This window comes from Nocardia arthritidis NBRC 100137, from assembly GCF_001612765.1.
GTDB lineage: Bacteria > Actinomycetota > Actinomycetes > Mycobacteriales > Mycobacteriaceae > Nocardia > Nocardia arthritidis.
Map to the genome: position 1 here is coordinate 1 of NZ_BDBB01000044.1, position 57,427 is coordinate 57,427.

The following is a 57,427-nucleotide window of genomic DNA, read 5'->3' on the forward strand; positions in this document are numbered from 1 at the left end:
CGGCGGGCGCGATGGCCGCGCAACTGGGCACGGTGTTCCTGCGCTGCCCCGAAGCAGGCACCAACCAGGTGCACCGCACCGCGTTGGCCGCCGACACCCCGACGATGCTCACGCGGGCGTTCACCGGACGCAGGGCCCGCGGGTTGCGCAACCGATTCCTGCTGCGGCACACCGCAACCGCGCCGGTGGGATACCCGGAGATCCACTACGCCACCGCCCCGCTGCGGGCCGCCGCGCGCGCGGCGGGCAACCCGGACGAAGTCAATCTCTGGGCCGGTCAAACCCATACGCTGACCCCGGAGCTACCTGCGGGAGAATTGGTCGCCCAGCTGGCAGCCGACACGAAAGCCGCACTGGAAAAAGCCCTTTCACGCCGAATCCAGCATTATTGACAACGACTTTCGATTAGACTCGGGCATCGCATCGACGTCCAGCACTGGAGGAGAGCGCCATGTCCCTTGATGTCCCCACCGCAATACTGGAACGCGCCGAGCGCGGCGAGGTCGACGACGCCGACTTCGTCGAGGTCGTCCGCAACTCGCTGCCGTACGCCTGGGAAGTGGTCAGCCGTGTGGCCGCCGACCTGCGTTCCGGCACGGAGGAATACGCCGACAACACGATCGCGCCCCCCGACGACGTGGCACGCGGACAACTGCTGCGCGCCATGGCTTCCGACGCGATTCGCGGTGGACTGGAGCGGCACTTCGGCGTGAAGCTCGCCTTCCAGAACTGCCACCGGGTCGCCGCCTTCCCGCTGGCGGCGGTCGGCGGCGATACCTACAGCACGTTCATCAGCACCCGGGCCCAGTTGCTCAACCAGAGCCCGGAACTGCGCAACTGCTGATCACGAGCTGAACACCCGGCGCGGCAAACCGATTCGCCCGCGCCGGGTGTTCGCGTCTATCCGGCGGCGCGCCCGCGCGTCGCCGCCGCCGACGGCGGTCGGTTGCGCGTAGGGTCAACCGCCATGAGCAGCAACGATCTTCGTGACGAGGTCGAAGCCCGGCTCGCGCCGTGGCAGCAACAGCTCGGGTCGGACCGCGCCGCCTACACCAATCACGTGCTGCGCGTCCTGACGCTGTGCGACCTCTTGGCCGCCGACCAGCAACCTCGACCGAGCACGCGCGAGGAGTTCTTGACCGCGGCCGCCCTGCACGACATAGGCATCTGGTCGGCGGGCAGCTTCGACTACCTCGCCCCCTCGTGCGACCAGGCACGCGCGTGGCTGGCCAGCATCGACCGCGACGACTTGACCGGACTGGTGGTGTCGATGATCGATCAGCATCACAAGCTCCGCCCGGCGGGTCCGCCGCACGACCCGGTCGAGATCTTCCGGCGCGCCGATGCCATCGATGTCGAGCGGGGATTGCTCGGCCGATTCGGCATCTCCCGTGGAACCTACCGCGACCTGGCGAAGCGCTACCCGAACCACGGTTTCCACCGCAGGCTCGTATCGCTTGCCGCGCGGCGGCTGCGGACCCACCCCACGTCACCACTGCCGATGCTGAAGTGGTGACGCGGGGCGGCGCCGGTCAGCCGAGCGTGGTGACCTCCAGGTCGCCGTCGGCGTACTGGCTGCGCAGCCGCTTCTTGTCGAACTTGCCCACGCTGGTCTTGGGGACCTCGGCGATGAACGTCCACCGTTCCGGCAACTGCCACTTGGCGAACTTGTCGGCCAGGAAGTCGCGCAGGTCCTCAGGTTTCACCTCGGCGCCCTCGGCGAGCACGACCGCCACCAGCGGGCGCTCGTCCCACTTCTCGTCCGGCACGCCGATCACGGCGGCCTCGGCCACCGCGGGATGGCCGATCACGGCGTTCTCCAGATCCACCGACGAGATCCACTCGCCCCCGGACTTGATCACGTCCTTGGAGCGGTCCACCAGCGTGAGGTAGCCGTCGGGGCTGATCTTGCCGACATCGCCGGTGCGCAGCCAGCCCTCGTCGAACTTGTCCGGATCGACCACCGCGCCGTCCGGCGAATAGTACGAGCCGGTGATCCACGGCCCGCGCACTTCCAGCTCGCCCAGCGACACACCGTCGTTGGGCACCACGCCGTCGTCACCGACCAGACGCGCCCGCACACCGGCCGGGAAGCGGCCCTGGGTCACCCGGTAGGCCCACTTCTCCTCGTCGGTGACCGCGGTGGCGGGCGGATGCGCGACACTGCCCAGCGGTGAGGTCTCGGTCATGCCCCACGCGTGCAGCACCCGCACGCCGTGCTTGTCCTCGAAGGTGCGCATCATCGACGGCGGCACCGCCGAGCCGCCCACCACCACCGAGCGCAGGTGCGTGATGTCCTGCGGATTCGCCGCCAGCGCCGCCAGCACCCCGCCCCAGATCGTGGGCACCGCGGCGGCGAACGACGGTTTCTGCGCGGCCATCATCTCCAGCAACGGGCCCGGCTGCAGGAACCGGTCCGGCATCAACAGATTCGATCCCGACATCAGCGCCGCGTACGGCAGGCCCCAGGCGTTCGCGTGGAACAGCGGGACGATCGCCAGAATGGTGTCGGTTTCGAACAGGCCCATCCCGTTGTTCGCGCCGACCTGCATGGCGTGCAGCCAGTTCGAGCGGTGCGAGTACACCACGCCCTTCGGGTCGCCGGTGGTGCCGGAGGTGTAGCACATCGCCGCTGCGGAACGCTCGTCGATCACCGGGAAGTCGTAGGTGTCCGGCTGCGCGCCGAGCAACTCGGTGTAGGAGTGCACCTGCACGCCCTCGGGCGCGGTGAGCGTCGCCGCGTCACCGTTGACCACGATGACGTGGCGGACCGTCGTCAGGTGCGGCAGGATCTGGCTGAACAGCGGCACCAGCGTGCCATCCACCAGAACCACCTGGTCCTCGGCGTGATTGGCCACGTAGACGACCTGGTCGGGGAACAACCGGATGTTCAGCGCGTGCAGCACCGCGCCCATCGCGGGCACCGCGATGTAGGCGACCAGGTGCTCGTTGTTGTTCCACATGAACGTGCCGACCCGATCGCCGACCCCGATGCCCAACGAGCGCAGCGCGTTCGCCAACCGCCCCGATTCGGCGCCGACCTCACGGTAGGTCATGGTGCGCACGCCGGTACCGGTCCAGGTGGACACGGTGGAATCGCCGGCGAACGTCGATGCGTAGCGCAGCAACGTGGCCAGCGACAACGGCTCGTCCTGCATGGTGCTCAACATCGGAACTCCTTTTTTCTTCGGTGACTTCCCGTCAGAAAGCCAAGTCGATTTCGGCCACCTGCGACGCGCTCCGGTCGTGCACCCGAGACGGCGCCACATCGCCGGTGCGGCCGAGGCGACCGAAGACGCGGGCGGACATCGGGGCGGAACAGCTGAACGCCCGGCCGACGAGCATCGGCCGCGGCCGAAGACACGGTTCACCAGCGACGTCTGGTCCGGTTCGATCCGGGATCGCGGAGCCGGCGTTGTCCTGAGGATTTCCGGCCGCGTCACCACGCCGGACCGACGCGCGAGCACCTGGCCGCTCATGCTGATTCCCGCTTCGTAACAAACGGAATCGGGAAAGTAGGGGCCGATCGCCACGTGCGGGTTCCAGCCGTTCGCGTTCGATGAGCAGGGGCACGGCGAACACCGTGACGCCGTCGGACTCGGAGTCGATACCGAACGGAGTGGTGCGCCGACCGGACCATCGGAGCCGCTGCCGCGCGCTCGACCCAGCGCCCGTTCCGGAACGAGGCCGGCGAAACGCCCTGCCACGCCGATCACGGCGGCGTCGGGATCTTCCGGGGTGCGGCGGCGTAAGACCAGGTCGGGAAGCTCAGCAGAAGTCGGTATACGCGGCGGCATGGTTCAGCACGCACCGACCATGAGCCACATCACACCGGCGATGCTACCCAACGGTAGGCGGCCTCGGGCAAGGCCGACGGGCATTCCCACGGGCCCCCATCCGATGGCGCACGCCCTCAGTTTCCGCTGGTCAGATCAGCGCTTCGACCCCGATAGCAACTGTCCGGCTTCACGCTGTGCCCGGCAGCGCGACCTCGGCATGCGCCGGATAGGCGTGCACGACAGCCGTGTCCAGCTTGGGCACCACGTGGGTGAGGGTGTGCTGGGCCTCGTGCGCGAGGTGATGGGCGTCCGCGAGCGTGATCGTCGGGGCGACGTCCAGTTCGACGTCGGCATGCAGCCGGTGGCCGATCCATCGCATCCGCAGGCTGCGCACACCCTGCACGCCCGGTTCCGCGGACAACGCCCGCTCCGCCGCGGTGACCAACTCGGGCTCCACGGCGTCCATCAACCGGCGCAGGACGTCGCGCGCCGCCGTCCGCAGCACCGCGAGAATCGCGACGGTGATGAGCAGTCCGACGATCGGGTCGGCGAGCGGAAAGCCCAGCGCCACTCCCCCCGCCCCGAGCAGGACCGCCAGCGAGGTGAACCCGTCGGTGCGCGCGTGCAGACCGTCGGCGACCAGTGCCGCCGAGCCGATTCGCCGCCCCACCCGGATCCGGTACAGCGCCACTGTCTCGTTGCCGAGGAATCCGATCAACCCGGCTGCGGCGACCCAGCCCAAGTGGTCGAGCGGTACCGGATCGAGCAGCCTGCGCACCGCCTCGTATCCGGCGATCAGCGCGGACAGGGCGATCATCGCGACGACGAAGAGCCCGGCCAGGTCCTCGGCCCGGCCGAAGCCGTAGGTGTAGCGCCTGGTCGCCGCCTTGCGGCCGAGGGCGAACGCGATCCACAGGGGAACCGCGGTCAGCGCGTCGGAGAAGTTGTGCACGGTGTCCGCGGCCAGCGCCACCGAGCCGGACGCGACGACGATCACCAGTTGCAGCACCGCCGTGCACCCGAGCACGACCAGGCTGATCTTGACCGCCCGGATACCGACCGCGCTCGCCACCAGCGCGTCATCGATGCTGTCGGCCGCGTCGTGGCTGTGCGGGACGAAGATCTCCCGCAACGCGCCGATCGCGCTCGACCGATGGCGGTGCTGATACCCGGCATGGTGGTGATGATGCTGATGGGTCATGACGCACTCGGCTCGTCCCGGCCGGGGAGGTCGCGCACCGCGCCCACGCCGCGATGGTGCGCGGGGACACCGGGCCCCGCGTGCTCGGCGTTGTGCACCGCGTCCACCACCAACTGCCGGACGTGCTCGTTCTCCAACCGGTAGAAGATCGTCGTCCCCGATCGGCGGGTGCTCACCAACCGCGCCATCCGCAGCTTGGCCAGATGCTGCGACACCGAAGGCGCCGGCTTGCCGACTCGCGCGGCCAGATCGTTCACCGACAGTTCACGGTCCACCAGTGCCCAGAGCACCTGCACACGCGTCGGATCGGCGAGCATGCGGAACACCTCGACAACCAGTCCGACCTGATCCTCGGCGAGACGCGGCCGCCATTCCTGGCTATCTGCATTCATACGTAGATACTAGAACGGATTGCGGCGCGGAACCAGGTCTCCGGGCCGATGTGGCGGCGGCACCCCCTGCGTTGCCGCCGACACACCGGTCGACCCCGAATCCCAACAGCTTTCTGTCTTAGTCGAGTGTGGCGTCACTGCGCCAGACGATCAGCGGGATATCACCCGAATGAGACGAACCAATCGCGCAGGTGCTCACACCATTTCGGGTTACACCCGATGAAACGGCTATGACCAGCGCGAATGATTCGGCGGGTGCTGAAAAGTTCACGCGCACCTGCGCGCACAGCTGCACGTGCAGCACGGCCGGTTGAGCCTCCTGGCACCTCGGGCGCACCGGCGATCCGGACATTCTGCACCGAACCGGTCGCATCCGCGGGAATCCTGTCCGTACCGTGATCTCCGGTCGTGCCACCGTTCATCCACCCGCGACGACGGTTCGCCGATCACCGCCCCCGGACGAGCGGATCGATCTCCGCCGCCGCCCGGTTACTGTGAATCACGAGAATCGAGCGACCGTGGAGTAGACGACATGCCAGTGGACCGAATGCTGCCCACCCCCGAAGCCAGGGACCTGCTGGAGCTGACCCGCGACATCGCCGACAAGGTGCTCGAGCCGCGCGTGGCCGAGTGCGAGAAGGCCGGGATCTTCCCCGATGGCGTCTTTCCCGCGCTGGGCGCCGCCGGACTGCTCAGCCTGCCGTATCCGGAGGAATACGGCGGCGGCGCGCAGCCTTACGAGGTTTACCTCCAGGTGCTCGAGGAACTCGCCGCCCGCTGGGCAGCGGTCGCCGTCGCGGTCAGCGTGCACAGCCTGAGCTGCCATCCGCTGTTCGCCTTCGGCACCGAGGAGCAGAAGAAGCGCTGGCTTGCCGGCATGCTTTCCGGCGAGACCATCGGCGCCTACAGCCTGTCCGAGCCGCACGCCGGTTCCGACGCGGCCGCGCTGCGCTGCCGCGCCACCCCCGTCGAGGGCGGCTACCGGATCACCGGCGCCAAAGCCTGGATCACCAACGGTGGCCGCGCCGACTTCTACACCCTGTTCGCCCGCACCGGGGAAGGCTCCCGCGGCATCTCCTGCTTCCTGGTCCCCGGTGACACCGAGGGACTGAGCTTCGGCAAACCCGAGGAGAAGATGGGCTTGCGCGCCGTGCCCACCACCACCGCCGCCTACGACGACGCCTTCCTGCCCGCCGAACGTCGCGTCGGCGCGGAGGGCCAGGGCCTCTCGATCGCCTTCAGCGCCTTGGACTCCGGCCGCCTCGGCATCGCCGCCGTCGCCACCGGCCTGGCGCAGCGCGCCCTCGACGAGGCCGTCGCGTACGCCAAGGAGCGCGAGGCGTTCGGCCGTCACATCATCGACCACCAGGGGCTCGGCTTCGTGCTCGCCGACATGGCCGCCGCGGTCGACTCCGCACGCGCCACCTACCTCGACGCCGCCCGCCGCCGGGACGCGGGGCTGCCGTACTCGCGCCAGGCCAGCGTGGCCAAACTCGTCGCCACCGACGCCGCCATGAAGGTCACCACCGACGCGGTCCAAGTCTTCGGCGGTTATGGCTACACCCAGGATTTCCCCGTCGAGCGCTACATGCGCGAGGCCAAGGTGATGCAGATCTTCGAAGGCACCAACCAGATTCAGCGTTTGGTCATCGCACGCCAGCTCGCGGGCAACTGATGCCGGGGCGCCTGCGCGAATAAATCGGGCACGATCGAGCGGTCCACGTTCTGCGCGGGGCCGGGCGTGGCCGCACCGCGACCACGCGTGGCCGAAAGTACCGATTGATTGACCGCGGATGTCTTCGGACCTGCGAATACTGTTTCGTACCCTCGAAACATGACGACGCCGTCCATCATCATCATCGGAGCCGGATTCGGCGGGCTCGGCATGGCACTGGAGCTGCGGCGGGCCGGGGTGGACACCTTCACCATCCTGGAGCGCGCCACCGACCTCGGCGGCGTCTGGCGGGAGAACACCTACCCCGGCGCCGCCTGCGACGTGCCTTCCCCGCTGTACTCCTGGTCCTACGAACCGAAATCCGATTGGCCACGGCGTTTCTCCGAGCAGCGCGACATCCACGCGTACATGCGGGGCGTCGCCGACAAGCACGGCTTGCGGAGCTTCATCCGCTTCGGCACCGAGGTGACCGACGCGGAGTTCGACGAGCGCACCGGCCGGTGGACGGTCCGCACGGCCGACGGAGCGCAACTGACCGCCGACATCCTCATCCCTGCGGTCGGCCAGCTCTCGCGTCCCGCCCTGCCGAACATTCCCGGCATCGACACCTTCACCGGCGCCGCCTTCCACTCCGCCGAATGGGACCACGACGTCGACCTGACCGGTAAGCGCATCGCCTGCATCGGCACCGGAGCCAGCGCGATCCAGTACATCCCGCGAATCCAGCCGGACGCCGCCCACCTCACGCTGTTCCAACGCTCGGCGGCCTGGGTGCTGCCGAAAGCCGACGTCGAGTACAGCGCCCTGCACCACGCGCTGTTCAAGTACTTCCCACCCAGCCGTCTCGCCGAGCGCTTCGCCATCTGGTCCGTCTTCGAGCTGCTCGCCCTCGGACTCACCGACATCCCGGCGATCAAGACCCCCGTGATCGCCCTGGCCGACCGCCACCGCGAAAAGCAGGTTCCCGACGCCGAACTGCGCGCGAAACTGACGCCCGACTACGCGGCGGGATGCAAGCGCGGACTGTTCTCCAACGAGTACTTCCCGGCGCTCGCGCAGCCGAACGTCACCGTCGAGACCGCCGCCATCGAGTCGATCACGCCGACCGGAGTCCGCACCGCCGACGGCGTCGAGCACGAAGTGGACGTCATCGTCTTCGGCACCGGCTTCAAGGGCACCGAGTTCCTGGCGCCGATGAACATCTACGGCCTCGGCGGCCGCAAGCTGGCCGACGTCTGGGGTGACGAAGGCGCCCGCGCCTACCTCGGCCTGTCCGTGCCGCAGTTCCCGAACCTGTTCCTGATGTACGGCCCGAACACCAACGTCGGCGCGGGCTCCATCATCTACATGCTCGAATCCCAGGCCCGCTACATCCGCCAGGTCGTGCGCTACCTCACCGACCGCCCCGGCCGCTACCTCGCCGCCCGCCCCACCGCCGAGCAACACTGGGACGACTGGCTACAGCGCCGCCTGAAGGACACCCCCTGGAACTTCTGCTCCAGCTGGTACCGCAACGCCTCCGGCCGGATCACCAACAACTGGCCCGGCGCCACCGTCCTCTACCGCTGGAAGACCCGCAACTTCGACCCCGCCGACTACGACGAGGCGCAAGCGGCCGCGACAACGCGCTGACCCGGCACACCGAGCCCGACCTCAGCTATTGGTCAGTAAACTGAACTGGTCCGAGGTCCAGCGGAAGAGGTGCCATGGGGTGGCTACTGATCGTTCTAGTGCTGATAGCGCTGATCGCCTTACTGGCATGGCAGACACAGCGGCGCAAACAGCGCGAAGCCACTGAACTCGCCGACGCTCTCGCCGACGCCCGGCAAGTGAACGAACGTCTGGGGGGCCAGGTCTACAGCCTGTCGGGCGGCAACGACGCCGCCGTTCAGGCACTCGCCGACGCCTCCGAACGGCACCTCGCGGCCGGCGCACAACTCGACCAGGCCCGCACGCCGACGCAGGCACGACTGGCGAAGCAGACCGCCCTGGAAGGGCTCTACTACATCAAGGCCGCGCGGACCGCGATGAACATGGACCCAGGCCCCCGGATCGCCGCCCTCGACGGCCAGGACACCGCCGGACAGGTCACGGAGAAGCGAGTTGTCGAGTACGAGGGCAGGCGAATCGCGGCCGCACCCACTCCCTCGGCATCGACGCCGAACTACTACCCCGGTGGCCGAGTGGCCGGGCGGCCGATACCCGCGGGGTGGTACTCCGAGCCCTGGTGGAAACCCGCGTTGATCGCCGGCGCGTGGGGCCTCGGCTCGACCTTGCTGTTCACATCCCTGTTCGCCGGGATGTCCGGAGTGGGCTACGGCGGAGACGGCTTCGAAAGCGGTTACGGCGAGGGTTTCCAAGACGGAATGGCCGCTGATGGGGGCCATGACGCGGGTGGCGACTACAACGGGGGGTACGACTCGGGCGGTGGCTACGACGGCGGCCGCGGCTACGACGGCGGCGGCGGCTACGACGGCGGCAGCGGCTACGACGGCGGCAGCGGCTACGACGGCGGCGGCTTCTGATCGCTCGCGGTATCCCCACGACAGCGATGCGGCTTCCGAGCCTCCCACCCGGTAGACTGCGAACGTCCCGGGCGGGCCGAGCCCACCCACGCCTTCGTAGCTCAGGGGATAGAGCACCGCTCTCCTAAAGCGGGTGTCGCAGGTTCGAATCCTGCCGAGGGCACAACATCGACGCAGGTCAAGCCGTATCCCTGTCCTCGTCGCTGACCGAGTAACCCGGTCGGGTACGCAGTGAGTACGCAGTGGCGAAATCAGTACGCGCGGCATCGAGCCGGGCAGCTACGTCGTCCAGATCGTCATCGAACAAGTCGGCGTAGTAGTCCAGCGTGGTACTCGGCTTGTCGTGACCCAGCATCCTTTGCAGCGCGAGCACCGACGCACCCTGTGATACCGCGAGCGAAGCCGCTGTGTGCCGCAACTCGTGAGGGGTCAGCCCATCCAACCCAGCCGCCTTCGCTGCCCTGTCCCACCAGGAGCGCCGCATATTGCGTACACGAAGCACGGCACCCCGCCGAGATGTGAAGACCTCGGCGTCAGGGCGACGACCAGCCAGATGCTGTTTCAGCGGTTCAGCCAGGAATGCCGGGAACGGCACGCTCCGCCGCTGATGGTCCTTTGGTGCCTTCGTCACCAGCACCCCGTCGACCTCGGTGATGGTGCGCTCAATCTGCAAGCGGCGACGTCGCAACGACACTGCCGACACCTGTAAGCCTGCCAGTTCAGCGAATCGCAGGCCGCAGTAGGCAAGCACCATCACCGTCAGCCAGTCACCGCCAGCGTTTTCGGCCAACCGTTCGACCTCCACGCCCGACAAGTACCGGCGCTTGGCAAGTCGCTGCTTGGGCCGATCCACAGTGCCGCAGGGATTCACAGCGATCCGGCGCGTGATCACCGCGTGGTCACATATCTGCGAGAACACGCCGAGATTCTTCCGAACGGTGCCACCGGCAGCTCCATTGTTCACCTGCTCAGTGACCCATTCTTGGATGTCGTCGTGCGCCAGATCAGCGAGCCGTACATTCCCCCAGCGAGGCAGAATGTGCCGCTCCACCACGGACTTGTACCGCGAAAGCGTCGACTTCTCCCATGACGGATGGCTCGCCAGCCACGCTCGAGCCACAACATCGACGGTCACCCGACCCGCCGAAGGTGGCGCATGAACACCGGAAACTACCGCCGCGGTCTGTCCATCCAACCACGCCTGGGCATCAGTCTTACGAGCAAATCGCTTGGTGTGCTCTTCGCCCCTGCCGTCGACATACCTTGCACGCCAACGCTTTCCCTTTCCATTCAGCTTGGAAGGAATACGCAGAACTGTACCGTCCGGCTGCCGTTCATCCTTAGTCCACAAGTCTTCTACGCCCGCACGGCGATTCCGACGAACCTTACTCATGCTGCATCACGCAATGTCGCCGCTTCCTGCTCTTCGATCCAAGCCAGGACGACCGACTTGCGCCAGACACGGCGACGTGCGCCGAGCTTGAAACTGGCAGGACCGCGGCCAACATGCGCCCACCAACGCCACGTGGCCGCCGGGATACCAGTCAGGACCTCGCAGTCCTTGGCCCGCAGATACTCTTCGTTCTCCACCACGGCTCCCCTCCTCTGCTGCATGCTAAATTGCCGAATGTTCCTGCTATGCCGCTGTTCCTGCGGCGAGTAGGGCGGTGGTGTACTCCGCGCGCCATTTCGTGCGCTGGGCGATCGCGGCCAGGATCAAGTGATCCCGAGGCGGGGCGGACTGGTCACCGGGCTCGACCGGCCGGATGATCAGATGCGAGGTATCCGGCTTGTGGATGCCGACCGAGGCCAGCAGTTGCCGAACGAATTCCGCCCGATCCGCCTTGTGATCCGGCAGCGTCTTCCCGGACCAGCGCCGGGACACCAGGACGCGACGTCCGGGCAGGCCGAGGGTGTCGCGGCGGTGTGCCTTGCCCTTGCAGCGGCCGGGAATGGTCTTGTCGCTGGCACCCTGCGGGACGATGCCGTAGCGCAGCCACACCGCGCACCGAGGCGAGCACGGCGTGTGCTGCAACTCCGCGTGCAACCGGTCGTAGTGGATCGCCGTCCGCGTCGACTCGGTCTCCAGCACTTCGCTGATCGACTTCGTCAGGTACTTCGTCACGTACCCGATCGCCCGGTCGGCCTTCTGGCCGGGGATGTAGCCTTTCATGTGGCCGGGGTCCATGCGTTCGCCGAACCGCACCGTGTACGCCGGTTCCAGATCATCCACCTCATCCAGCACGTCCAGGGCGTCGTCCCAGCCGGTCAACGCCTGCCCGGTGTCGGGGTCCACGAACGTCATGGCCCGGTAGTCCCACACCGGCATCCGGTCACCCGAGTACACCTCGTTCTCCGGGTCGAAGTGCGGCCACCACACCTGGTGGTAGGTCGCCGCGGTGACCATCCGCAGAATTTCCCGGGAGATCACACCCCGCAGCAGCAGGTGCAGGTGCGGCGCCCCGCGCTTCTGCGGTTCGACGGTGGCGAAGTACTGCACGTCGTATCCGACGCAGCGACGCAAGTTCTGAATCCAGCGGTCGACCAGCTTGGAGAAGAACACGATATCCCGCGCCGCCCGCGCGTAGTTGTACTCGTCGGGCCGACGCGGTGAACCGTCCGAGCACGGCTTACCCTCGGAATCCACCGCCCCGTCCTGGTTGATCGCACCGTAGGACGGCATGGTCAGCGTCACCATCATCGAGGACCGGTACCCGCCGATCACACGCCCGACCGTCGTGCGCTCCACCTTCTTACGCGGCAGGTTCGGCACGTCCTGCCGCCGCTTCGTCGAGCGTGAACGCCGCTTACGGTCGTTGGGCTCCAGTGGCGGGATGGGGCCACGGAACCCGGAGTCGCGGAGGTCGCGGTCGAGGCTGCCGACCAGCTCACCGATGGCATCAGCCATCTCGTCATCCCCGTCGTCGCGGGCTTGGCGGTACTGCTGGGCCAGGTCGGCGCGGGCGGTGAGCAACTCGGTTTGGGTGTCGGAGGGGTCGCGGGTTTCCTCGACCGGTTCGACTTCGGCGTGCCAGCCCTCCCGGCATTGAGTCATCCGCAGCCAGCGGGCCTTGTCCGCACACGGCTTGCACACCGAGGCGACGGTCGACTTGCACGGGGAGGCGACGTATTCGACCTTCCCGGTTCGCGGGTCGAACGAGCGCATCGTCACCGGCCGGGTGCAGACCCCGAACTTCTCGGCCGCGGCGTGGGCGACGTCGGTGAAGTTGGGGAGCGCACGCCGCTCAGCCGCCGTCTGGCGAACCGGAGCAGCCTCATTGTTTTCGTTGTCCAGGTCGATGGGCGTGGTCATGCCGCCTGCCCTCCTTTGGTCCAGTGGTCCACCCGCGGCAGGATGACGGTCTCGGCGAGCGAGTCCGAGCGGCGGAACGCCAACTCGACGGTGCCGGGGCCGGTGATGGTGGCGCGGCAGTCCAGGGCGCCGAAGGCGTGCGCCAGATGCGAGACCCGGTTTTCGAAGTCGGCCGGGCAGTGCCCGTCGAGCATCCGCACCCGAACCCGATCCGTGGTCGGGCCGATCTGGACCTCGAGCAGGCGGGGGATGAACGTGCGGTCACCGCGGTCGATGCTCAAGTGGCAGGCCCGCATCAGCTTGGCCCAGCGGCGCCGGTAGCGGAACCAGGTCAGGAACCGGGCACGTGCCCGGCGGGTAACCCATCGCTCGAACATCTCCGGACGCTGGATGCGCCAGGCGATGATCCCCGCGGCGGACAGCCCGGTCACCACGAGTGCCGCGATCGGTCCGTAGAAAGCGCCGGCCACGCAGGTGAGGACGATCGGAACGGAGACCACGGGCAACAGCAGTAGCCACCACAGGCCGAGCAGCGTTCCCCACAGCAGGTTGAGCAGGCCGAGCGCGAACAGGTCGAAGGCGTCCAAGCGCGTGGTTTTGCGGATGGAGACAGTCTTGGTGGTCATCGGTCGGACTCCGAGGTAGAGGGATCGAAGAGGGTCAGTTGGTCGCGGCACTCCCAGCGCGGCAGGTCCCGGGCCTTGCCGGTGCGACGCCGCTTGGACTTGGCGACCTGCTCGGCCGCCGCCGTGACGATCGGATTCGGTCGCCGCGCGGAGCCGCTGGCTGTGTCGCCGCTCATGCCACACCCACTTCCGGCGTGCCGGTGAGGGCGGTGAGCATGTGTCGGCCGAGGTGTTCGGTGTAGGCGGGTGGGATCGCCAGCGACAGTTCCTGGCCGGTCATCCAGTCGATGCCCATGCACGCCGGACCCGCCCACGAACCGACATCACCAGTGATCGAGACGTGGTTTCCGGCGTCGAAAGCGTGGCGCCGCCGCTTGGTGCTGGTGCGCGCGGTGTGGGCGGGATGCCACGGCACCGGCGGCAGCAACGGCACACGCGGGTCGATGGCGAACTTACGATGCCGGTAGGTCCGAAGCCCGAACATGCTGCCGCACAACACGACATCCGCGCGCATGCTCGCGCCCATGACGTTCTCCACCACCCACGCCACCGGCCCCGCGGCCAGCCGTTCGAGTGTCGCCTCCAGCAGCCACCCCGAACCGTCGACACCCGCGCGGGCCGCCAGCGGGGTGTGGTCGTGGCACGGTGGCGAGGCGGCGACCACGTCGAACTCGTGGCCGTGCGCGTCCAGGAACTCCAACGCGTCGGACTGGTGGAACTCGAACGGGTAACGCGGTTGCGGGCGGATGTCCACGCCCACGACCTCGAAGCCCGCCCGGTGATAGCCCATGCTCGCCCCACCGGCACCGCAGTACAGGTCCAGCAGCCGAGGACGCCGTGTCGTGTTCATGCCGCCCAATCCCCGCCGTCGAAGTCGTCGTCGCTGTTGTCCCACAGCGGGACAACCCCGGTCTCCACCAGCAGATGCGCGGCGATCGCAGCCGAGCCCAACCCGGAACGCTCCAAGCGGCAGCGGCGCCGGGCCGCCAGGTCGATGACGTTGTCGTCGTAGTGGTGGTCGCTCATGGCTGGGCCTCGATCTCGGGGACGCCGCACACCTCGCAGGTGCGGGAACGGGTGGAAGTGCCCAGCGCCCACACCGTGGTGCGCCAGGACTCAGGAAAGGAATGACCGTGCTCGACGCACCGGTTGGTGGCCTGGCAGCCGTCGCAGACGACGCGGTCGCCGTCGTAGACCCAGCCGACACCGCCCGCGGAATGGACGGTCAGATACGCGATGGCCTGGGTGATGGAGTCGAAGCAGACCGCTTCGTTCTCGCCCTCGGTGTAGTGGTCGCCGCAGGTATCGCAGTAGACGACCACGTGCTGTTCGATGACCAGCCCGCGTTTCACGCCGCCACCGGCCCGTCTTCAGGCTCATCACCCAGGTCGTCGGGGTCGAAGCCGCTGTAATCCTCAGCAGGCCCAGCGATTTCCGGAGCGGGCGAGTAGGCGTCCACGATGGCGTCGATGTCGTCGTCGGAGACGAAGAACGCCCGCACCCGCACGAACTCGCTTGTGCCGTCCTCACCGACGTAGCCGACACCCGGCGTCAGGTCGGAGATCTCGTCACAGCGTGCACCACGGTCGCGGGCGCCTTGCCCGTGGACCATCGCGCTCTGGGTGGGTTCGTCCAGCCGGAGGCCGATGCGGACGGGGAACAGTTGCCGGTTGGGCATCGTCTCCTTCGACGGGTCCTGCAACGCCGCGACCACGCTCACCGCCGCCGCCCGACCCTGCGACAACAACAGCCCCGTCAGGCGCCGGAACTCTTGCTGCTCCTCCCGGGTGGCGTACGACGACAGGGAGGCGGCTTCGTCGATGATGATCAGGATCAGCGGCTCATCCGTGGAGGGGACGATCTTGCGCAGACCCGCCGCGCGCATCCTGGCGAGGCGTTCGCGCATCAGCTCGACGGCTTCGTTGAGCATGGCGAGGATGGTGGTGTTGTCGGTGGCGAAGCGGACGAACAACCGGTTTTCGCCCTTGCCGAACTCCGCGCCGCCCTTCGGATCGGCCAGATACAGGTCCACCAATCCGGCACGGATCGCGGGACCGAGTGCGGCGATGATCGACCACAGCACCGAGCCCTTCCCCGAACCGGTGGCACCGGCCAGCAGGATGTGTCCGTAGAGCACCCGCACCCGCCAGGTGTCGAAGTCTTCGGTCACGCCGACCGGAACCGCTTCCAGGTCCACACCCGCCGCGGAGACCGAGCCCGGCAGGACGGCGGTGTCGGCGAGGGTGTCGAACACCCGCAGTTCGAGACGGACCACCCCCGGGTGCGGGAACACCACCCGCACCTCCGGCACACCCAGGACCTGGCACAGGGCGTCGCGGGTTTCGTCCTTGCACCAGTCATTGCGAGTCTGACCCGACAGCATCAACAGATCCACCTGAAGGCCGTAGTCGGTGTACACCCAGTCCTCCAGCACCGGGAAACCGGTCTCGACCGACCCGAGCTTCAGCGCCAAGAACATCCGCGGACGCTGCTCGGGATCAGCGATCACCAACACCGCCGTCCGCAGCTCCACCGGAGCAGCCGCAACGACCTCACCGACAGCACCAGCCGGTCGGATATCCGAGCCACGTGCGGCGATCGAGCGCAGCCACCACCACGCCGACGCGCCCGTGCACATCCCACCGGCGAGCATCACCGTTCCCGCGACACTCATCAGAACCCCCCACCTTCCCGGCCACGCTCCAACTCGCAGAACAATCGGCACCCCTCCGGCGCCGGAGATGCCGGGGCCATCTCGACCTCCGACCGGCCCGGCCCGGAGTCCTCGCAGAACATCACGCACCCACGCGAGGCCGGAGCCGGACTCGTCGGGGTGGCCGCCACCGCGGAGGACGCAGCGGCCGGGACAACCGGAGCCGGAGTATCCGAAGGCCGGTCCACCAGCACCCCGACCCCGGCCAGCACGGTCACCAGCGCGGAAACACCCGTCGCCACAGCAGGAACAAAAGCAGTCATCTCAACCCCCAACAGGAACAGCGATCGGCAGCATCGTTTGCTGCGGTCGCGAAGAACGAACAGGAATGTCGACCGGCGCATCAGGCACCGGGCGAAGGTCAGCCACCCGCACCGGCTCAGGCACCGGCAACGGGTCAGGCTCGGGCTCGGGGAAAGGCACCGGTTCCGGCTCAGGCTCGGGTTCGGCCGGGGCCTGCTCTGGGGCAGGCTCGACCACCAGAACACGAGCCGGTTCGGGTGCCGAATCTCGTTGTGCCGCACGGATCAACAGCGCCAACCCGTGCGTGTCGGCCAGCAGGGAAATCGGGGCGATCGCAGCCACCAGCGCCGAGGCCCACCACGGCAGTTCCCGCCCGGCCGCGACCGCGTGTAGCGAGTTGCCCGCCACCGAGACGACCGAGCCGATAACAAGGACCGTGACGAAGAACCGGCGTTCTGGAGCGTGCGCGAGCACCAGCACTCCGAAGGTGGCGAGAAGGATCGTGCCGTCCACGATCAGCGGGAACAGCCACGCATCCGACGCCGGGATGTGCGCCAGGACCGCGAGGTCCTTCAGCGTGGCGAAGCTGAGCCGGAACGCCGCCGCGCCGACCGCAATGATGATGACCACGGCGGACCAGCGCGCAAGACGCATCCCCGCCGACCGATCCGCCGCACCCATCGTCAGGCCGCCTTGTCCGACGACACCGCCGCAGCCTCGACCGCATCGTGCTCGGCCAACACCACGGGCAACTGAGCCAGCAGCGACCGGGCATCCTCGATGCTCAGGCTCAAATACGCATGCGCGTCGACCAATTCGATGAACACCGTCGCCCGGATGACACCGCCGTCGTAGGTCGATTCGCGCTCGGGGTGATACTCGGCGGTGATCCCGTCATAGCCGGAAACGGTGGTGTGGAAGAACGACATGATTACGCCGCCTTCGCAGCCGACTTGGCGCCGGAGTTGTCGCCCTTGATCCCGGTCGCGCGGATCGTCCAGCCGATCGACTTGAACTCACCCTGACCGGCGATCTTCGGCTTGACCTGCAACCCCTCCAGCTCGACCGGCCGCATACCCCGCGCGATCTCCGGAGCCGCCGGAACCGGCTGCACATCCGCGACGAACACCACGTCGAAACTCGCCTGCTTCGCGTTCGCCGCCGCCGGATCGGTGACCGTGCCCTTCCACAGCCGCTTACCGGTGCCGTTGCCCTCCGCGTCCAGATCCAGCCGCTGACGCTTCGGCGCGTTGCGATCGGAGCTGAACTCCGTCACCGGCGCGATCTCCCCCAGCAGGAACAGACCCATCGGAAAGGCGTCCTCGAACGCCGGGGTAAACCACACATCCTTCAAAGCCATCTCGAAACTCCTTGCTCATACGCTCTCTGAACTGCGCCGATTCTGCGCATACACAACAGCGTATACGCAACTGCGTATACCCACAAGAGGTTTGCGTATACGCAGACGCAAGGGGGCTTGATGCACGAGATCCCGGAGCCGCGTAGCCTGTCTATTGTGTATACGCAGTTGCGTATGGACAGAACCGCTGATGCGAGCGAAGGGGTAATCCATGACTGAGCCTGCGTACGTCCGGATCGCAGGAGAGATCGCGCGCGATATCCGCAGCGGCGCTCTACCGGCCCGGACGCAGCTACCGAGCTACGCGGAGCTGGCGAAACAGCACAACGTATCGGAGATCGTTATCCGCAGGGTCCGGGACCTATTGCTGAGCCAGGGTCTGGTCTATGCGATCGAACGCCGGGGGTTGTTCGTCGCTGCCCGGCCGACGCTGGTTCGGATCTCACCCGAACGACAAATGGAGGATCCCGAAGTGACCTTCGGGAACGAAGCGGCCAGCGGAGACGACGAAGTCCGCATCGAACGGGAGTCCACTATCGTGCAGGCTGACGCCGAACTGGCGGATATCTTCGGCATCAGCCCCGGTGACGACGTCGAGCACATCACCGTGGCCGCCTCCGAGTACGGGAAACCCATCTCGATCTCCGACAGCTACCAACTTCCCGGCACGGATGTTGCCGAAGCGGAGCAGCTGGAAGAGACATTGGCGGATCGACCGCCGTCGCCAGCCCATGCCGTCTGGCTCGAAATCCCATCCGGCGAGTTGGTGAAAACCGTACGTCAGCGGTTCCTCAAGAACGATGGACGAGTACTGATGGTCTCCGAAGTGTCCTACCCGAAGGACCGCTACGACTCGTTCGTGTTCCGCATGAACCTTGAGCCACAACCCTGACCCATCGCCAACAGGACATGGCCCGATCCCACTGTGGACCGGGCCATGTTTCGTACGAAACTTACGGTTGCCGGACCCAGCCTTGCGCTACGTCAGCGAGGTTCCACCAAGACACATATTGTTCGTCCGCACTCTCCAGGGACCAGGCCGACGACAACCGATCGAAGAACGCGTCATCACCAGTCTTCCCGCCCTTGGGCTCGCCCATGAACACCAGACGTCGGCCGCCCCGCGATTCGAACAGCTCCAGAGCCTCGGACGCCATCGTGTCGCCCCAGCCCGGCGGCCAGCACAGGAACAGCACCGAGTCCGCATCCAGTTCGGCGGAGAACTCGTCCAGACCACCGACTGGGAACCAGACAGCAGGTTGCCCCGGGGTGTTCGGAAATGACAGATTTGCGGAAATGTCCGGCGGCTCAGAATCGAACGCCTTCACCGTCACGCCCTGGTCCGCCAATAGTCGCGCCCAGTACCCACGACCGGCACCCAGTTCAACCACAGTCCGCCCCGCGCTGAACGCCTTCACCCAGTTCAGCGTCTCTGGAGAGGGGATCGCATAGGCATACGCGGCCTGGAGGATTGTCTGCACGAACCCCAGCCGAACGCTGCCGTTGGCACTCCCGCCGTTGACCACCCTGCGCTCACCATCGGTCCCAACGGCCGGACCGACGATCTCCCAGTACGGATTGCCGAACCCTGTGGCACCACCGGTCATGAAGTGCACGAACCGCAGGTCGAACGCCGCATCACCCTCTGAATTCCCGGTGCCCGACAGCATCGGCGCGGTATCGAGATACTCGGCGACCTTCGGATACTCCTCAGTCAACCGTGGCCCATCTTCGAGCAACGCGGCCAGTTCGGTTCGACGTTCAGGCGTCAGCACGAGACCAGTCATGCCTTCGATTCTCCGGGCTCGCATCGCGTTCCGTAAGTTGTTGCCGAATTTCGCCATACAGCAACAAGAGCGCCCCGGCGGCGCTTCGCGCCGCCGCCGCGCTGCGACGCGCAGCGCGTACTGATGAGGCGTCGTCCGCGGCGCGTCGAGCGCGTCGGCGCCACTCGGCCGCCGGGGCGCACAGAGTTCCTGTCTGGTCACTTCTGCATCAACCGAAGCAGTGCTGGGCACGACGAGAGCCGTACCCGACTTACCTCCCGCAGCCGAGCACAAATCGGCCGGCACTCTGCCCGGTCCACCGGCTGTGGTCCCGCCGAGATCCCCGAATACACGAACGAGGTCACCGCATTCAGCCGACAGAGCTCGCCGGTCACCAGTTCCCCACCGGCCGTGGCGGTCTGACTGATCCGAGGGCTATCACGCCACCAGCGGGCATCAAGAGCGCCTACGGCGTCACTCCGTGATGGCTGGCGCCACTCTTGACACCCACCGGAGCCGCGATCAAGACGCCCTCAGCCAAACCACCCCAACCGGAGAGGAACCCGCGAGATGACCACCAAGCCCACCACCTGCCAGCTCCGCGGATGCGACAACCCCGCCGCCGTCCCGTTCACCTCCAAGTACGGCCCGCAGGACCACGTCATCTGGCACTGCACCCCGTGCAACACCCAGCACCGCCGCAACCTCGAGATACTCGACCGCTACCCGTACTGACCCGGAGGGGGCTTCGGCTCCCTTCTCACGGTTGCCGAACTACTGAGCGTCCTTCGGGCCGCCGCCCTGCTGTGTGGCGGCCTGCATTGTGTTCACGCGCCCCTCCAGCGTCAAGAGCGCCTACGGCGTCACTCCGTGATGGCTAATCGCCACTCTTGACCCCGGAGCCTCTACGCGCGAAAGGCAGGCCGATAAGGGCAGGCGCAGCCAGCCCGCCTTCTTGCGCAGACCACCACCCATCAGGGCCGGACGTTGCTTGTTCAGGGTAATGCGCGCCATCTTGTATTTTTGGACCGCGGCAATCCAATCATGCCCACACGCCCCATATCGCGTAACCTCTGAAGCGCAGCAATTACCTGATGCTGCGGAAGCTTGGTCCGTTTTTCCACTTCAGAACGCGAAAGCTCCTCATCACCCAAGGAGTCTAGTACCTGTTGTTGTACCACTGAGAGGGGTGAAACGCTCTCGTATTCCCCTCCATCGACAGAGGGTTCTTGCCGCTCTTCGATGAGAAGCTCGCCTTGTACCGGATACACTCCAGAAAGCGAGTACGTCGCAGCACCTCGCGTTCCTCTTTGTTCTATGAGCTTTCTGTCGACCAGCTCTTTCAACTCACGACTGGCCGCACGACTATCCTGAATTCCTGTTGCCATGCGGTATGCACTATTCGTCATTGTCGCACCATTTCGCATGATGACGAGCGCAGTCATCTGCGATCGAGTTAGAGGACGATTGTCAAGACTCTGTAGCCAATTCAGCGCCTCTTCATCGAGAAGTGTGTGGTTCGGAAATTCCGCAGTGAAAGACGCGATATCATCGAGGAAGCGAGGCGGCTCCATGCCCGCTTCGGTAAGCGCCATGCGCATTCTGGTGATGCCGCTACCGCGATTTTCGCACACCATGTGCCCGTCGCCATACGGTGTGTCTTCCAGTATTTTCAACAACGCCTTGTTGCGTGACGATGAAACAGTGCTAGTACCCAAGGCATTTACTGAAACGGGACCGTAGAGACCACCTGGATTTCGGATCACTAGCCGGTCGGGATACATTTCAACTTGGACCTGCATGCCACGCGCATGCTCGGAGTAGTCTCGATGAACAAGGGCGTTGACCAGCGCTTCACGGAGAACTTCTTCTGGATACTCCCATTCATCCACGCGATAGATGCCCGTGACAATGCTGCGACGCTTCATGTTCCTCTTCAGGACATAGATGCATTCGCTTACCATAACCGGAATAGGGCCATCTATAGCTCTATTCTCAGTAAATCGTTCACCAACCGAGCCGAGCACTCCTGGCTCACTTGTTGGATACGCCACGAAGGTTAGATCAAGCTGCGGTTCATAACTCTGCGGGTATTCTCCAAACGCTAGGAGCCCTGCAAGAGTTGGTACGATGCGGCCGTCTTTATTTGCCAGGACGTTCAACATGATTAACGCGCGCTCATCGTCGACCTTGCGGAAAATTTCCCCTTTTGTATCCCGAACTCTGCGCAGAAATGAGGACAGAATTTCCGGATTCAGATCCGATATAGAAGCAGCCGAGATCGGAGTAAGGTCATGCCGAAGCTCTGTGCGGTTGGAGAGAAGAACCGATACCTCATAGTCCGTGAACTTTCTGTCACCATCGGCCACACGAATTCGCGACCCCGAATATGGCCCCAAGCTCCTCTTGTAACAAGGTCGCTGATCCCGGGGAAGGGGAGGTATATAGCTTGAGATAACGGCTTTACCGTCAATCAAGACCGTACTGATTTCCGTTCGGATTGGCGGCTCCATATCAGAGCAGACCGCAGCTAATTGCGACTCGATTTGCGCCGGGTTTTCGACTCCTACAATCTGGAAGTCTTTCTTCTCATCAACGCCCAGAATTATCCATCCACCCTGTGCGTTCGAGAGGGCGCTGATACTCTCCCAGATTGTTTGAGGTAAGCCGCGTTGCGATTTCTTAACCTCACATGTGCTGTGGTCTCCGCCAAGGCCCCTACAGTCGTCTAGCAGGGCCTCCAATTCTGCGATGTCCATCTCGCCTCCCGCTCCGCAACTGGTTGGCAGGAGTCTATCTGTAGGGGTCTGTATCGGTCTGTAGCCGGTCTGTAGTGATCTGTAGGGATCTGTAGTGCGTCTGTAGTGATCTGTAGCGTCTGCAGTCAACCTGTGCGCACGGTATGAGGAGCGTATGACCGCCTCGCCGTGCTAACGGCCAGTCAGTGCCCTCACCCCATGTGCGAATCCAGCCTGCCTGCTACCCGCTTGACGCAGCGCAGACCAGCGCCCGTCACAGAGTGGCCGAGCTGGGTACGGTGAGGACCGAAGCAACCGGTAGAAGCTCGGCTCCACAGCCCCTAAGTGCTCTAAGTGAAGCTGCCCACTCCCAGCTTTGGCAGCACCCGCCCCCTAGAGAGGCACACCGTGCTTGAGGAAACGCCCGCTCCAGTGGCCGCCCTCCGAACTAGGCTCCTGTAGAGCTGTACGAGTGCATCTCCCGCACCACTGCACGAATCGGAGTCGATGAAACCTACCTCCAAGCAAAGCAGTTTGCCGAAGCAGCAGCACTTCACGCATCCAGCGGGAAGAACTCCGCCGAAGATCCGGCTATTGAGGGTCTCGCGGTAGCTATCCAACAGCTGAGCAAAGCCGTCGCTGAGCGAGCGTCGCAGATGCATCGCGACCAGTAGCGCGATCAACGCGAAGCGGCGGACCGGAACACGTCCGCATCCGCCATTCGCAACCTCGGTACGCAGTGAGTACGCAGCAAGGGCACATCGTGCCGTCAAGCACCAACACAACAAGCGAAGTTCGCGCGGTTCACGCCATCAAGGCCAACGATGCCAACCACTACCGAAGCCGACAAGACGGGCATGAACCGCTCTCCTAAAGCGGGTGTCGCAGGTTCGAATCCTGCCGAGGGCACCAATAACATGGGCAACTTTTTCAGTTGTTGCCCTATCTGTGACGGGCCGTGTGCTGGTTTGGTTTGATGCTGGCGGCGGTTCGGCGGCGGGTTCCGGGGGTGCGATAGCGGTCAGCGCGGCGGTGGCTTGTGCGGCGGCGGGGAGTGTTTCCGTGGTCAGTGTGGCGTGGATGGTGGCGCGTTTGGTGTTGTGGTCGTAGATGAACCGCCCCGGCTTTCCTGCCGGTGTTTTACGAGCCGGTAGTCACTCGGCCCATCGGTCTGTGTCAGCGTAGTGCGCTGCCTCGTGCTCGGTCGGTGAGATCATGCCCAGACTCGAATGCAAGCGCCGGTTGTTGTACCACTCGACCCATGCCGCGGTCGCGTACTCGACATCGGCGATCGTCTTCCACGGACCGTCGTGGAACACCGCCGTGCGGATGCATTCGGCCTTGTAGAGGCCGTTTATGGTCTCCATCAGGGCGTTGTCGTAGGCGTCGCCGACGCTGCCGATCGATGGGCTGATGCCCTCGATCCGCAGATGCTCGGTGAAGCGGATACTGGTGTATTGAGACCCCGCATCGGAATGGCATGTCAACCGACCTCTTTCGACCGGATTACCTTCATGGCCGCGGCGCCACAGCGCCATCCGTAACGGCACATCGACCAGCTCGACGTCCCGTTTGATCGAGGCACGCCAGCCCACGATCTTCTGGGAGAAGCAGTCCACAATGAACGCGACATACGAAAACGACTGATACGTCCGCACATACGTGAAATCTGTCACCCACTTCCGGTCCGGCGCGACCGCGGTGAAGTCCCGGTCAAGTAGATCAGGTGCTCTGGTGTCGGCCGGGTTCGAGATCGTGGTCCTGGCTCGTTTACCACGCACGACACCGGTCAAGCCGAGCGAGCGCATGGCTCGGTCGACGGCCCCGAACCCGGCGTCGGGGAACAGGGTCCGGCGGATGAGCGCCAGCATCTTGCGCCGGCCATAGAGCCCTTCCGGGGTCAGCACACGCTGCCCGGCGGCGTTGGTGGTGAACGCCAGGGTCCGGATCGCGTCCTGGATCAGGGCGTCGGTCACGGTCCTGGCCGCCGGCCTGTTCCCGGGTCCAGCCGGGGCACACCAGGCCCGCAAGGTTCGTGCCGCGATCTTGAGCCCAGCGGTGCTGAGGGCGATCAAGATCGACTCGACGGCGTGACCAGCAGCGCGCATCTGGTCGGTGAATGCCACGATCAGCGGTTTCGGGGGTCGAGTTCCCCCACGAAGAAAATTGTCGCCGATTTCAGAATGTCGTTGACCTCACGCAGCCGCTTGTTCTCCGCCCGCAACCGGCGCAACTCGTCGCGTTCGTCGCTGGTCACACCCGGCACCTGGCCCGCGTCGATCTCTTCCTGCATCACCCAGCGCCGCACCGATTCCCGGGACACGCCGAGGGACTCGGCGACCTGGACATGCACGGCACGCTCGGTCGAGTACTCCGAGCGGTGCTCCCGCACAAGCCTGACGGCCTGGCTCCGAAGCACTGGGTCGATCTTTTTTGGGCATGGCCCATATCCTTCCTGCTACCCCATAACGGGGCGGCAGAAAAGCGGGGGCGGTTCAGTCTGAGCCCTGTTCGACGACTTAGTCACGCTCTTCTCCAAGCGCCGCAGTCCGGCGGCGGCGCGAGGTCCGGTAGGGCCGATGACCCGCAGCCAGGACACCGACCAAGCACGCACTCAAATCCGCTCGTTGATCCGAATCACAATCTTCCACCAAGGACTTCGCCGTGCGCACGATCACTATTACACGAACGGCCCTCGTCAGGACGACAACGCAAGGCACCAAGGCCATGAGCGAGGTAGGTCCGAGCGCGGACATGCCACATCCTCCGTGCTGTCCGGCTCAGCAGTCAGAGGCAGGTACATGGATCCTGCGCAACACAATCGGCTTCTCTGCACAGGTGTGGAGCGTAAGCATCCTTGAGACTCGTTGCAGGACATGCCGGAGACCCACAACATCGAGCCGCGCCCCCGTGCTGGGCACCACCAGAATATAGCCGATCGATGCGGATCCACGACCCCGCAGGATGCCGACCGCGGGTCGTCGCCGTTCGCATGTTAGACCACGCTTCGCCCAGACCATCAGCTAAAGCCGCCTGACCGACTCCGGCAGGGCATACGATCTGTCAGGCGGGATACGTACCCAAGATCACCAAGCGTTTTCCAGTTGCGCATATGTTGTGTGTTCTGCCGATTACCGGCACCTGCGACGCTCGATGAAACATGCACCCGACATTTGTCGAGGTCATGACCTTCGGGAAGATCGAAGCCCGGGGCTTTCGGCTGGCTACCCGCTGCTGCTCACTCGTATTGCGGCACTCGCACCACGACGATGCCTGCGACGTTGTCGGGCAGGTTCGATATCACGCGGTCCTCGTTGAAGTCGCCCGTGGTGATCTCAAGGACGTAGCCGGGCGGAGCGTGCCGCAGAGGGTTGAGCGTGTGCTCGAAGTACCTTAGACCCCAGTGCCCCGTGTCGTCGGGGACGTCGCAGAAGACCGGGCCAAGCTGTTCATGACCGCCATAGTGCTCGCTTTTGACACTCGTCGATACTGCGCTGAACTGCTCGGAGCGAGCTCTCAACACCCGGTCGATCATCGAACGGGCGACTGCTCGTGTGCCGTCCTGCCGATTCTGTAGGAAGTCCGAGAGTTCCGGTGCGAGCTGCTTCTTGAGCGCCGGTATCAGCGGTGGGCTCGCCGGGGGCCGTGTCCACATGTCCTCCAGTGCCACAGACCGCCCATAGGTCGACGCAGCGTCACTCACAAGCAGTTCGTCTGCAAGCAGGGCAGGCATCAGGGAGTAGTGCGCTTGACGCAATGGACACAGCGCCCGCTCCGGTGAACGTCCGGGCAGCGCTCCCACCTCCGGTAGTCACCTGTCCCGAGGTAAAGCGCATATACAGGCAGGAGGCCCAGCGCCGCAGCAGCGGAACGAAGCACCTCGCGTTGCGAGCGCGCCAGCGTCCGCGCCGTCCACCCACCACCAGACCCAGTCGGCACCACTGAGAACTTCGGCTCGCTGGGTAAACGGAACGACGGTAACTGCCCGGGAGGTGTGGGCTGTCACGATCTCAGTAATTGTCGTCTCGCTCCACCGCAGGCCCGTCCGCTCGCACGCAGCCATATGCCGAACGGCCTGGACGCGAGCCCATCTGAACGCATTCTCGACCGAGAACACAAGGATCTACGCGGTGACCACGTTAAGCTCCGAGAGCACGCCTTGGGGATCGTTGAGATAGCGGTATCCCTCCACTGGGAGATTGAACTGGCCGAGCACGTTCGCCACGGCATCGCGTTCCGCTTCAGTGACCGGGATCCGGCGCTTGATCAGACTGGCGCACAGCACGTCGACGAGCATCGCCCACTCGCCCACGTCGCTATAGGTCCGGTAGCTTTCGACCAGGTCCGAAGGCAGACGGTCGGCGACGCTCTCGAGAAGGTCTCGCGAGTCCTTGCTCATCTTGTTGAGCCGACGGTTACGGGCTTCGATAGCTTGCGGATCCCGCTGACGCTTTCGCGCTTCTCGTGCCGCCCTGTCCGAATTCATCGCTCTCCTAGCCTATTTGATCGGGTCACCATTCGCGTCGTTCCTGACTACACCCTCGCCACCGACGGGGTAACCGGTCACGACTGAGCCGTCAGGAGCGACGATGACTTCGATTTGGACGCCGTTGCGGGTGCCGTTCACTTTCCAGTTGCCGTTGTCCTGGAGAACTGGCGGCTGGTCCGGGTTCTTCGCGACGTCGACTATTCGGTCGATGATCTTGTCGTCTTCCCAGTCATCGGTGTCGGGGAACTCGGTCTTGTTAGGCATTCCAGTCCCGGGCGCGTGCCCACCACCGTTGATGTCGTCACTCCCGTCGCCGTCGAGGATATGGATCCGTCGTTTCTGAGAAATAGTAATCTTCGCCGGGTCGGGCTTCGCCCCCTCCACCTTGTCCCACTGGTTCCCGCCACCGCCACCATCGGTCAGCTTGACCGTCATTGCCGCGATACCCTCGAGGGCGGCTTTGGTGCCGCCCTGAGAGAGGTCGGGGATGGCCGAGAACACACCCGAGCCGGCAGAACCCACGGAAGTGACCGCCTCGTAGATGTGGATGAGGTCACTGGCATGAACAGCAGTGCGGATAACCGCTGCCGTCGCCGTGACGACTTCTGTGGTCACCGCAGCGCCACCGGCGGCGGCAGGCCCAGCGGCTACACCGCCTGTTACGACGGCTAGGACCCCGACGACCGCGATTGTGACGGCTATCGATGCGGCGAGCTCCTTGTTGGCGTCGGAGACGGCTTTCTGGATGTCGGAGCGCATTTTGTCGAGAGCGTCGTAGTGTCCCTGGACCGGTCCGTATAACGCTTTCGCGGCCTGAGCCAACAGTTCCGCGGCTTTCTGCAGCGTGGACAGTTTCTCTTCGATCGCAATGATGTTCGGGTCGGTGCTGTCTGCGAACTTGGCATTGATGCCCTTGATCCGCTCTGCGGCCCCGGTGATGTTCGTGTGCTCGGAGAACGTTTTCCACGTCTCCGCGGCAGTGTGCAACTTGGTGACGTCCCCGTTGGGGATCTTGCCGACCTTCTCCAGTAATCCCGTGATCGGGCTGTCGATTCCGGATCCGTTGTCTCCCTTGGCGGTAGCGGGAAGATCCATCCCGGTGTCGTACAGCAGTTCGGACTCTGTTGGACGTGTCGGTTCGGTGCCGCTGGCGGTGGAGCGGTTAGCCTGCCACCAGTTGTAGCCGGTCGCGGCAAGCACATCACCGTAGCGCTGCAGTGCGTTCGCCAGGGCCGCTGTCAGTTCGACTATATCGCCGGCGTACTGGTCGTAGGCGGTGATCCATGCCTGGCACTTCTCGTGGTTGCCTGCCATTCCGCCGCACTCGTGGACCAACGTGGACAGCAATGGGCCCAACGCGAGAGAGATGTCGCTGGCGAGAAGCTGGCATTTCTTGGCCGCATCGAAGTAGATGCCGGAATCGATGGTCCATCCCATGGGCGTTATCCGCCGTTGAGCATCTGCTTGTTGACCTCGGCAGCGTTGATGTACTTCGTGTGTGCCTTGCGGGCGGCGTCGCTCATGTCGCGGACACCCTCCGCGAACTCCCGTGCGGCTGCGACCCATTTCGTATGCGCTTCGAAATAGGCCCCGCCTGCGATACTTTCCCAACCGGTACCGGTGAGTCCTGCTACCTTGTCGTCGATGTCGTCGAGGTGATTACTGATGAATCCGGCCAGGCCGGACAACCTGGCGACGATCTGGTCCAGTTGGTCGACATCGACGGTGAACTCGCTCATGGAAGCTCCAGGCTGGATGCCGTGGTGTTCAACGCTGATGCGTTGGTGCAGTCGCGCCTTTCGTAGGTTTGGGCGGAAACACCAAGCTTTTCGGCCATCTCCCTCAACGCCGTGATGATCTGACCTCCCCCATCGCGGACCTCGGACCACCCTGCGCAGAAGTCGGTCGCTGCGCCGCCAGACCAGCCCCCGTCGAGCAAAACCGCGACGTCCTGAGCTACGGACCGCAGGGCGGACTGCAAGGATTCCGCTAGCTCGTAGGTGTATTGCCCAACCTCTCTAACCTCCTCTGGCACAACCGAAATGCTTGCGCCGGAGGCTGAAGCTCCCCCATCAGTCATGGCAGGACCGTAGCGATCACCTCCAGGGGTGTCAATCCCGCTGCGTGATGCAACGCAAAACCCCGTCCGACACCGCTCGCTCAACCACACAGTGTCGTACTGATTAGTCCCTCAGGTGGGATACGTACCCGTGTGGCGCATTCGGAGGCGACCTACCTGCTACTCATCGAGGGCAGCTGCTGGGCGTACATGGAGTTACCCATGTACTCACGAGTCAATTGTCGCCCGTCGGGACCAAGCTGCCTCTGCCAGTGTTCAGGGCGAGCGCCCCTCGCGAAACCGGCGGGCCCCGGACATTGTCTAGGCGCCTGCCTCGAATAAATGACTGGAGGTCCGCGGCGCTCCAACCGATGATCGTGCAATGTCCGGTAGTGAAGGCACCGCGAGTCGGATCGAGTGGCATAAGTTGCCGGAGCCGGTACGTACCGGGATCGAGGTCCGCCTCGGCGCGCCGGTGCGGTCGGCGGTCACGCAGACGGGCGGGTACAGCCACGGCGCGGCCGTGCGGCTGCTGTTGAACGACGGCCGCAGAGCGTTCGCCAAGGTGATCAACTGTGATGACAAACTGTGCGGGATGTACCAGACCGAGGCACGCACCGCAGCGCGGCTACCGCCCACGGTCCCGACACCGGCGGTCCAGTTCACCGCCGAGCTCGCCGGGTGGTTCGTCATGGTGTTCGACGACGTCGCGGGCTGCCATCCGCGTCTCGATAAGCCGGCCGAGCTGGATGCGGTGCTCACGGCGGTGGAGCAGTTGGCGAACGTGCTGACGCCCAGCCCGATCCGCGATGTGCCTGCGATGGCCGACAGCTACGGGCCGGAGCTGAACTGCTGGCGGCACTTCGCCGAGCACGGGCCGCCCGTCGACTTGGACAGTTGGTCGCTGCGCAATCTGGATCGGCTGGCCGAGTTGGAATCGACCTGGCCCGAAGCCACCGACGGCACAACCCTGCTGCATACAGATCTGCGGCCGGACAACATGCTCCTTCGTCCCGACGGCACAGTCGTGGTGATCGACTGGGCCTGGCCCTGCGTCGGCGCCGCCTGGCTCGAACTCGTGTCGCTGGCACCCTCGATCGCCGCCAGCGGGATCGACCCCGACCCGATCCTTGCGGCCCATCCGCTGACCCGCACAACCGACTCCGCCGCCGTCGATGCCTTTCTCTGTGCACTGGTCGGCTACTGGGTGCACAACAGCCGGATGCCCCCACCTCCACATTCGCCGAAACTGCGCCGTCACCAAGCATGTTCGGCGCAAGTGTCGGGAGAATGGCTGCGTCGACGACTTGCATGGCCGTAGCCGCCACACGACTTTATCGGTGATGATTCTCTGATTCGGGTTGTGTTCGGCCTACAGTTGGTAGTCGACTTCGATCACCAGCCGACCATCCGAAAACCGCAGGTCGTCCCCGTTCCCATGTTCGATGTGCCCCGCCGTGGGCACGACGTACATGGGAACGGTGAACCGATCCGTGCGGACGCACCGCAAATTGTCAGACCGGATACGCACCCACTATGACCAGGCGTTTTACAGTTGCCCATGTTCTGCGTGTCCTGCCGAGTACCGGTACCTGCGACTCTCTATGAAATCGCTACCGCCACAACTAAATTGATCGGCATGATCACCACAACTTCGACCCTTCTCGACTTCCTGCCCGCTGCCTCCAGAAACCCTGGCAGGACTTCCCCGAAGGTCAGACTTGTTCGGGTGTGATTACGCCGGGCGTGACTTTGCCTGCCTCTCTAGCCGCGAGGATAACCTGCGACGCTATCGGTAGGGGCATCAGTCGGTAGCGCAGCGTCTGGCTTTCAGCTGGTCCAGCCTCCGTAGAGGTTGCGGCGTTCGAAGAAGGCGTCGTCGGCTTCCTGCGCAGCCGCTTCGTCCAGCGGTCGGCGCTGTTGGCTAGTCCTCGCCTCCGGAGCCAGGAGTAGCTTCGCCTGGTCGAGAAGACGCGGGTCGGCCTTCTGCAGAAGTCGTTCGATCTTGGACTTGATGTCGGAGCGGGCTTTGCTGTGGCAATCACGCACAGCGCCCGCAAGCTGGCTGCTGGTCCATTTCATCGCCGCCGGCGCGATTTGCAAGCTGCTGATCTCACCGCTGGCATCGACTTCCATGAGGACTCCGCGGACTTCGCCGTGCCCGCGGAGTTCGGCTGCTTTCTCGGTCAATCGCTCGCCGTGGCGGCGGATCTCGGTGAGCTGTTGTTGAAGCTGCTACTCCCATTGCTCCATGTTGGTCATGAGCAGTCCACCTCCCAAGTGAGTGTGTGCTGTGACTGTCGCCACGGCGTGTAGAAGCTCGCCGCCTGGGGCGGCATCCTCACACGCGGGTCAGGTCAGCTCACACTCATACCGCGTTCCGGCCATGCGTTGGACTCGCTGTACACGGAGTTGATCTTCCTGGACGCCTTGAGGAAGGTGTAGTCGACGTCGCCGTCGACCGGCTGGGCTGTCCGAGAAGCTTTGTCCATGGCCAGTTTCCTTGTCAAAGTCCCCGGGTCATCACCGAACTCGTACACGACGACTTCTGGACTCTCGGACTCTTTGGCGAAGTACACGATTGCTGCCATGCTCACCATCCACTTTCGAAATCTTCGCGCTTGTTCAACGGGACCTGGTTCTGCCAATTGAAGGACTCGTTCGCCACCCGGTGAGCATCCTGATACGTGACGCCCGGGTTCGCTCGCAGATAATTCAACTCGGCAAGCTCGTGCTCGAGCAATACGTGGTCCTCAGGCAGGGCGTTCCCGGAGCGCAGCCGAATCCACGCGTCCGCGATTTCAGGATCGGGATCGAACTTTCGGACCACGACTTGACCGGTCTCGTAGTCCAGAATCGGGTGTTCGGTGTCGAACAGATGCTTCTTGATCGCGGCGATCTCGGCCTCGGAGAATCCTGTTGCGCCGTTGGCGCGAGCGAGATCATCGGTGTTGCGGCTGATCGCGGAGATGTCGCGCGGGTCCTGGGTGAAGTTGTCATAGGCATCCTGGGCCCACTTCGTTTGCGCGGGATCATCCAGCATGTTCGCCGGCCGACGCCGCCCGCCGCTCAGCCATTCATCGGCGGTTCCCCTTCCAGGGGTCGCCCCGCGGGCCTCGCGTGTCCACAGCTTCGCCTTCGCGACGTCGACCCATTTGCCGACCTTGTCCAGTAGCGGTTTCAGTGCCGCAGTGACTGGCCTGACAGCGCGCGTCACTATCTCGGTAACCCTGGTGCCCAACTCGCCGATGATGGTGGCGATGCGACGAGCACGCACCGCAATACGACCAGCAAGCGCGGTGTTGCCCACCCATTCCGAAACCGTAGCGGTGAACGGCGCCAACACGGCAAAGACGGCCTCAGCAGCCGCGGTTTCGATCAGGAAGTCTTTCACCTCCTCGAGAATCTTATGGTGGGCCTCGTCGAGGTGATGGGCGTACTCGCCACAGGAGTTCCCCAGCGTTTGGCACGCATCAGCCAATGCGTTGAGATCATTCTGACGTTCCTGGCAGGTGCCGACCGCGATCCCGATCTCCGGCGACTGCTGGTTTGTCAGCAGCTCGACTGCTCGGGGTACCTGAGCAGCCGCGGTGCGGTAGTCGGCCGAGGCGGTGTGCCATGCGGTTTTGGCGGCGTCGAGTTGGTCTTGGTGACCGTTGGGCCAGCCGAAACCGACAAGGTCCTCGAGGATTGACCACCCAAATGGCTCGGGGATCCCGTCGCCAGCCGCCGACGGCGCGTCTTCGGCCAGACAGGGCGCGATCGACAGCTGCGGAGGCGCAGGTGAGGAAGGGTTACGCGTATCGGAACCGGTCTCCGCGAGCCGGTGGTTATGTGCTCCGACAACGATCAAATCCCTGGTTTGACCACACGCTGTCGCCAGCTTCGATGACGATGAGATCGCCAGCTGGGCGGCCTCATCGTAGGCACTGGCCCATTGACCACCGACACTGTCGCTACCAGCCATCCCCGCATACGTGCTCAACACGGTGATCAGCGCCGCGTGGGTTGTCACCGTGTCAGCCGACATCTGGCCGAACACCTCACCCGCGGAGGAGTATTCACCGGCGCGGTGAACGATGACCGGGACGGTCGGAGCCGTCACTGCGGCCACATCCTGTAATTGGTCTCCGCGGCTCCCATGTAATTCGTATGTGCCCGACGCGCCACCTCACGTAGCTCATCGAGGTTGTCCCGCATCTCGCCGACGCCGACCATCCACCGGTCGTGTGCCACACGCTGCGCCTCCGCGGCTTGGCTCGACCACGACAAATGCAGATCGGCGACGTGCTGATCCACCTCACGCAGCCAACCTTCGACCTCGGCACCGAACTTCGCCATGGTCGCGATGGCGTCATCGAGCTGCGCCAAATTCACACGGTAGCTGTAGTCGTCGTCGGCCACGGCTACACCTGATTTCCGATCCCGGTAAGACCGTCGGCGTTGGTGCCATCGCGAAACTCGTAGCGGTTGGCCGCGTCGGCGAGGTTCGTTGCCGACGTCTCCAACGCCGCGATGATCTGATCCGCCCCGCGCTCCCATTCCACCCAGGACTCGTCATATGCCGAAGCCGCCCGGCCCTGCCAACCGTCGGTCAACAGCTCGCTGCCGATCGTTTCATCAAGGCGCTCGAGTCGCTCTCGGATGGTCTGGGCTTTGGCGGCGATGAACCGCGAGGACGCGCGAAGCTGGTCGACGCGAACCTGTAGTTCACCGGCCACTGCGACTCCCCTCTGGTCCTGCTCGCCGATCGCATCAAACTATAAGTGAGTATTCGAAACTAGAATCCGCAACCACGACGTAGGAGTTCCGCAGGTCTGCGGCGTCTGCGTCACCGTCCAGCAACCGGCTGCATGAGATCCGCGACAGCGGTTCAGTCTCCGGCGACCACTCGCAACGACACGAGCGCGTTGAGGACCACGGTGGGTCTATCGTCCGGGCGGCTGGGAAGGGCGGGACAGCGACACCACCGCCGACCGATAACGTCACGATCGCTCGATCAGCGGCCTGGACGGACGTCCGGACCGGCGACCCGGATGTGTTGCCCGATATCCGGTCAGCCGCCCTCGTCCTCGGTGGGCCTCGAATATCACACCGCAGACCGATTCCAAGTCATACCAGAGGGTTACAAGTAACGAGAATTCGGCCGATAGCTTCGAGGTATCGAAATCGGCGCCCCACTCCGAGACGACCGGTCGACATCGTCGACGCACGGAGGTGGGCGTCTGGCGACTCAACTCTCAGGAAGATCTATGACGACATCTGCCTTGGTCCCCGAGTCATCTCCACGGTCACCGCGGCGCGGCGCCGACGGTGACTACGCCCGTCTGATGCGCCGGATCTCCGACGCGGGGCTGATGGACCGGCGTCCCGTCTACTACGCCGTCCGGCTCGGTCTCGTCGGGGTCGCGTTCGCAGCCGGCTGGGCGGCGTTCGTCCTCATCGGCGATTCGTGGTGGACGCTGCTGGTCGCGGGGTTCATGGCCGTGACGTTCGCTCAAATCGCCCTCGTCATGCACGATGTCGCGCATCGTCAAGTCTTCCGGCTACGGCAGCCGACGGAGCTCGTGGGACGACTCGTCGGCAACGCCGGCATCGGCCTGGGCTACGGCTGGTGGCAGGACAAGCACACCCGGCATCACGCCAACCCGAACCACGAGGAACTCGACCCCGATGTCGCGCCCGACATCCTGGTCTGGTCACAACAGCAAGCACGGTCCAGCCGCGGTCTGCCTCGTCTCATCGGGAGGGCGCAGGCGTTCCTCTTCTTCCCGTTCCTGTTGCTGGAGGGTCTGAACCTCCATGTGGCGGGTGTACGTGCGCTCAGGAATCGATCGGTCAAACACCGCGGACTGGAGGGCGCACTGCTGTTCGGCCACTTCGCCACCTACCTGGCCGCGCTGTTCGCCGTTCTGCCCGCCGACAAAGCCTTCGCGTTCCTCGCTGTCCACCAGGGCCTCTTCGGCCTGTACATGGGCTGCATCTTCGCCCCGAACCACAAGGGCATGCCGACATTGACCGGCGACGACCGCCCCGACTATCTCCGCCGCCAGGTGCTGACCTCCCGCAACGTGCGGGGTGGCGCGTTGACCGACCTCGCCCTCGGCGGGCTCAACTATCAGATCGAGCACCATTTGTTCCCGAGCATGCCGACGCCGAACCTGCGTCACGCCCAGGTGATCGTCCGCGACTACTGCACCGAAATCGGCGTGCCCTACCACGAAACCGGGCTGATCTCCTCTTATCGAGAGGCGCTGAGACACTTGCACCACGTCGGCGCACCCCTGCGCACACCCGATCGACACCCGGGTGCCGAAGTGCCACAGGGCAATCGATGAGCGCGAGCTCGACATCACGACGTCCCTGACGCACGGCAGGTGCTCTACACCGCCGTCTGACGAAAATCGCAACGCCCGTTGATCTTCGGATAACTACGCTGACCAGTGCAGATCCGCGCGATACGCGGCCTCAGCGGATGTAGTCCGGCGGTGGCCTACCGAAGCGTCGTCCCTCTCGACACCTTATGTCACGCCTACGGCTTGGCCGACGAGGTGATCGGCGGTCCGGCCGGGGCCCCGGAGTCCGGCACCCCCGCGTAGTCGGGCAGCTCGACGCCGTTGATCGCGCGCTCGATCAGCTCGGTGAACCATTCGCCGGCGAAATCGGGACTCGGCTCGGCGTCCTGCCCGGGGACGGCGAGGCTACGCGCGTGCAACCGGCCGATCTCCTGGTTGGCCTCGACGAACGAGCGCATCCGCCGCTCGTAGCCGGCGAACCCGGCCTCCGGGTCCCACCCGGCGGCGGCCAACTCTCCGGCCAGCAAGTAGGCGCCGACCAAGGCCAGCCCGGTGCCCTGCCCAGACATCGGCGACGAGCTGAACGCCGCGTCCCCGAGCAGCCCCACCCGTCCGCTCGACCAGCGATCCATCACCACCTGGGCGACCTGGTCGAGGTAGAAGTCCGGGGTGTCGTCCAGATGCGCGAGAATGCGCGGAGTCAACCAACCCATCCCGGCCATCCGCTCGCGCAGCAGGCGCTTCTGGGCCGCGACGTCGCGGTAGTCGACGTCGAAGTCCCCCGAGTGGAAGGAAAACATGGCCATCGCCCGGGTGGCGTCGGGGATCGGCCGCAGGCCCGCGGAGCGCCCGGACTCCTGGTAGTCGATCAGCCAGCGGTCCAGCCCGAACTCGTTGGGCACGCTGTAGAAGGCCAGCACGAGCCCGAGATGGCGGACGAACCGCTCGCGCGGCCCGAAGACCATCGCGCGCAGCGCCGAGTGCAGCCCGTCCGCCCCGATCACCAGGTCGAAGCGCCGCCGGTCACCGCCCGCGAAGGCCACGTCGACCCCGTCCGCGTCCTGAGTGAGTTCGGCGATCCGGTCGCCGAAGATGTACTCGACACCGTAGCGGGTGTCGTCGTAGAGCACCCGGGACAGGTCGCCGCGCAGGATCTCGATCTCCGCGATGTACCCGTCGCCGCCGTGGTCGGCGGCGCGGAAGGTTTCCAGCACGTTCCCGTCCACGTCCACGGTGTGTGCGCCGGCGGTCTCGGTGCAGGCCGCGCGCACCGATGCGTCCAATCCCATCCGCCGGATGACCTCCTTGGTCACCCCGCGCGCGTCCACCGCCTGCCCACCGGGACGAAGCTCGGGGGCCCGCTCCACCACGGTCACCTCGGCTCCCCATCGGCGCAACCAGTGGGCCAGCGCGGGCCCCGCGATGCTCGCCCCCGCCACCAACACCTTGGTGCCGGTCACTGCGCCACCTGCTCAACCGTCCGGATCATTTGCCGCTGGGTAGGGTCGTCGACGCTCATCATTGCCTCCGTGTGTTTCTGCGCTCGACGGTCCCGGCGCAGGCTCACCGCTGTCGGTGTATCCAGCGGTATAGACGACCGATCCATACGGAATTCATCGGTGCGGCCGAGATCGTGTCCACGCTCCCGCGAACACCCTGAACTCGACATGAGGGAGTCTGATCCTTGTGGCGCCGCGCGGCTGCCGCAAGCGGCTTCGGGTACGGACCCAACGTTTCGTGACCCACGGCGGTTGATCCCTACGAACACCCAGTTCGATAAGGAGGAATCCACCATGATGCAGAGCCCCACCGCCCCTGACGACTTCGCCCATTCACACCCGGTGCCGCCGCCAAGCGGCGGGACCGCCATCACGGCCGGGGTGCTCGCCTGCCTCGGCGGTACGCACCGGCTGCTGAGTATTCTTGTGCTCATCGCCGGGATAGTGATGTTGAGCGACCTCGACGCGGAGGGCGAAACCAACGGGGCACGAGTGCTTTTCGCGATCTCGATCCCGGTCTTCTTGCTCGCCGGTTCGCTGTTGCTCGCCGGGGGCATCCAGATGTTTCGCAAGCATGCCTCGGCCCGTCGGCTGATCGTCATCGGCTGTGTGGTCGACATCGCCTACAGCATCATCGAGACAGTGGTCGTGCTTGCCGTTGCCGGAGCCTCCGATGACTACGGTGTGATCGGCAGTCCGCTGTTCGCCATATTCGTGACCGTGTTCCCGATCGCCACGATCATCCTGACTTTGGCGACATCGACCACGCGGTGGCTCGAGTATCGGGCATAGGATACCGAGAGACGACAGGGGGCCAGACCACATGAACGCGCCACTCGATCCCGCCCAGGCCCGCGATGTTTCCTTTGCCGCCCTGCTGCGTGTGGTGTTGCACGAATGTGCGCAGGCTCCACTCACGCTGCTCACCGCCGATACCGAATCGGCCGTCATCCGGATCGCCCGCGGTGGTGAGCGGCGGGAGCAGGCATTCGCCGAAATGCTGGTGGAGGCGTACGAGTCGGCGAGCGAGATGCTGCTGGCCCGCATCACCAAATCGACGCGCAGCCGCGCCGACGCCGACGATATAGTGCAGACCGCGTTCATGCGGGTGTACGCGCGCTGGCCGGACCACATCACCGACGTCGAAGGGCTCCGGAAGTACCTGTGGACCACGGCGGAAAACCTGGCGAAGGATGCCATGGTCCGGACCGCGAAGGACCGGGAACGGCTGGATTCCGATGGGCACGAACGCCTCTCTACTCTCGCGGACCAGGCCGGGCTGCCGTTCGACGACATGATCGCCCTGCGGGACGTGCTGATCCGGCTCTTGGACACACTGCCGCCGAGGGAACGCCAGGCGGTCATCATCTACACCTACGAGGGAAACACCTACAAAGAGACCGCTCGGGTCATGGGCGTGGCGGAGGGCACCGTCAAGGGATACGTCCACGACGGACTGTTGCGGGTCCGAAAATGCCTCGAAGAGCAGGTCGCTTGATCGTCAGATCCCGCGGCAGGGCGGGGTGTCGTCGGCGCCCACAGGCAGCTCGTCCCGTTCGGCCCGGGTGTACTCGCGGTCGCTGATCGCGCAGAGCCGTCCCAGTACGTCATCGCGGTCGAGATTGATCGAGTACCGTCCGACACCTCCGCTGCCGGAGTACCTGCCGGGATTCAGCGCGTACAGGGCATCTCCGGAGAGATCCCCGTACCGCTGGTCCGGGATCTTCACATCGAAGATCTTTGCGCTGCGATCGAAGTCCCAGATCTCCAGTGTCCCGAGGTGATCGACCACCAGCAGGCCATCGTCGGTCATGCCAACCCCGCTGCCCGACGGAAACGGTTGTGCAGAAGGAGATTCCATACCGCTGTCGAAGTTCTCCACAGTGTCTTCCCCGGACTCGTACCTGATGTATATCTGTGGAGCGGCAGGGCTGACGAAGGCATCCTGCCTCTTGCCACGATCGATCGGTTTGACGGGTACCGAGCGGAGTACTCGTCCGTCATCCAGGGCCCGGACGGTATCGCCGTCGATGTTCTCGGTGAAGTACTGGTCGTTGTGCGTCGGGACGAGGGCCGCCTGCGCGCCGGCCCGTACCATCCACACCAGTTCGTCGATGTCGCGCCAAGTCCGCACGGTGTGGCCGAGCTGTTTCCCATCGCTGATCCGCCACCGGGTGACCGAGCCCGCGTGGAAGAAGGCCAACTCGTCGTCGCCGGGCTGCATGATTGATGTCGGTCGCCGCAGTCCAGGGCCGAGTTCGGGCGGGACGGGTAACGAAATACGTTGCTCGACAGCCAGTCCGGGCAGCGAGAAGATGGTGATGCCTCCCGTCGCACCGGCCACGATGAAGTGCTTCCGGTCGGCGGTGATCCGGTAGGCAGATTCGGGCGGAATCGAACCAGGCACGGCAAGGGTCACCGTGATACGCGCGACTTCCCTTATGACGGGGGTCATTTCGACGACGCGCACCGTTGCGTTCGCATCTTCTGAACCGCATGCGATTTCCACGACGAACGAGCCGTCGGGACTCCACTGGACAATCCGCTGTTCGGTGGCCGGTCCGGCGAACACGTTCATGTCCGAGATCGCCACGGCAGGCGCGAAGCGGAGCAGGCCACTCGGCGTGAACTGTGCCAGCCGCGGGCCGTCGTCGGCGGGGGCGACCAGTACCGTGGCCGACATATCCCGAGGGGTGGCTGTTTGGACGACGAAGGCCCGGCCGGTTCGCAGGTCGATGAGGTGGGTCTGGCCGAGCGTATCGCCGGCGAGGATGCTCGTCGACCACGCGTACCGTCCACTGCTATCGACGGCCCACTTGCAGTCCTCTGTCGTCGAGCCCGAGCCGCGCGGCGCCCGCAGACGTTCGGCCCCCGTCAGCGCGTCCGAGACGACCAGTTGGTCGTCGGAACAACCGGCGATCAGGCCGGTCGAGGTGATCTTACCGGCCGGCAATTCCCGAATCTGCTGTCCGGTCCTGGCGTCGCGCACGACGTTGCGCGTGGTCCCGATCTTCGACTCGCGCATCGCGATCATGGTGCCGGTCGGGTCGACGTAGTCCGGAAACTGGGCGAAATCTCCCAGCGGAGGCGGGGAAGAAGCCAGAACGGGCCCGCCACTGGCCATGTCGTACACCTCCAGCAGGTCGGTGTGCTGGGCCTGCTGCGGCTCCGCCCGTTGGACCTGCGCTCGGTTGAGTCGCACCGCGAGCCAGCGCGCGGTCTGATCCCAGCCGGTCGACACGCCATTGGGCAGCAGCGGTGCGGGCTCCGGCGGACGGACCGACGCAGGACCCGTGCGGTTTCGAACATCCCAGACGGCGACCGCACCATCGTCGGTAACCACGGCGAGCGCGGAGCCGTTCCGGCTCAGGTTCAGCGAAGCGACCTTCCCGGCGGTCGGTGGAAGTCGCCACGGCATCGGCTCATCGCCGAGCAGACCGGCCCAGACTGTGACGTCGCGGCCCTCGGCGACCGCGACCTCGGACCCGTCGCCACTTGCCGCCCCGAATGTCGCGCCGCGCCACAGGTCGGTCCGGTAATCCGTGACGGACGACAACCGCACCTGCTGATACAGCAGCGCTGTCCGCACCATCTCGTCGTCCGGCGCATTCCGCGCTGCGGCCTGCGCGAATTGCAGCGCCTTGTCCAGGTCGGAGTCGGCCACCCGCATGGATTCCGCCGCGAGGCTGCGCCCCGCCTGCAGCCGCAACTGCGCCGCGCGAGCCGCACTGCTCCGGTAGGCGACCACCGCCATCGACGTGGCCACGACGACCAGAACGGTGAGCGCTGCGGCCACCACCCGCAGGCGCCGCACCTCCCGCTCGCGCAGCCGGCGGCTGGCCGCGATGAATTCCTGATGTGCCTGCGGCACGTCGGATTTCCGAGCCTCGAGCAGGTCCTTCGCCGTCTCGAGAGCGGTACCGCGCAGCAGCGCGTCGTGCTCGCGACCACGCCGTTCCCAGTTGTCCAGGTCCTGCGCGAGGTGTTGCTGCCAGGCGCGGAAGTCGCGGTCGGACTGCAGCAGGTCATGCAGCCGTTCCCAGTTGTCGATGAGCGCTTGGTGTGCGAGCTCGACGGTATCCGCGCCGTTCTTGTCGCGGCCGACGACAACCAGGCGGTCGAGCGCCAGCCGTCCGGCCACACCGCGGAGTTCGGGGTACTCCCGCATCGGCAGCACCGCTCGAAGGAATCCGGCGCCGCTCGAGGTCGGCACCGCGAGCAGCTTCAGGAGCCGTTCCGCGTCGGCCCGCTCGGCGGGATCGGTGAACTGCGCCATGACCTGATCGGCCCGCCGGGCAATGGAAACTTCCACGCTGCCGACTTTTTCGTAATCAGCGAGGGTGATCCGGCCGCCGGTATGCCGATCCCACAGATCCGACAGCACCGACGCCAGCAACGGCAAACCGCCGGGTTGGTCGAAGACACCCTCGATCAGCCGCTGCACCACCGCGTCGTCCAGCACCACTCCAGCACGCGCGGCGGGGCGGCTGATCACGTCGCGCAGCTGCGCACGTCCCAGCGGTGCCACCGCAACCGTTGTGCTGCTGATGAATTCGGCTATCTCGGCGTCGAGTAGGTCATCCAGCGCGTCCCAGCGCAACGTCAGCACGATCGCCAGGCGTCCCTCGGTGTCGGCGCGGGTGAGTTCGAGCAACGCCTGCAATAGCGCACGGGCCTGCCGCGGGGCCGCCACGGCCAGATCTTCGAACTGGTCGACGAACAACACCGTGCCCTGTGGCGGAAGCTGTTGCAGCAGTCGGGCCGCGTCAGCGGCGTCGGGCGCGGCCTGCTCGATCAACCAGGTCGACAGTGGCTCGTCCGCGGCGATGCCGGAGCCGATCGCACGCACACCGGATTCCGTCGTGGCGTCGCCGCTCAGCCGGAATGCGGCGACCTGCCACCCCTGCTGCCGCAATCGCGGTATCACCCCGGCTCGGATCAACGAGGACTTCCCGGTACCGGAACGTCCGACCACCGCGGCGAAACCGGTCTGCCGCAGCGTCTCCCGCACCCGGGCGATATCGTCGTCCCGCCCGTAGAAGAACTCCGCGTGCTCCTCGTCGAACGGCGCCATACCGCGATACGGACTCGACAGCAGCGCCGGATTCAGCCGCAGCACCTCATCGATGGGAAGCATGAACGCGGTGCGGGTGTAGCGGCGGCGGTCGGCGGCGACCGCCATTCCGGTCACGGCGTGCGCCTCGGTGTCCCAAACGGCGGCGCCGCTGAACCCCTCGGTGATGGGCTGTCCACCGGTCGCTGCCTGCAGCTGCACCCAGCCCTGGCTCTGCGGGGCTCGAAACTCGCCGGACACCCAGACACCGCCGGGCATCTCGGCCGGAAATCCGAACATCCGGAACTCCCCACCCCAGGGCTGGCCCGCGGGCCAGAACGGCAGCGGTGCGATGGAATCCGGAGGCGCATCGAGGAGCTCCAGGATGGCGATGTCGCCGCGCCCGTCCTCGCGAATGGGGGACCAGTGCCGGATCCGGGCGAGCATCGGAACTGCGGCATTCACCGACGGAAAGTCCACGCGCACAGGCTTTTCGGGCACTTCGCTGTCCGTCGCTTCCCCAACCAGCGCGGCCGATACGACGTGAGCGCACGTCGCGATCAGACTGGGCCGCACCAGAAATCCCGCGCCGACCACATCACCTGTGGGCGTCAGAATCCGCACTGAGGCCCAGCCGAGCGGACCGGTTTCCGCAATCCCTTGCACGCGTCGAAGCCTTCCGGGGAAGTTCGGCAAGCGTAGCAAAACCGCCGATAGTGTGAAGGAATCGTCGCCGAGCACGGGCAGAAGACCGGAGACCGGATTGCCCGCGGACCGAACGGACCTCGGCGCGCGCAGCAGGCCTCAATTCACGAGCACTGTTGCCACCATGACGACCAGCATGACGAGGATTTCGACCAGGACGACACCGATCAGCGGTATTCCCGCCCTGACCGTCTCGAACAGCAGGCAGGTTCCCGCCGCGTCGGTCCATCCGGTCTTGATGCCGATGGTGCCGGGATAGTCGCGCAGCAGCCGGTTCGTGGTCTGCCACGAGTGAGCGCGGTTGGCCGGCCCGGCGGGCACGTGATAGCTCTACGACCCGGAGATCTCACGGAACACCGGCAGGCTCATCGCGCGCAGACCGAGAGCCACCAGGTCTGCCGGTGTGGAGTAGGTGGAGTGGTCGGTGGGGGCGGGCAGCCCGCTGGGGTCGGTGAAATGTGTTCCTACCAGGCCCATGTGACGCGCGGTGTGGTTCATTGCGGCGATGAAGCCGTCTCGACCGGGGCCGTAGGCCTCGGCGAGGGCATAGGCGGCGTCACAGCCGGACGGCAACATCACCGCGTAGAGGAGCTGTCGCGCGGTGAGCACCTCGCCGGGGACCAGGCCTGCGTCGCTTCCGTCGTACTCGGTGCAGTAGGCGATGGCTTCTTGCGGCACGGTAATGGCCCGGTCGAGGTCGCCGGCGTTGAGCACGACCAGTGCCGTCATCACCTTCGTGATGCTGGCTATCGGGACCGGGGCGTTCGGCTGTCGCGACCACAGCACTGTGCCGGTGATTGCGTCCGCCAGCGCTGCTCCCGACGCCTGCACCGCGTCCGGCTCAGACGTCAGCCAGGGCAACTGAATATGGGCGTCGCTCGCAGCGGGGGCGGCCACGACGCCATGACCGACTACCGCGACCAGCGCCCCGGCAACCACAGTCTGCAATAATCGGGCAAATGTCCCCATCACCACATTCTGCCGCCAAATCCTGCAATCAGCGGGATTTGGCCAACCGATTTAGCGCACATCCCGAGATTCAGCATCCAACTGGCTATTCAATTGGCTCTGCGCTTGACGCTTCCCGCGTGCGACCGCTCGCCAGCGGCATGGCCCGCAAGCGGCCAGGTCCCGCATCGGCCGCGCCTTCGCCCGAGGCTGCTCAGGCCACCGAACCGACACGAACCTCTAGCGCGCAATGACTACTGTCCTCGGTATGCGTTTGGCGGTCTTGGTAGGCGTGGTGCTGGTGGTCAGTGCGTGTTCGCAGAGCATGTCGGGCAATCCGCGGCCGGTGGCGGGCCCGGCGCAGTCGACCAGTCCACCGGCGCAGGCATCGGCGAACGGCTTGCGGGACCGGATCGCGTGGGTCCAGCAGGGGTCGCCAATAGATCTCGCCGCCTATCACTCCGCCACTATCGAAGGTGGACCCGTGACCGATCTGCGGGGCGATATCGCGTTCGTCAGCCCGACCCACAAGATCAGTTGCATAACCGGAGTCGAGTTCGATTTCGACGGGTTCGACTGCATGATCGAGCTGAAAAACCCGGCGCCCGCGCCGGGTGAGGGCTACGGACAGTGGTTCGGCGGATACGTGACCTACTCCGGTCAGCGGTTGACGGTGGGCCAATTCCGAGGTGACCCAGGGCTTTTCATTCACGGCGAAGGCCCGACCTTGCCATACGACAGCATGGTCACCTTCGGCGAATACCTATGCCGCCTGGCGACGACAGGCCTCACCTGCGTAAACCCCACTACGGGCAGTGGCGTGCAGATGAGCAGCGAGGGCGTCGTCCCGCTCGGCTGCCTGCACGAACTTCCGGAGGCCGAACGCGAACCGGCTGTCGGCCGCGCTTACGCCTGCTGATCGCCCACCGCTGCGTCATCCGGAAAAGGTGCTCGCCGACCGACCACTTGCCCGCGCTTTGCGTGTCGTGCCCAAAGCACAGCTACTCGCTGCCGAGGTCCATCCCGTCCAATCCTGCTTCCCGCAGGATGCGGGCCAAGGTGTCTTCGTCTATCGGCCGCTCCGGGGGCTCCGACTCCGAGACCGGATTCTCTCTCGCGACCGGGAGCATCTCGTCGTAGCCGGGGTCGCCGGGATGGAACTCCTCGAAGCCGCTGTAGTAGACGCCGTCCTCGGTCCGGCCGCGCAAGCGGACCAGGATCGTCTCGCCGTCCTCGGCGAGCATGGGCGGGCTGGTGTCATCGGAATACGCCGTCAAAATAATCCTTCAGCCGGTTCGCGAGTTGCTGGTCACCGAGAGCGAAATCCCGAAGCTGCTGCGGACCGTGCAGCCACGCCGAAAACGCCTCGCCGAACGCTTCGCTGGGTTCATCGTAGTAACTGTTCCACCGCTTGCTCTTGCCGATGGACTGGAGCATCGCCGAGTGCAAGTCGCGCCACCCCTGCGAATCGCTGAGCCATTTCCCACCGGTGCCGTACGCCGCATCCACGGCATGCCCGAATTCGTGCAGGACCACGTTGAGGCTACCGCCCTTCCCACCGGAGTTGATCACAATGCGCCGGGGGCCGCCCAGGTATACGCCTCGCACGGTGTTCCAACTGGTCCCAGGTTTGCGGCCGTACGGGGAGCTGCCCGCCAGGCTTTCAGTACCGGGCAGTTCGAGCATCGGGCGATTTCCGATGATGATCCCACCCCCGGGAACCGCGTTCATGTGCTCGCTGACGCGCGCGTAGATGTGGCTGGGCACGCGAGCGATATCCTGGACCATCCGCAACGTCTCGGGTGTCCGATCGATGATGTTCACGAATGCGCCGCCGTCGGGAGGCGGATAGGCGACGACGAACTCGAACGCGTCCGCGAGCCGCACGCTGTCGCCCGGATGCAGCATGACCTTCGTCCCCGGCTTGACCTCTTTCCCGTTGACGTAGGTGCCGTTCGTCGATCCTTCGTCACGGATCCAGACCCGGCCGGAGGGATGGACGCCGAGGCTGGCGTGCCGACGGGATATCTCGTTCGCGCGGGACAGACTGTCGGGCAGTTCCGTGCTGTCCCGGCCGAGCAGCAGCGGCTCGCCACCACGTGCCAAGTCCAGAGACACGTCGCCGTGTACGTTGTTGAGCTTCACCGGCAATGCACGCGGAGCGCTTTCCCGGAAGCCGTCCTCGAATCGCGCCGCGCCCACCCAATCGCCGAGACGAATCCGGTCACCCGGGCGCAGGCGCACCGGCACGTCCGGATCGACCTTGACGTTCTCGACCCAGGTCCCTCTGGTCGAGTTCTCGTCGCGCAAATAAACGTCGCCGTACTCGTCGCGGTAGATGGTGGCGTGACGGCGCGACACCGTGGTGTTCTCGGAAAGATGGTCCGCCATCGGCGAGTCCTGCCCACGGCCGATCACCAGCTCCTCGCCACGCCGCAGGCTGAGCGGAGGCAGACTCTCGTCATCGGACAATCTCAACTGCAGCGGCGCTTCCTCGCCCACGTGGAGTCTGGTGGAAACCTCGCCGAAGGTCACCCTGTCTCCGGCGTTCAGGTACCGCTTCTCCCCCGCCGGGATGGTCTCGTCGTTGACCTTGGTTCCAATCCAGCTGTCTCCGTCCGGGTCGCGCACCCAAACACGACCGTCGAGATCGCGCCCGACGACGACTTCCCGGCCCGGTCTTCCGATCACCATCGCATGGCCGTTGAGTTGACTGGTGTCGACGGACACCTCCTGGCCCGGCGCGAGGCGTAGCGGAAGCTTGCGCTCGAAGGGATCGAAATGCAGTTCGGCAGGTGGATGCTGGGTTGGCGCCTCGCCGCCGATGCGGGCGGTGCCGACGTAATCCGGACCGATCCCCAGATTGTCGCCCTCGGTGAGGGTCACTCTTTGGTTCGAAGCGATCCTGTCCCCGTTGACCCATACCCCTTCGGAACCCGGGTGGTCCCGGATCCACACGCGGCCGTCGTGGTCCAAGCCGAGAGTCGCGTGTCGTTCGCCGACATTGGGGATCCCGCGCAACTGAGACGCGAACGGCGAGTTCTGGTCGGTACCGATCACGACCGTTTCTCCCGGCGCGAGCCGCACCGGTGTCGCGCCCGCGCCGCTCCCGATTCGCACGCGGACCGGATCGACCTCGGTCGTCGCATCCGTCGGGACGAATTGCGCCGTACTGTCATACCAGCCGAGGCGCAAGTCGTCCCCGGGCTCCAGTACCCGGCGCTCGCCGCTGCCGAGCCGATCGCCGTTGACTCGGGTGCCGTTGCTGGAATCAGCGTCCCGGATCCATACCCGGCCGTTCTCATCCATGCCGACGATCGCGTGGCGTCGCGAGATACTGTCGCGCCCGAGCGCTTCGGGGTGCACCATCGCACGACCGATCTCGATCTCCCGGCCGCGGTGGAGCTTCAGAACGGGTCCGTCGTTGCCGAACAGTCGCACTTCGGCCATCTGACGCTGGAATGTGACGCCGAGTTCCAGATCGCGACTGAACATGACGTCTTGGCCGTCGTAGATCCGCACCCAGCGACCGCCGGTCAGCTGTTTGCCGTCGACGAAGGTGCCGTTCATCGAGTTGTCGTCTCGAAGCAGGACATGGCCTTGCTCGTCCACCGTTATGGTCGCGTGGCGGCGCGAAACTCTGTCTCCGGCCATGTTTTCCAACAGCGCGCCGTCACCACGACCGAGCACGTACTCCTGGCCTGGAATCAGGCGAAGCTGAAGGCGCGCGTTGTCGGGGCCGGTCAGCACCATGTCGACGTAGCCACCGTCGGGATGGCGGTAGAACTGGGTGAATCCGGCGGGAGGGGCATCCGCCGCGAGCCGGTATCGGTCCTGGCTCGCCGGTTGGTCGTGTAGCTCGACGCGCGGCTGCGGCCGTGTCGGCGGGCCGTCATACGTCGGTTCGTCGGTCCGGGCGCGGGGCGTCGGCTCTTCCTGCGCCGCAGGAGCCTCATCCGCTGCCGACCGCCGTCCGGCCGGGTCGGCCTCATCGACCGGAGGACGCGGCCTCGACTCGTCCGGAACACGCGAATCGTCCCGCACCGGCGGCCGACCGTCCGAGGCCATCTCATCGACCGGAACCCGCGGCGTCAGCTCCTCCTGCCGAACGAGCGGACCATCGGCATTCCGTGGCAGCGGCGGCGGCTGGTCACTGCGGCCGCGTGGCGCGACAGCCGAGCCGCTGACCTCGTTACCGCGCGGTGCGGGTGGCCTGCCGTTGCGCCCATACGCGTCGGTCCCGGGCGGCCGGTCTTGTCGTGGCGTGACGGACACCGCCCGGCCTTCACCAGGGACGACTCCCGGCGCCGAGCCGGGGGACTGCGGTGACACGGGCGGCAGGACCCCGCGCCCGGCGTCACCGCCACCCGCGGCATGCTCCTCCAACGCGGTCATCCGCTGGAGCATCCCGTCGTACCAGTCCCGGCGGCCCGCGGCGTGGAAGACCGGGCTCAGCTCTTCGACCCGCTGCCGGATCTCGTGCAGCTCCGGGCGAGTGAGAGCGTGGTCGTTCCACAAGATTTCGAAGCTGTCTCCGTAGCGCAGGAAGTTCTCCGCGAAGGGCCCGACGACATACTGCGCATCGGTGAAGTTCTCGAATGCGCGGCTGTGGTCGATTCCCCACACATTCCCGGCCGGATCGACCATCCAGTTGTCGCCATTGCGATCGGGTATGCGTATCAGCACGTCCATGACGCCCTGGCGCATTCCCGCAGGACCGCTGAGGACCTCCTGGGGGAACGCGCTTCGCGGATACGTCTCCGCCGCCACCGTGCCGGGCACCACCTCCAGGTAGACGTGGTCGCCGATGACATGCACCGCGGGCACCCGTGCGCCCACCGCGTCGCCGACCAGCGAACTCAAGAATTCCGCGTGTGCGTGTTGCGGATCGGAGACCACCTTGTGGATCACCTCGGTGCCGTCGTGGAAGACGAGCCGCTCCACCACTTTCGCCGACTTGCCTTCGGTGCTGAAGCGCTCGATCGCCTCCACCCTCGGTGGCTCACCCGAGCTCAACAGCTCATTGACGCGCGACGCGAATTCCCAGTGGCGCAGACCGAGTCGAGGGGCGTCACTTTCGGAACGCACCGCGTTGCGGCCTGCGGCGTGGACCCGGATCGCACTACCCGCCGCGCCGACGAACCCGCTGCCGAAGCCGGTGATCGCGGATTCGCGAACCATCTTGAACAGATCACCGAGGCTGTGGATCTCGTCCATGTGGATCAACACCGAGGGCACCGCGCCGGCCAGACCGCCCGCGAGGCCGCCCGCGCCGCCGAGCAACATCGTGCCGCCCAAATGCGCGGCGAGCCGGCCGGAGGGACTGATCGCTCCGCCGCGCGTCCAGCCCAGCACGCGCGGCGCGAGCCTGCGCCCGACCTCCGCACCCGCCACGCCGCCGACCACGCCACCGAGGAGCATTTCCAAGAAGGCGCCCACGTCGAACTTGTCGCGCACGCCGTCCTTCAGATCCCACAGCTGTGCGCCACCACTGATCGCGGCACTTGTCAGAAGGCCGACCTTCGCCGCGTGGACAGCGGTGTGCAGCGCAGCTCGTTCCGCCGCGCCCGCGACCGCCCGCTCGCCCACTTCCGCGGCCAGTCGCGCAGCCGCAGCGGCCATCGCCCGCTCGGCCTCGATCCGGTCGATCAACGCCTTCGCGCCACCACCTTGGAAGAACAGCAGCGCGTCATAGGCCAATTGAGCCGCCAGCGCGATTCCCATCGCGATCAGGAGATGCTGTGTCTGCACAGCCGAATCGGCCACATCGTGGCACTGTTTGCCCAGGCTCTGACACACCGCCGCCTGATCACGCATGGATTTCACGACCACACGATGGCGTTCGGCCAGCGCCGTCGATGTGGCGCCCTCAACGGCCTGCTCGGTGCCCGCCGCCTCGGTCTCGTATCGGGCGGCCGAATTGTTCAATTCACCGGAAGCCACCAGGTACGCGTCACCATTACGACGCATTCCATCGACATCGGTCTCCGGCCAATGGCCCAGGACCAATTCCCGCACAGCCGAGGGCACCTCGGCCAGCAAACCGCTCGAATCCATCGCAGCTTGCCTCCCGGCACCCTCACAGTCGCTGCGAGACTATCTAGACATATCGGACCGCGATCACTATTCCCAGCTGTGGAGATAGGGCCTACCGGGAGAGATACCGGCCGCCAGGACTCGTGGCATGGTGCCGAACTGTTGAGAGTGCAACTACTGGACGAGGCAGCGATTCGAACCCGCATCTCCGAATCCAGCATTCCGCCAGCCAATACTTTCGGGGTGGCCGGGGAAGCGGCCTCGATCCAACGCTCCGTGCAGCGGCAGTCGCACCGTAGGCGAGAAAAGCGACCGTGCTGCCGCGACAATGGATTGCAGTGCGTAGGGAGAAAGTGTGGGCGAGAAGTTTGCGGTCGACCCGGATAAGTTGCGCGATCACGCACCGCGGTTCGACCTGATCGGGGCGGATGTGGCGGCTACCGTGCGGAAGCTGCGCGCTGCCCTGGCCGGGGAAGGCGAACCCTGGGGCAAAGACGATGCCGGCCGCGCGTTCGCCGAATCCTACGTTCCGGAACACCAACGGACGATGACCGAGTTGAACAGCCTCGTCGAGGCACTCCAGCAGGCCGGCACCGATCTGCGCCACCTCGCGGAGAACTTCGAGAACCAGGACCGGGCCATCGGGCAGCGTATCCACAACGCCGCCGCTGAAATCCAGAACGATCCGGCCGCGCTTCCAGTGCGTGTCGACGCCGGCCCCACCCATCGGCTCGACCCCAGCGCCGCAGACGTACCGACCGCCGTGCGGCCGTTCGCGGGATCTCCCGTACCCACTGCGGCCGTCACGGCGCCATCGCCGAGACAACCGGCTTCCGCCGCCGGCTCACCGGCCGATCGGTCACCGCTCTCGTCGCCGCCTGCGCAAACCCCGCGCACCCCCGGCAACGGGCCCGCCTCCGGTCAGCGGCCGGGCCAGGCCGGGGGAGATCCGAACGGCGCCGACCATCGCGGCACCGAGCAGCCGGGCTTACCCGGCCCCAGCGTGAACCCGGCTCGTCAGGCGGATGCCGCGCTCACCCGTCCCGCGCCGGGCGATCGGCCGTCGTCCCCGTGGACGAGGGCCAACGCCGAAACGAGGCAAGCCGCTGGCTCGCCATCCGCTGCCACGCAATCCGCCGCGAAGCGATCCGGCGCGGCCGGGCCGAGCACGCCGTGGTCCAACGCCGCCGGTCGACCGCCGAGAGTGTCCGCCCCGGACGCGGGCACACCCGGTTCTCCGCCGCGCATGCCCGGGCGACCCACCGCACGACCGGACCAGAAGGACGAGAAACCGGACCGGAAGGTGAACGCCACCGCCGAGTCGGTCGCGGCACGTCTCGCCAGAGAACTGGCCGAGCGCCACGGTGTGCGCGCCTTCGGCTTCGAGACGCCGGGCGTGGCGGTAGAGGTACTGACCGAGATCGTCGCCGCGGTGGACGACGTGCTGCCGCGATACCCGCAGATAGCCCTGAGCGCCATCGGAATCGAGGAACTGGCTGACGGCGAAACGGCTCTGCTGGAATGGGATTCGGTCACGACACCGGACGCAGCGCGCAACTCCGATGGCGCTCCCGATTCGTCCGATCAGCACTTTCCGGGGGCGGCCGAAGCGCTGCCTACCGCACGTATCGTGCTGGCGGTGCGTGCTGCCACCGATCCGCAGCAATTGCGGCAGACCGTCACCGCGGCCGACAACGCGGGCCTGCTCGCGCCGGGATGCGCACGGCGGCCGGTGTACTCGTCGATCGTGCGGGAACTCGGCAGAGCGCTCGACGGGGCAGGCCGCTTCCGTGCTCGCGCGGCCGCGCAGCGTGCGCTGCTCACGGCGTATCTGCCGCAGCTGAACCCGGAGGACAAGAGCTCGCTGAATCGCACGGTGTCCGGCTTCCAGGAGTGGCGGTCGCGGTTGAGCGGCCACAGCTTCGACCACGGACGGTTCCAGCCCGCCGCCGCGCTGGCCGAGGCATTCACCGACGTCGTCCTCAACGCCACCCAGGCCGCACCGCCCGCGCAGGTGCTGCACCGCCTGCTGGTCACCACCGCGACGTCCCCCACGCCCCGGTGATCACTGCAATTCTCGCGGACGGTCGTCCAGCTCAGCAGCGAAGGCGTCGTTCCGCTCGGCGCATCTGCATAGCCGTTCGCCCCCGGGAAACGCGAACGGCGCCGCTCCACGAGGAGCGGCGCCGTTCCCAGCGATTCAGTGAATCACTTGATGATCTTCGTGACGCGACCGGCGCCGACGGTGCGGCCACCCTCGCGGATCGCGAAGCGCAGACCCTCGTCCATGGCGACCGGCTGGATCAGCTTGACGGTCATCTCGGTGTTGTCACCGGGCATAACCATCTCGGTGCCCTCGGGCAGGGTCACAACGCCCGTCACGTCAGTCGTACGGAAGTAGAACTGCGGACGGTAGTTGTTGAAGAACGGGGTGTGGCGGCCACCCTCGTCCTTCGACAGGATGTACGCCTGGCCCTCGAACTCGGTGTGCGGGGTGGTGGTGCCCGGCTTCACGACGACCTGGCCGCGCTCCACGTCCTCACGCTTGATACCACGAACCAGCAGACCGACATTGTCGCCCGCCTGGCCCTGGTCGAGCAGCTTGCGGAACATCTCGATACCGGTGACCGTGGTCTTGGTCTTCTCCGGGCGGATGCCGACGATCTCGACTTCCTCGTTCACGTTGATCACGCCACGCTCGACGCGACCGGTGACGACGGTGCCACGACCGGTGATCGTGAACACGTCCTCGACCGGCATCAGGAACGGCTTGTCGGTCTCACGAACCGGGTCCGGGATGGACTCGTCGACCGCGGCCATCAGCTCCAGCACCGACTCCGACCACTTCGGGTCGCCCTCGAGCGCCTTCAGGCCGGAGACCCGCACGACCGGCGCGTCCTCGTCGAACTCCTGCGAGGCCAGCAGCTCGCGGACCTCCATCTCGACGAGCTCGAGGATTTCCTCGTCGTCGACCATGTCGGCCTTGTTCAGCGCGACCAGGATGTAGGGCACGCCGACCTGGCGGGCGAGCAGCACGTGCTCACGGGTCTGCGGCATCGGGCCGTCGGTGGCGGCGACCACCAGGATGGCGCCGTCCATCTGCGCCGCACCGGTGATCATGTTCTTGATGTAGTCGGCGTGACCCGGCGCGTCGACGTGCGCGTAGTGGCGCTTCTCCGTCTGGTACTCGACGTGGGAGATGTTGATCGTGATACCACGCGCCTTCTCTTCCGGCGCCTTGTCGATCTGATCGAACGCGAAGCTCTCGTTCAGATCCGGGTACTTGTCAGCCAGCACCTTGGTGATCGCCGCGGTCAGCGTGGTCTTGCCGTGGTCGACGTGACCGATGGTGCCGATGTTGACGTGCGGCTTCGTCCGCTCGAACTTCGCCTTCGCCACTTTTTTGTCCTCCTGGACTTGTTGGTGCGTGCAGTTGCAGCAGTGCGGTTACTTGAAAAGGGGTCGTACTGACGCCCGGCTGTCGGGGCAAGTGTGGCACTCGCCCCGACGGTCTCACTCGCCGGTCGCCTTGGCGATGATCTCCTTCGACACGTTGGCCGGAACCTCCGCGTACGAGTCGAACACCATGGAGTAGTTCGCCCGGCCCTGGGTCTTCGACCGCAGGTCACCGATGTAACCGAACATCTCCGAGAGCGGAACCAGCGCCTTGACGACACGGGCACCACTGCGTTCCTCCATGGCCTGGATCTGACCACGGCGGGAGTTCAGGTCGCCGATCACGTCGCCCATGTAGTCCTCGGGCGTGGTGACCTCGACCGCCATCAGGGGCTCGAGGATCACCGGACCGGCCTTGCGAGCCGCTTCCTTGAGCGCCTGCGCGCCCGCGATCTTGAACGCCATTTCCGACGAGTCGACGTCGTGGTAGGCGCCGTCGAGCAGCGTGACCTTCATGTTGACCAGCGGGTAGCCGGCGAGCACACCGTACTGCATGGCGTCCTGGGCGCCCGCGTCCACCGAAGGGATGTATTCCTTCGGCACACGGCCACCGGTGACCTTGTTCTCGAACTCGTAGTGCGCGCCGTCCTCGCCGACGAACGGCTCGAGCGCGATGATCACCTTCGCGAACTGGCCGGAACCACCGGTCTGCTTCTTGTGCGTGAACTCGAGCTTCTCGACCTTCTTGGTGATCGTCTCGCGGTAGGCCACCTGCGGCTTACCGACGTTCGCCTCGACCTTGAACTCGCGCCGCATCCGGTCGACCAGGATGTCGAGGTGCAGTTCGCCCATGCCGCCGATGACGGTCTGGCCGGTCTCCTGGTCGAGCTTGACCGAGAAGGTCGGGTCCTCTTCGGACAGGCGCTGGATCGCGGTGCCCAGCTTCTCCTGGTCGGACTTGGTCTTCGGCTCGATGGAGACCTCGATGACCGGGTCCGGGAAGGTCATGGACTCGAGCACGATCTGGTTCTGCGGATCGCACAGGGTGTCACCGGTGGTGGTGTCCTTGAGGCCGATGACCGCGTAGATGTGGCCCGCCGAGGCGGCGCCGACCGGGTTCTCCTTGTTGGAGTGCATCTGGAACAGCTTGCCCAGACGCTCCTTCTTGCCCTTGGTCGAGTTGATGACCTGGGCGCCGGAGTCGACCTTGCCGGAGTACACCCGGACATAGGTCAGCTTGCCGAAGAACGGATGCACCGCGATCTTGAACGCCAGGGCCGCGAACGGCTCGTCGGCGCTCGGCTTGCGGGTGAGCAGCTCCTCTTCCTTGCCGGGCACGTGGCCGGTGGTGGCCTCCACGTCCAGCGGCGAGGGGAGGTAGTCGATGACCGCGTCCAGCATGGGCTGCACGCCCTTGTTCTTGAACGCGGAGCCGCACAGCACCGGGTAGAGCTCGGAGGTCACCGTCAGCTTACGGATGGCGCCCTTGATCTCCTCGATGGTCAGCTCTTCGCCGCCGAAGAACTTCTCCAGCAGCGCCTCGTCCGACTCGGCGACGGTCTCGAGCAGTTCCTGGCGGTACTGCTCGGCCCTCTCCTTCAGGTCGTCCGGGATCTCGACGACCTCGTACTGCTCACCGAGCTTGGTCTCGCCGCGCCAGACCTTCGCGTTGTTCTCGACCAGGTCGATGATGCCCTCGAAGGTGTCCTCCGCGCCGATCGGCAGCTGGATGACCAGCGGCTTGGCGCCGAGGCGGTCCTTGATGGTCTGCACGGTGAAGTAGAAGTCCGCACCGAGCTTGTCCATCTTGTTGACGAAGCAGATCCGCGGCACGTCGTACTTGTCCGCCTGACGCCACACCTGCTCGGACTGCGGCTCGACGCCTTCCTTGCCATCGAACACCGCGACGGCGCCGTCGAGCACGCGCAGCGACCGCTCCACCTCCACGGTGAAGTCGACGTGCCCGGGGGTGTCGATGATGTTGATCTGGTTGTCTTTCCAGAAGCACGTGGTAGCCGCGGAGGTGATGGTGATACCACGCTCCTGCTCCTGCTCCATCCAGTCCATCGTGGCGGCGCCGTCGTGGACCTCACCGATCTTGTAGGTGATGCCGGTGTAGAAGAGGATGCGTTCGGTTGTGGTCGTCTTGCCCGCATCGATGTGGGCCATGATGCCGATGTTGCGGACCTTGTTCAGGTCGGTGAGCACGTCCTGTGCCACGGAAATCTTCCCCGCTCGTAGCTAGTTGGGATTATCGGGGACGACCCTGTGGTCGCCTCTATGTCAACGCCGGACGCGGCCGGTGAGTGCCGCGTTCCGGCTGTGCCTCCCGACCCAGACGGCGGGCCGGGTAGACGTCACCAGCGGTAGTGCGCGAAGGCCCGGTTGGACTCGGCCATCTTGTGGGTGTCCTCGCGACGCTTGACCGAGGCGCCGAGGCCGTTGCTGGCGTCGAGCAGTTCGTTGGCCAGGCGCTCGACCATGGTCTTCTCCCGGCGCGCACGCGAGAAGTTGACCAGCCAGCGCAGGGCCAGGGTGTTGGCGCGGCCCGGACGGACCTCGACGGGAACCTGGTAGGTGGCGCCACCGACGCGGCGGGGCTTCACCTCCAGCGACGGCTTGACGTTGTCCAGCGCGCGCTTGAGGGTGACGACCGGATCGGTGCCGGTCTTCTCCCGCGCCTGCTCCAGCGCACCGTAGACGATGCGCTCGGCGGTGGACTTCTTACCGTCCAGCAGGATCTTGTTGACCAGCTGAGTAACCAGCGGCGAACCGTAGACCGGGTCGTTGATCAGCGGACGCTTGGGTGCGGGGCCCTTGCGTGGCATATCAGCTCTTCTCCTTCTTGGCGCCGTAACGGCTGCGGGCCTGCTTGCGGTTCTTCACACCCTGAGTGTCGAGCGAGCCGCGGATGATCTTGTAGCGGACACCGGGAAGGTCCTTCACACGACCGCCGCGCACGAGCACCATGGAGTGCTCCTGCAGGTTGTGCCCCTCGCCCGGGATGTAGGCCGTGACCTCGACCGAGCTGGTCAGGCGAACACGCGCGACCTTGCGCAGCGCGGAGTTCGGCTTCTTCGGGGTCGTGGTGTACACGCGGGTGCACACGCCACGACGCTGCGGGCTCCCCTTCAGGGCCGCGGTCTTCGTCTTGGCGACCTTGTCGCGGCGACCCTTGCGGACCAGCTGGTTGATGGTTGGCATAGACCGGCTTTCCTTATTAGTTAACGCGGTGTGTGGACTTCATGTCTGTTTTAAGTTCGCGGCGCTCCCGGGGCCCTTCGCAGAGGCAAGCTTCCGCTTCGGGCCCGTCGTTCACACCGCTGTCATCGAGCTTTCACTCGCACGTCCGGCCACGTTTCTCGCGTCCCGAGGTCGGGCGTGTCGCGCGCGGCGCGGAGCCCTGATTCCGGGCACGCTGGAGTCGTCGGCCGCTTTCGCTGGCCTACGGTCACGCACGAACTTGCCCGCAAGCTTCCGGGCACAGCGATCCACGATACCCGTGGCCGGGACACAGGGTCAAAGCGGGTCGGTTCGAGGATCGTCTACCTGGCCAGGTTCAGGGTCATTTCCATCAACTTCTTCGCCGCGTCGCACGGATCCGGGTGCCCCGAACCGGGCCGGTAGTTGATCCACCAGCCGATCACGCCGTTGTCCGGCGCACTCGCCGTCACACCGCAGGAATCCGGGTCCTTCGGCCTGCGGATCTGCAATGCCAGCGAACTCTGGATTGTGATGTTGGTGGTTTCGTAGCCGAGCTTGTTGTTCGTCTGCTTCTCGTTGCTCAGCGTCCCGTTCTCGTACCAGTTGAGCGTGGCCATCCCATTACCGCCGGGCGCGCCGATCAGGTCCCACATGCAGACCGCGCCGAAGAAGGAGTCGCTGACCTGGACGCCCCCGCCGATCGCCTCGCCGATCTGGTCGTGGGAGAGGATCTCGCATTCCCGCAGCAGCTTGTCCAGCCTGGTGTTGACCGGCTGGCTTGCGCCCACGGGCTGCGCGGTTCCGGAGATCACCTGGCCGCACCCGACCGCGGACAACGCGAGGACCACTGCGGCGGCGGCCGCGCCGCGCCTGCACAGGTCTCGGCCGACGTTCACTCGCCACCCCTCACTGAAGCCGTTGCAGAGTCAGCTCGGCCAGAGCGCGGCTCCGGTCGCACGGATTGCCGGACACTGACCCGAACGAGCCTATGTTGGTGGACCACTCGAAGAAATCATCGCCGAGCTGCACCGCCAGATCGCAGATCACACCGCTGGGATCCAAAGCGGCGAAGCCATCCCGCCCACCCACTTTTATCGGATCGGGCGCGCGGCCGTTGACGGTCACCCACGCCCGTTCCCGTTCGATGGGACTGCCCCGGTAGGAAGCGAATGTGATACTCGGCGAACCGATTCCGGCCGACTGCCAGTTGCAGCCGACCGCGTTGCGGAACACCCCGGAGACCCGGCCGAGACCACCGAGATTGCGCACCTCGTCGTCGGTCACGTGACCACACTCCCCGACGAACGGGCCGAGCGCCACCACTTTCGGCGCCGGACGGGAGGGACCCGAGTCCTCGGTCTCCTCCCCCGAACCGCAACCCGCCAGTGCGAGCACCAAGGCTGCCGCGATG

At 65.6% G+C, this 57,427-nt stretch carries 55 protein-coding genes, 2 tRNA genes and 1 pseudogene (1 of these 58 cut by a window edge); 16 read left to right on the forward strand and 42 right to left on the reverse strand.

Annotated elements, in window-relative coordinates; translation table 11 throughout:
• The 3 genes from NA8_RS26120 to NA8_RS26130 form a co-directional block, all read left to right on the forward strand.
• On the forward strand, positions 1-392 hold a 392-nt coding region (locus NA8_RS26120), incomplete at its 5' end, for a nitronate monooxygenase (RefSeq protein ID WP_174550140.1).
• 59 nt (positions 393-451) lie between these two features.
• Positions 452-844 (forward strand): SCO5389 family protein, encoded by a 393-nt coding sequence (locus NA8_RS26125; RefSeq protein WP_040871825.1) that lies wholly within the window; start codon positions 452-454, stop codon positions 842-844.
• Between the two features lie 123 nt (positions 845-967).
• Entirely contained in the window at positions 968-1,516 is a 549-nt protein-coding gene (locus NA8_RS26130) for an HD domain-containing protein (RefSeq protein WP_063053010.1), read from the forward strand.
• A 16-nt stretch (positions 1,517-1,532) separates the two neighbouring features.
• Here NA8_RS26130 and NA8_RS26135 read toward each other — a convergent pair whose 3' ends face one another.
• From NA8_RS26135 to NA8_RS34085, 4 genes are all read right to left on the reverse strand, one after another.
• Positions 1,533-3,170, reverse strand: a complete 1,638-nt coding sequence (locus NA8_RS26135) for a long-chain fatty acid--CoA ligase (RefSeq protein WP_063053011.1) — start codon at positions 3,168-3,170, stop codon at positions 1,533-1,535.
• Positions 3,171-3,966: 796 nt separating this feature from the next.
• On the reverse strand, positions 3,967-4,980 hold the full coding sequence (locus tag NA8_RS26145; RefSeq protein ID WP_063053013.1) for a cation diffusion facilitator family transporter: 1,014 nt from the start codon (positions 4,978-4,980) through the stop codon (positions 3,967-3,969).
• Positions 4,977-5,372 (reverse strand): ArsR/SmtB family transcription factor, encoded by a 396-nt coding sequence (locus NA8_RS26150; protein WP_063053014.1) that lies wholly within the window; start codon positions 5,370-5,372, stop codon positions 4,977-4,979. The genes NA8_RS26145 and NA8_RS26150 overlap by 4 nt, the downstream gene beginning before the upstream one ends.
• A 118-nt stretch (positions 5,373-5,490) precedes the next feature.
• Positions 5,491-5,676, reverse strand: coding sequence for a hypothetical protein (locus NA8_RS34085; RefSeq protein WP_157106926.1), 186 nt, complete (start codon positions 5,674-5,676; stop codon positions 5,491-5,493).
• 228 nt (positions 5,677-5,904) lie between these two features.
• Between NA8_RS34085 and NA8_RS26155 the strand changes: the two genes are divergently transcribed.
• The 4 genes from NA8_RS26155 to NA8_RS26170 all read left to right on the forward strand — a co-directional run bounded on the left by NA8_RS26155 (position 5,905) and on the right by NA8_RS26170 (position 9,735).
• Positions 5,905-7,047, forward strand: a complete 1,143-nt coding sequence (locus NA8_RS26155) for an acyl-CoA dehydrogenase family protein (RefSeq protein ID WP_063053015.1) — start codon at positions 5,905-5,907, stop codon at positions 7,045-7,047.
• Between the two features lie 159 nt (positions 7,048-7,206).
• Complete coding sequence (locus tag NA8_RS26160) at positions 7,207-8,679, forward strand: flavin-containing monooxygenase (protein ID WP_063053016.1); 1,473 nt, start codon at positions 7,207-7,209, stop codon at positions 8,677-8,679.
• Positions 8,680-8,753: 74 nt separating this feature from the next.
• Positions 8,754-9,572: an adenine nucleotide alpha hydrolase family protein gene (locus NA8_RS26165; RefSeq protein WP_063053017.1), complete on the forward strand. Its 819-nt coding sequence runs from the start codon at positions 8,754-8,756 to the stop codon at positions 9,570-9,572.
• 90 nt (positions 9,573-9,662) lie between these two features.
• Positions 9,663-9,735, forward strand: a tRNA-Arg gene (locus NA8_RS26170).
• A gap of 15 nt (positions 9,736-9,750) precedes the next feature.
• Here the strand turns inward: NA8_RS26170 and NA8_RS26175 are convergent.
• Genes NA8_RS26175 through NA8_RS26230 form a run of 13 tightly spaced genes read right to left on the reverse strand, consistent with a single transcriptional unit; the run spans position 9,751 to position 17,827 of the window.
• Positions 9,751-10,965, reverse strand: a complete 1,215-nt coding sequence (locus NA8_RS26175; protein WP_084467091.1) for a tyrosine-type recombinase/integrase — start codon at positions 10,963-10,965, stop codon at positions 9,751-9,753.
• Positions 10,962-11,165, reverse strand: a complete 204-nt coding sequence (locus NA8_RS33155; protein ID WP_321212710.1) for a helix-turn-helix transcriptional regulator — start codon at positions 11,163-11,165, stop codon at positions 10,962-10,964. The genes NA8_RS26175 and NA8_RS33155 overlap by 4 nt, the downstream gene beginning before the upstream one ends.
• Positions 11,166-11,208: 43 nt before the next feature.
• The gene (locus tag NA8_RS26180; RefSeq protein WP_063053018.1) at positions 11,209-12,885 is read right to left on the reverse strand and encodes a replication initiator; all 1,677 of its coding nucleotides are present in this window, start codon (positions 12,883-12,885) and stop codon (positions 11,209-11,211) included.
• Positions 12,882-13,511: a hypothetical protein gene (locus tag NA8_RS26185; RefSeq protein ID WP_063053019.1), complete on the reverse strand. Its 630-nt coding sequence runs from the start codon at positions 13,509-13,511 to the stop codon at positions 12,882-12,884. The genes NA8_RS26180 and NA8_RS26185 overlap by 4 nt, the downstream gene beginning before the upstream one ends.
• Positions 13,508-13,687, reverse strand: coding sequence for a hypothetical protein (locus tag NA8_RS26190; RefSeq protein WP_063053020.1), 180 nt, complete (start codon positions 13,685-13,687; stop codon positions 13,508-13,510). Before NA8_RS26190 ends, NA8_RS26185 begins: the two co-directional genes overlap by 4 nt.
• Entirely contained in the window at positions 13,684-14,361 is a 678-nt protein-coding gene (locus NA8_RS26195) for a DNA cytosine methyltransferase (protein WP_063053021.1), read from the reverse strand. The genes NA8_RS26190 and NA8_RS26195 overlap by 4 nt, the downstream gene beginning before the upstream one ends.
• Positions 14,358-14,537 (reverse strand): hypothetical protein, encoded by a 180-nt coding sequence (locus NA8_RS26200; RefSeq protein WP_063053022.1) that lies wholly within the window; start codon positions 14,535-14,537, stop codon positions 14,358-14,360. The genes NA8_RS26195 and NA8_RS26200 overlap by 4 nt, the downstream gene beginning before the upstream one ends.
• Entirely contained in the window at positions 14,534-14,863 is a 330-nt protein-coding gene (locus tag NA8_RS26205) for a hypothetical protein (RefSeq protein WP_063053023.1), read from the reverse strand. The genes NA8_RS26200 and NA8_RS26205 overlap by 4 nt, the downstream gene beginning before the upstream one ends.
• Positions 14,860-16,185 (reverse strand): FtsK/SpoIIIE domain-containing protein, encoded by a 1,326-nt coding sequence (locus NA8_RS26210; protein WP_063053024.1) that lies wholly within the window; start codon positions 16,183-16,185, stop codon positions 14,860-14,862. The genes NA8_RS26205 and NA8_RS26210 overlap by 4 nt, the downstream gene beginning before the upstream one ends.
• A complete protein-coding gene (locus tag NA8_RS26215; RefSeq protein WP_157106927.1) occupies positions 16,185-16,466 on the reverse strand; it encodes a hypothetical protein in 282 nt (93 codons plus the stop codon). The genes NA8_RS26210 and NA8_RS26215 overlap by 1 nt, the downstream gene beginning before the upstream one ends.
• Before the next feature lie 22 nt (positions 16,467-16,488).
• Positions 16,489-17,148: a DUF2637 domain-containing protein gene (locus tag NA8_RS26220; protein WP_063053026.1), complete on the reverse strand. Its 660-nt coding sequence runs from the start codon at positions 17,146-17,148 to the stop codon at positions 16,489-16,491.
• A gap of 2 nt (positions 17,149-17,150) precedes the next feature.
• Positions 17,151-17,396: a hypothetical protein gene (locus tag NA8_RS26225; RefSeq protein WP_063053027.1), complete on the reverse strand. Its 246-nt coding sequence runs from the start codon at positions 17,394-17,396 to the stop codon at positions 17,151-17,153.
• Positions 17,397-17,398: 2 nt separating this feature from the next.
• Positions 17,399-17,827, reverse strand: coding sequence for a hypothetical protein (locus tag NA8_RS26230; RefSeq protein WP_063053028.1), 429 nt, complete (start codon positions 17,825-17,827; stop codon positions 17,399-17,401).
• Between the two features lie 211 nt (positions 17,828-18,038).
• Between NA8_RS26230 and NA8_RS26235 the strand changes: the two genes are divergently transcribed.
• A complete protein-coding gene (locus NA8_RS26235; RefSeq protein ID WP_063053029.1) occupies positions 18,039-18,719 on the forward strand; it encodes a GntR family transcriptional regulator in 681 nt (226 codons plus the stop codon).
• A 61-nt stretch (positions 18,720-18,780) separates the two neighbouring features.
• Here the strand turns inward: NA8_RS26235 and NA8_RS26240 are convergent, their stop codons facing one another.
• A complete protein-coding gene (locus tag NA8_RS26240) occupies positions 18,781-19,614 on the reverse strand; it encodes a class I SAM-dependent methyltransferase (protein WP_063053030.1) in 834 nt (277 codons plus the stop codon).
• Positions 19,615-20,163: 549 nt separating this feature from the next.
• On the opposite strand from NA8_RS26240, the gene NA8_RS34090 reads away from it, so the two are divergent.
• Positions 20,164-20,328 (forward strand): hypothetical protein, encoded by a 165-nt coding sequence (locus tag NA8_RS34090; protein ID WP_157106928.1) that lies wholly within the window; start codon positions 20,164-20,166, stop codon positions 20,326-20,328.
• A 260-nt stretch (positions 20,329-20,588) separates the two neighbouring features.
• Here the strand turns inward: NA8_RS34090 and NA8_RS33160 are convergent, their stop codons facing one another.
• The gene (locus NA8_RS33160; RefSeq protein ID WP_084467092.1) at positions 20,589-22,352 is read right to left on the reverse strand and encodes an ATP-binding protein; all 1,764 of its coding nucleotides are present in this window, start codon (positions 22,350-22,352) and stop codon (positions 20,589-20,591) included.
• An 821-nt stretch (positions 22,353-23,173) separates the two neighbouring features.
• Between NA8_RS33160 and NA8_RS26245 the strand changes: the two genes are divergently transcribed.
• A tRNA-Arg gene (locus NA8_RS26245) sits at positions 23,174-23,243 on the forward strand.
• A 242-nt stretch (positions 23,244-23,485) separates the two neighbouring features.
• Here NA8_RS26245 and NA8_RS26250 read toward each other — a convergent pair.
• From NA8_RS26250 to NA8_RS26280, 7 genes are all read right to left on the reverse strand, one after another.
• Positions 23,486-24,759 (reverse strand): IS3 family transposase gene (locus tag NA8_RS26250; RefSeq protein ID WP_157106929.1). Its coding sequence is split into 2 segments (ribosomal slippage): positions 23,486-24,498 and positions 24,498-24,759, totalling 1,275 coding nucleotides; the frame shifts between segments, so codons are not numbered across the junction.
• Between the two features lie 810 nt (positions 24,760-25,569).
• A complete protein-coding gene (locus NA8_RS35345; protein WP_245664014.1) occupies positions 25,570-26,001 on the reverse strand; it encodes a hypothetical protein in 432 nt (143 codons plus the stop codon).
• Between the two features lie 141 nt (positions 26,002-26,142).
• Positions 26,143-26,448 (reverse strand): DUF6615 family protein, encoded by a 306-nt coding sequence (locus tag NA8_RS35995; protein ID WP_501193538.1) that lies wholly within the window; start codon positions 26,446-26,448, stop codon positions 26,143-26,145.
• Between the two features lie 6 nt (positions 26,449-26,454).
• Positions 26,455-26,817, reverse strand: a complete 363-nt coding sequence (locus tag NA8_RS26265; RefSeq protein ID WP_157106930.1) for a hypothetical protein — start codon at positions 26,815-26,817, stop codon at positions 26,455-26,457.
• Positions 26,818-26,829: 12 nt separating this feature from the next.
• Positions 26,830-28,257: an EndoU domain-containing protein gene (locus tag NA8_RS26270; protein WP_063053032.1), complete on the reverse strand. Its 1,428-nt coding sequence runs from the start codon at positions 28,255-28,257 to the stop codon at positions 26,830-26,832.
• A gap of 5 nt (positions 28,258-28,262) precedes the next feature.
• Positions 28,263-28,559, reverse strand: a complete 297-nt coding sequence (locus tag NA8_RS26275) for a WXG100 family type VII secretion target (protein WP_063053033.1) — start codon at positions 28,557-28,559, stop codon at positions 28,263-28,265.
• Entirely contained in the window at positions 28,556-28,900 is a 345-nt protein-coding gene (locus tag NA8_RS26280; protein ID WP_063053034.1) for a WXG100 family type VII secretion target, read from the reverse strand. Before NA8_RS26280 ends, NA8_RS26275 begins: the two co-directional genes overlap by 4 nt.
• A gap of 361 nt (positions 28,901-29,261) precedes the next feature.
• Between NA8_RS26280 and NA8_RS26285 the strand changes: the two genes are divergently transcribed.
• A complete protein-coding gene (locus NA8_RS26285; protein ID WP_063053035.1) occupies positions 29,262-30,200 on the forward strand; it encodes a phosphotransferase in 939 nt (312 codons plus the stop codon).
• A gap of 509 nt (positions 30,201-30,709) precedes the next feature.
• On the opposite strand, the gene NA8_RS26290 is transcribed toward NA8_RS26285, so the two are convergent.
• The 5 genes from NA8_RS26290 to NA8_RS26310 all read right to left on the reverse strand — a co-directional run bounded on the left by NA8_RS26290 (position 30,710) and on the right by NA8_RS26310 (position 33,600).
• Positions 30,710-31,015, reverse strand: a complete 306-nt coding sequence (locus NA8_RS26290) for a hypothetical protein (RefSeq protein WP_157106932.1) — start codon at positions 31,013-31,015, stop codon at positions 30,710-30,712.
• Between the two features lie 221 nt (positions 31,016-31,236).
• A complete protein-coding gene (locus tag NA8_RS35590) occupies positions 31,237-31,371 on the reverse strand; it encodes a hypothetical protein (RefSeq protein ID WP_281199185.1) in 135 nt (44 codons plus the stop codon).
• A 101-nt stretch (positions 31,372-31,472) separates the two neighbouring features.
• A complete protein-coding gene (locus NA8_RS26300; protein ID WP_157106933.1) occupies positions 31,473-32,984 on the reverse strand; it encodes a WXG100-like domain-containing protein in 1,512 nt (503 codons plus the stop codon).
• A complete protein-coding gene (locus tag NA8_RS26305; protein WP_063053039.1) occupies positions 32,981-33,283 on the reverse strand; it encodes a WXG100 family type VII secretion target in 303 nt (100 codons plus the stop codon). Before NA8_RS26305 ends, NA8_RS26300 begins: the two co-directional genes overlap by 4 nt.
• A gap of 2 nt (positions 33,284-33,285) precedes the next feature.
• Positions 33,286-33,600 carry a WXG100 family type VII secretion target gene (locus tag NA8_RS26310; RefSeq protein ID WP_063053040.1) on the reverse strand — a complete coding sequence of 105 codons (315 nt, stop codon included), beginning with the start codon at positions 33,598-33,600 and terminating at the stop codon, positions 33,286-33,288.
• A 531-nt stretch (positions 33,601-34,131) separates the two neighbouring features.
• Here NA8_RS26310 and NA8_RS26315 point away from each other — a divergent pair.
• Positions 34,132-35,217 carry a fatty acid desaturase family protein gene (locus NA8_RS26315; RefSeq protein WP_063053041.1) on the forward strand — a complete coding sequence of 362 codons (1,086 nt, stop codon included), beginning with the start codon at positions 34,132-34,134 and terminating at the stop codon, positions 35,215-35,217.
• Positions 35,218-35,411: 194 nt separating this feature from the next.
• On the opposite strand, the gene NA8_RS26320 is transcribed toward NA8_RS26315, so the two are convergent.
• On the reverse strand, positions 35,412-36,635 hold the full coding sequence (locus tag NA8_RS26320; RefSeq protein ID WP_063053042.1) for an FAD-dependent monooxygenase: 1,224 nt from the start codon (positions 36,633-36,635) through the stop codon (positions 35,412-35,414).
• A 333-nt stretch (positions 36,636-36,968) separates the two neighbouring features.
• Between NA8_RS26320 and NA8_RS26325 the strand changes: the two genes are divergently transcribed.
• On the forward strand, positions 36,969-37,466 hold the full coding sequence (locus NA8_RS26325) for a hypothetical protein (RefSeq protein ID WP_063053043.1): 498 nt from the start codon (positions 36,969-36,971) through the stop codon (positions 37,464-37,466).
• A gap of 31 nt (positions 37,467-37,497) precedes the next feature.
• Positions 37,498-38,172 carry an RNA polymerase sigma factor gene (locus NA8_RS26330; protein WP_063053044.1) on the forward strand — a complete coding sequence of 225 codons (675 nt, stop codon included), beginning with the start codon at positions 37,498-37,500 and terminating at the stop codon, positions 38,170-38,172.
• Between the two features lie 3 nt (positions 38,173-38,175).
• Here NA8_RS26330 and NA8_RS26335 read toward each other — a convergent pair whose 3' ends face one another.
• Positions 38,176-42,468, reverse strand: a complete 4,293-nt coding sequence (locus NA8_RS26335) for an nSTAND1 domain-containing NTPase (protein ID WP_369690269.1) — start codon at positions 42,466-42,468, stop codon at positions 38,176-38,178.
• A gap of 63 nt (positions 42,469-42,531) precedes the next feature.
• A pseudogene (locus tag NA8_RS26340) lies at positions 42,532-43,401 on the reverse strand (D-alanyl-D-alanine carboxypeptidase family protein).
• Between the two features lie 247 nt (positions 43,402-43,648).
• On the opposite strand from NA8_RS26340, the gene NA8_RS26345 reads away from it, so the two are divergent.
• Entirely contained in the window at positions 43,649-44,299 is a 651-nt protein-coding gene (locus NA8_RS26345; protein ID WP_063053046.1) for a hypothetical protein, read from the forward strand.
• A gap of 82 nt (positions 44,300-44,381) precedes the next feature.
• Here NA8_RS26345 and NA8_RS26350 read toward each other — a convergent pair whose 3' ends face one another.
• The gene (locus tag NA8_RS26350) at positions 44,382-44,657 is read right to left on the reverse strand and encodes a hypothetical protein (protein ID WP_157106935.1); all 276 of its coding nucleotides are present in this window, start codon (positions 44,655-44,657) and stop codon (positions 44,382-44,384) included.
• Positions 44,638-49,437, reverse strand: coding sequence for an FHA domain-containing protein (locus NA8_RS26355; protein ID WP_063053048.1), 4,800 nt, complete (start codon positions 49,435-49,437; stop codon positions 44,638-44,640). The genes NA8_RS26350 and NA8_RS26355 overlap by 20 nt, the downstream gene beginning before the upstream one ends.
• A 334-nt stretch (positions 49,438-49,771) precedes the next feature.
• Between NA8_RS26355 and NA8_RS26360 the strand changes: the two genes are divergently transcribed.
• Entirely contained in the window at positions 49,772-51,481 is a 1,710-nt protein-coding gene (locus NA8_RS26360; RefSeq protein WP_063053049.1) for a WXG100 family type VII secretion target, read from the forward strand.
• Between the two features lie 143 nt (positions 51,482-51,624).
• On the opposite strand, the gene tuf is transcribed toward NA8_RS26360, so the two are convergent.
• The 6 genes from tuf to NA8_RS26390 form a co-directional block, all read right to left on the reverse strand.
• On the reverse strand, positions 51,625-52,815 hold the full coding sequence (tuf, locus tag NA8_RS26365; RefSeq protein WP_063053050.1) for an elongation factor Tu: 1,191 nt from the start codon (positions 52,813-52,815) through the stop codon (positions 51,625-51,627).
• A gap of 114 nt (positions 52,816-52,929) precedes the next feature.
• Complete coding sequence (gene fusA, locus NA8_RS26370; protein ID WP_063053051.1) at positions 52,930-55,032, reverse strand: elongation factor G; 2,103 nt, start codon at positions 55,030-55,032, stop codon at positions 52,930-52,932.
• A 137-nt stretch (positions 55,033-55,169) separates the two neighbouring features.
• Positions 55,170-55,640, reverse strand: a complete 471-nt coding sequence (gene rpsG, locus NA8_RS26375) for a 30S ribosomal protein S7 (RefSeq protein WP_014353063.1) — start codon at positions 55,638-55,640, stop codon at positions 55,170-55,172.
• Position 55,641: 1 nt separating this feature from the next.
• Positions 55,642-56,016 (reverse strand): 30S ribosomal protein S12, encoded by a 375-nt coding sequence (gene rpsL, locus NA8_RS26380; RefSeq protein WP_039801925.1) that lies wholly within the window; start codon positions 56,014-56,016, stop codon positions 55,642-55,644.
• Between the two features lie 341 nt (positions 56,017-56,357).
• Positions 56,358-56,912, reverse strand: a complete 555-nt coding sequence (locus NA8_RS26385) for a DUF3558 domain-containing protein (protein WP_063053052.1) — start codon at positions 56,910-56,912, stop codon at positions 56,358-56,360.
• Positions 56,913-56,922: 10 nt separating this feature from the next.
• Positions 56,923-57,427: the 3' portion of a DUF3558 domain-containing protein gene (locus NA8_RS26390; protein ID WP_063053053.1), read on the reverse strand. It continues 23 nt past the right edge of the window; 505 of the gene's 528 nt are visible here — the last part of the coding sequence; its start codon lies off the right edge, out of view; it ends in the stop codon at positions 56,923-56,925.

Bases quoted from the DNA above. Each gene is read 5' to 3' on its own strand.
- NA8_RS26280 (WP_063053034.1), bottom strand. From the start codon at position 28,900: ATGACTGATGGGGGAGCTTCAGCCTCCGGCGCAAGCATTTCGGTTGTG.
- NA8_RS26130 (WP_063053010.1), top strand. From the start codon at position 968: ATGAGCAGCAACGATCTTCGTGACGAGGTCGAAGCCCGGCTCGCGCCG.
- NA8_RS26220 (WP_063053026.1), bottom strand. From the start codon at position 17,148: ATGGGTGCGGCGGATCGGTCGGCGGGGATGCGTCTTGCGCGCTGGTCC.
- NA8_RS26230 (WP_063053028.1), bottom strand. From the start codon at position 17,827: ATGGCTTTGAAGGATGTGTGGTTTACCCCGGCGTTCGAGGACGCCTTT.
- NA8_RS35590 (WP_281199185.1), bottom strand. From the start codon at position 31,371: ATGGACAAAGCTTCTCGGACAGCCCAGCCGGTCGACGGCGACGTCGAC.
- NA8_RS26225 (WP_063053027.1), bottom strand. From the start codon at position 17,396: ATGTCGTTCTTCCACACCACCGTTTCCGGCTATGACGGGATCACCGCC.
- NA8_RS34090 (WP_157106928.1), top strand. From the start codon at position 20,164: ATGACCACCAAGCCCACCACCTGCCAGCTCCGCGGATGCGACAACCCC.
- NA8_RS26355 (WP_063053048.1), bottom strand. From the start codon at position 49,437: ATGGATTCGAGCGGTTTGCTGGCCGAGGTGCCCTCGGCTGTGCGGGAA.
- NA8_RS26145 (WP_063053013.1), bottom strand. From the start codon at position 4,980: ATGACCCATCAGCATCATCACCACCATGCCGGGTATCAGCACCGCCAT.
- NA8_RS26150 (WP_063053014.1), bottom strand. From the start codon at position 5,372: ATGAATGCAGATAGCCAGGAATGGCGGCCGCGTCTCGCCGAGGATCAG.
- NA8_RS26135 (WP_063053011.1), bottom strand. From the start codon at position 3,170: ATGTTGAGCACCATGCAGGACGAGCCGTTGTCGCTGGCCACGTTGCTG.
- NA8_RS26195 (WP_063053021.1), bottom strand. From the start codon at position 14,361: ATGAACACGACACGGCGTCCTCGGCTGCTGGACCTGTACTGCGGTGCC.
- NA8_RS26265 (WP_157106930.1), bottom strand. From the start codon at position 26,817: ATGAATTCGGACAGGGCGGCACGAGAAGCGCGAAAGCGTCAGCGGGAT.
- NA8_RS26275 (WP_063053033.1), bottom strand. From the start codon at position 28,559: ATGAGCGAGTTCACCGTCGATGTCGACCAACTGGACCAGATCGTCGCC.
- NA8_RS26235 (WP_063053029.1), top strand. From the start codon at position 18,039: ATGACTGAGCCTGCGTACGTCCGGATCGCAGGAGAGATCGCGCGCGAT.
- NA8_RS26155 (WP_063053015.1), top strand. From the start codon at position 5,905: ATGCCAGTGGACCGAATGCTGCCCACCCCCGAAGCCAGGGACCTGCTG.
- NA8_RS26180 (WP_063053018.1), bottom strand. From the start codon at position 12,885: ATGACCACGCCCATCGACCTGGACAACGAAAACAATGAGGCTGCTCCG.
- NA8_RS33160 (WP_084467092.1), bottom strand. From the start codon at position 22,352: ATGGACATCGCAGAATTGGAGGCCCTGCTAGACGACTGTAGGGGCCTT.
- NA8_RS26270 (WP_063053032.1), bottom strand. From the start codon at position 28,257: ATGGGATGGACCATCGATTCCGGCATCTACTTCGATGCGGCCAAGAAA.
- NA8_RS26190 (WP_063053020.1), bottom strand. From the start codon at position 13,687: ATGAGCGGCGACACAGCCAGCGGCTCCGCGCGGCGACCGAATCCGATC.
- NA8_RS26200 (WP_063053022.1), bottom strand. From the start codon at position 14,537: ATGAGCGACCACCACTACGACGACAACGTCATCGACCTGGCGGCCCGG.
- NA8_RS26315 (WP_063053041.1), top strand. From the start codon at position 34,132: ATGACGACATCTGCCTTGGTCCCCGAGTCATCTCCACGGTCACCGCGG.
- NA8_RS26285 (WP_063053035.1), top strand. From the start codon at position 29,262: ATGTCCGGTAGTGAAGGCACCGCGAGTCGGATCGAGTGGCATAAGTTG.
- NA8_RS26325 (WP_063053043.1), top strand. From the start codon at position 36,969: ATGATGCAGAGCCCCACCGCCCCTGACGACTTCGCCCATTCACACCCG.
- NA8_RS26210 (WP_063053024.1), bottom strand. From the start codon at position 16,185: ATGAGTGTCGCGGGAACGGTGATGCTCGCCGGTGGGATGTGCACGGGC.
- NA8_RS26345 (WP_063053046.1), top strand. From the start codon at position 43,649: ATGCGTTTGGCGGTCTTGGTAGGCGTGGTGCTGGTGGTCAGTGCGTGT.
- NA8_RS26160 (WP_063053016.1), top strand. From the start codon at position 7,207: ATGACGACGCCGTCCATCATCATCATCGGAGCCGGATTCGGCGGGCTC.
- NA8_RS26185 (WP_063053019.1), bottom strand. From the start codon at position 13,511: ATGACCACCAAGACTGTCTCCATCCGCAAAACCACGCGCTTGGACGCC.
- NA8_RS26165 (WP_063053017.1), top strand. From the start codon at position 8,754: ATGGGGTGGCTACTGATCGTTCTAGTGCTGATAGCGCTGATCGCCTTA.
- NA8_RS26125 (WP_040871825.1), top strand. From the start codon at position 452: ATGTCCCTTGATGTCCCCACCGCAATACTGGAACGCGCCGAGCGCGGC.
- NA8_RS26175 (WP_084467091.1), bottom strand. From the start codon at position 10,965: ATGAGTAAGGTTCGTCGGAATCGCCGTGCGGGCGTAGAAGACTTGTGG.
- rpsG (WP_014353063.1), bottom strand. From the start codon at position 55,640: ATGCCACGCAAGGGCCCCGCACCCAAGCGTCCGCTGATCAACGACCCG.
- rpsL (WP_039801925.1), bottom strand. From the start codon at position 56,016: ATGCCAACCATCAACCAGCTGGTCCGCAAGGGTCGCCGCGACAAGGTC.
- NA8_RS26330 (WP_063053044.1), top strand. From the start codon at position 37,498: ATGAACGCGCCACTCGATCCCGCCCAGGCCCGCGATGTTTCCTTTGCC.
- NA8_RS26240 (WP_063053030.1), bottom strand. From the start codon at position 19,614: ATGACTGGTCTCGTGCTGACGCCTGAACGTCGAACCGAACTGGCCGCG.
- NA8_RS26290 (WP_157106932.1), bottom strand. From the start codon at position 31,015: ATGGAAGTCGATGCCAGCGGTGAGATCAGCAGCTTGCAAATCGCGCCG.